This window comes from Kitasatospora sp. NBC_00039, assembly GCF_045160625.1.
In the GTDB taxonomy this organism is placed as follows: Bacteria; Actinomycetota; Actinomycetes; order Streptomycetales; family Streptomycetaceae; genus Kitasatospora.
This window is the reverse complement of sequence record NZ_CP108289.1, coordinates 7,805,587-7,863,257: the sequence shown is the minus strand read 5'-3', so window position 1 is coordinate 7,863,257 and position 57,671 is coordinate 7,805,587. Positions and strand designations below refer to the sequence as shown.

Sequence of the window (57,671 nt, the reverse complement as noted above, 5' to 3'; positions counted from 1 at the left end):
TCCTACCGCGGCCGCGCCTTCGACAACGACTCCGGCTGGCGAATCGACCTGCATTGTACGACTCCCGGGATCGCCGCCAGGGCGGTCGAGGCTTATGTCGAGCGCGCAGCTACCCACGCCGAACGTTGGAGCGACCACGCCCCCGTCACCGTGGTGTACGACCACGGACTCTGACGGCCCATTTCGGACCAGGTTCCGTCCGGAGGATCATGTGGCCTTCATCGGATACCTCCAAGGAAACCTCGGCCTTTGGGCCGGGGAGGAATTGGATCTCCCGCGTAGCGGGTCGGGGAAGCCGGACTGCCGTCAAGGCAGTACGGGGTCGCGGTAGGTGACCATCCATCAGTTGCTCACACAGATGAGTGTTGGTGTGTAATCCATGGCTACCACCCACGTGAAGCGGGCTTTCAAGTACCGCTTCTATCCGACCGATGCGCAGGCGGCTGAGCTGTCGCGCACGTTCGGGTGCGTGCGGAAGGTCTACAACATGGCGTTGCAGGCCCGTACCGAGGCATGGACGCTGCGTCAGGAACGGGTCAACTACCACGCCACGTCGGCGATGCTGACAGTGTGGAAGAGGACCGAGGAGCTGGCATACCTCTCCGAGGTGTCGTCGGTCCCGTTGCAGCAGACGCTGCGGCACTTGCAGGGCGCGTTCACCAACTTCTGGACCAAGCGGGCGAAGTACCCGACGTTCAAGAGTCGGAAGAGGTCGCGGAAGTCCGCCGAGTACACGTCGTCCGCTTTCCGGTTCCGCGATGGTCGCCTCACTCTCGCGAAGATGAGCGATCCGCTGGCCATCGTGTGGTCTCGGCCATTGCCCGAAGGTGCTGTGCCGTCCACGGTGACCGTGTCGCAGGACAGTGCCGGCCGGTGGTTCGTCTCGATGCTGTGCGACGACCGGCCCACCATGCCCGCGCCCGTGAACGCGGCCGTGGGCATCGACGCGGGGATCACCAGCCTGGTGACGCTGTCCACCGGGGAGAAGATCACCAATCCCCGGCACGAGCGCCGGGACCGGGAATGCCTCGCCAAGGCCCAGCGCAACCTTGCCCGCAAGGCCAGGGGTTCCAACAACCGGGCCAAGGCTCGGCTCAAGGTCGCCCGCGTGCACGCACGCATCGCCGGCCGCCGCCGGGACTTCCTCCACAAGCTCACCACTCGACTCGTTCGTGAGAACCAAGCGATCGTGATCGAAGACCTGAGCGTCCGGAACATGCTCAGGAACCGGACGCTCGCCCGCGCCATCAGCGACGCGAGCTGGACCGAGATGCGGTCCATGCTGGAGTACAAGGCCGAGTGGTACGGCCGCGACCTGGTGACCATCGACCGGTGGTTCCCCAGCTCCAAGCTGTGCTCGGCCTGCGGCACCTTGCGGGGCAAGATGCCGCTCAACGTCCGTGAGTGGACGTGCGGCTGCGGGACGACCCATGATCGGGACGTCAACGCGGCACGCAACATCCTGGCCGCCGGACTGGCGGTTACAGCCTGTGGAGACGGTGTTAGACCTCAACGGAGCACTCCGGGCGGGCAGTCGTCGGTGAAGCAGGAAGTAGTCCCGCCGCCGCGCACGCGCGCAGCGGCTCAGCCGCGAGGCTGAGGGGAATCCCCGTCCTTCAGGCCGGGGAGGATGTCAATCGGTCGGATCGTTGTTCTGGTCATGGGGCGGGGCGATCTGACGAATGACCGGCGGGGGCGGCAGTTGCTCGCCTCACTCACCGGCACGTAGCCCGGGCCCTGCGGGCCGGGCCAGCAGCTTCCTCGGCAAGGACGTCGAAGTCGCCCTCACGGTTCAGCGGATGCATGCCGTCAAGGCTGCCCACGGCAGCGACCGCGTGCCGTCGCGCATCGGCACCCGGACGTGCTGGACTTCGCCACCGTGCAGGGTGGACGAACCAACCGTCTTGCGGACGTGGTCGGTTCACTGACCCCCAGCCAGCAGCCGACCTGTTGGTGATCACGCGGAGGAGCTCGACAACATGCCGCTGAACGACGCCGTCGGCACGGTTTTCCTGGGCTCGGACGCCCGGAACAGCGGCACCCGTCCTCACCGCCGGCCAGGTCCGCAAACGGGCCGGCCGAGTGCTGGACGCCGACCACCGGGCGCTGCGCGAGGAGTTGGCCGCATCACGTGACCACATCCTCGCCGCCGCGCGTCAGCGTGCCGCCGGCCGTGCCGGGTGACCTGCGACGCCGACCGTCCTCGACGTAGTTGAGGAACGTGACCCGGCTGATCGTGCGCCGATCGTGGGGGAGGTAGGGGGCCCCGCAACCCGGGCCCGGCGGGTCACTCCTCCAGGGCTGCCGCCATCCGGTCGAGGTCGGCGAGCAGCCCGGCCACACGCTCGGGCGGGATCGCCTCCACCATGCGCCGTTCGATGGCGTAGACGGCGGCTTGGACGGCGGCCAGGCGAGTGCGGCCTTCCTCGGTGAGGTGGGCCGGGCGGGCCCGGCCGTGGTCGGCGGCGGCCGGGCGGGCGACCAGTCCCGCCTCCAGCAGGCCCCGCAGTACGACGTTGCCGGACTGCCGGGTGACGAAGGTCGCGCGGGCAAGGTCGGCGTTGGACATGCCAGGGGACAGGGCCAGGAGTTCGAGGGTGGCGTACTGCGGCACGGTCAGCCCGTGCTCGCGCAGGACCCCGTCCATGGCGCCGCGCAGGGCAGCCTGGGCGCGCTTGAGTACGTATCCCACATGCCGGGTGACGTCTTTCGCGAGGTGGGGCGGCTCGATCGGCGACTTCTCCATCATGTCAGCATTTTGACACGGTCGGCCCGGGATCCTAGTCTCCGCTATGTCAAAGTTCTGACATCAAGGATCCTGAGGATCGAGGAGGACCCATGTCCGTCACCATCGACGGCCCCGACTTCGTCGCCCTGCAAGTCCGCGACGTGGACGCCGCAGCCGCCTTCTGCGAACAGCACCTGGGGCTGCGCCGGGCCGCGGTCTCACCGCCCCACGCGGTCGTGTTCGACACCAAGCCGACCCCGTTCGCCGTCCGCGAGCTCCTCCCGGGCGTCGACCTCACCGACGCCGCACGGCCCGGCCTGGGCGTGGTGCTCTGGTTCCGGACCTCGGACGCCCACCAGCTCCGTGACCGGCTCACCGCCGCAGGCATCAGGATCCTGACCCCCATGGCGGACAGCCCGTTCGGGCCGATGTTCTCCTTCGAGGGCCCCGAGGGCTACACCCTCACCGCGCACGGGGGCTGACCCGTGAGCGCCGTCTCCCTCACCCCCACCGGGCCCTTCTCGCTCGCGGCCGGCATCCGATTCCTGGAGGGCTTCACTCCCGCGAGCCACACTCAGGCCGCTGACGGGATCCTCCGTCTGGCCTTCCCCGCCGACGACGCGGCATCCGTCGTCGCGGCCACCGTCCGACAAGAGGTGGGGGCAGACGGCGCCACCGGCACGGTCCAGGCCGAATTCACGGTCTACCCCGGCACCCCGCCCCGGGCACAGGCCTTGACCGCCGGGCATGCGGCCGGCCCGGCCGTACCGGCCCAGCTCGCCCGCATCCTCTCCCTCGACACCGACGGCACCGCATTCCCCGCTCTTGCCGCGGACCCGGTGGTGGCCGGACTCCTGGCGGACTACCCGGGGCTGCGCCCGGTCTGCTTCCACTCGCCCTACGAAGCCGCCGTCTGGGCCCTCATCGGCCACCGCATCCGCATGACCCAGGCAGCCGGCATCAAGGCCGACATCGCTCGTCGGCACGGACCTCGCATGGACATCGCAGGCCAGACCCTGCATGCCTTCCCCACCCCCGCCGCCCTGCGCACCATCACCCACGTGCCAGGGCTGACCGACCTCAAGATCCAGCGCCTGCACGCGCTGGCCGAAGCGGCCCTCGCCGGACACCTCGACGCGGCCCGCCTGCGCGCCCTGCCCGCCGACCAGGCCCTCGCCGAACTGCGCGCCCTCCCTGGCATCGGCCCCTTCTCCGCCGAGCTCGTCCTCATCCGGGGAGCAGGACACCCCGACGTCTTCCCCCGCCACGAACCACGCCTGCACCGAGCAACCGCCACGGCATACGGGCTCGGCACCGCCGCCGCCACCGATGTCACCCGACTCGCCGAGATCGCCGACCGGTGGAAGCCGTACCGGAGTTGGGTCGCTCTCCTGCTGCGCACCCGCGCCCAGGGCATGGCGGGCCGTCCGGCCTGCCACGCGTCGAGCCGGAGGTGAGGGCCCTCGCCGGCCGCGGTTCAAGCACTTGGACAAGAAAGCCAGTGGCATGTGCGCACAGGTTCAATCCTCCATGCCGCGTCGTTGTCGACCGACCACGCCCTTGACTGCCGGCCAGGTCGATCGCCTGGTGACCGGCGCCGGGGGCGAGTTCGGCGATGGTGTCGGCGTTGAAGGAGGTCGGGTTGAACGGTGCGGTCACCTGGGTCTGGTAGTTGGCCTTCGTCCAGTTCTCGGCGGAGAACGCCCACTCGCCCGTACCGTGGTAACTGTAGGACCCGAAGTGGATGAACATGCCGAAGCGGGCCTGGTACCACCAGTCCATCTTGGACGGCACCGAGTACGCCTGGGCGCTGTCGGCCAGCAGGACCTGGGGCAGACCGAACGCCACCGCGCCACCGGCTATGGCGGCGGCCCGTATCAGTTGACGGCGGCTCAGGTTGTCATGGGACATGTGCGGCTCCTCTGATCGTGCGTGTGTGGAGGGTGGGGCTGGTGTGTTACCTGCCGACGGTGTTGCCCCACAGGGCCGGGTCGTCGACGTTCTCCCTGGTCACCAGGGGCGCGGGAAGCTGGTCCTCAAGGCCGTTGGACAGCGAGATGATGGTCGACCCGTGGTCGGTCGGGCCCGGATGGAACGGCCTGCCCTCGGCGGCCGCCTGCGCGTAGTACAGCGCGTACTCGGCGTACAGGTCGGCGGGCTGGGAGACGGTCGCGTCGATCTCGCCCTTGCGGATCGCGTCGAACTCCTGCGGGATGCCGTCGTTGGAGACGATCGCGATGTGGCCGCTCTGGCCGACCGGCTTGAGCAGGCCCTTCCCCCGCAGCAGCGCGAGCGTCGGCTGCAGGAAGACACCGCCGGCCTGCAGGTAGACGCCGCCCAGGTCCGGGTTGGCGGCCAGCGTGGACCGGAGCCTGGCGGACGCCACGTCACCCTTCCACTCGGTGGCCAGCTCGATCACCTGGATGCCTGGGAACTCGCTCTTCATGCAGGAGGAGAACCCCCGGCTCCGGTCGTAGGCGTTGATCGAGCTCAACGCCCCCTGCAGCTCGGCGACCTTCCCCTTGCCCTTGAGCTGCTTGCACGGCGTTGGAGGCCGACTTCAACCGGCTCGGCTGGGCGGTCGCGAAGGACTGCTATCGCCGGGCCGTACGTGCTCTCGTCGAAGGGCGCTTCGAGGACGCGAACAGCGGAATCCGCAGCATGTTCGAGTCGGCCCTCGTGGCAGCCGCCACGATCAAGGCCTTCGTCTCTTCCAAGCAGGGCGGCAGCGGCCAGGCCATCAACTTCCTCAAGGCCCAGAACCTCCTCGCGGACAGGGACGGAGGCTGGTTCATCCACGGCCTCTGGCTCATCACCCACACCAACGGGCAGGGCGGCGTCGTTCAGGAGATCTGTCCGTGTTGATGCCTGTCCAGGTCCACGAACGAGGGGAACCCCAGCCGATGCTCGGCTGGGGTTCCTCGAGGCGGTGAGTGTCGGTCAGCAGGTGGAGTTGCCCATGCCGTGGACCGCTCGTCCACGCGCCGGCAGACTGCACCCGATCGCGATCACCGTTGATCGGGCGGGTCAGCGCTGCAGGGTGAGGACTCCCGGTCGCCACGGCAGTTGGTCGTAGGGGCCGCTCGCGGTGGGGGACTTGCCCTGGTAGAGGAACTGCAGGTTGCAGGGGTCGATGGTCATGGTCTGGTCGGGGTTGTTGCGGACCAGGTCACCGTGGCTGATGTCGTTGGTCCAGGTGGCACCGCTGTTGGCCTTGCCGGCGAAGGGGTTGCTCTCGGTGGCGGCCTGCGGGGTCCAGGAGCCGCTCAGGCTGGTGGCGGTGAAGGAGCGGAAGTAGCGCTGCTCGTTCGCCCCCCGGGCCTCGACGATCATGAGGTACTGGTTCTGGTCCTTGACCTTGTAGACCTGCGGCGCCTCGAAGATGTTGTTCACCGTGTCGCTCATGACCGTGGTGTACGAGGAGCCGAAGTTGCCGGGGAAGTTCCCGATCGGCATGCTCGCCCGGTAGATGCTGCCGTTGTCACCGGCGAAGAACAGGTACATGTTCTGGCCGTCGGCGATCAGCGTCTGGTCGATCGGGCCGGTGCTGGACTTGGGGATGCTGCCGGTGAACAGCGGCTGCGGCGCGGACCAGCCGTTGGGGTTGGTCGGGTCGCTGGAGGTGCGGTAGATGAACGGCCACTGACCCCACTGGTACGCGAGCACCCAGATGTTCTTCGGCGCGAAGTAGAACAGCGTGGGCGCCGTCGCGGCCTGGTTCATCCCGCTCTGCCCGGCCGATGCCATGTCCGACCAGTTCGTGAACGGGCTGAACATCATCGAACCGTACGACGATCCCGACACGTTCGACCCGTAGACCAGGTGCTTGCCGTTGTACACCACGTCGGTGAAGTCCTTCACCGCGCCCCACCCGTTCGCCGGCTGCGCCAACGAACCCGTCGACGACCAGCGGTAGGTCGACGGAAGGGCGCACGTGCCGCCCGGCGCGGGCGTCGTCGGGGTCGGCGCCGGGGTGGACGACCCGGACGACCTGAAGTTCCAGTGCTGGTTGGCGGCACCCCAGGAGTCCCAGATCTGGACGGCGGTGCCGTTGGCGGTCTGGTTGCCGGGGGTCTCCAGGGCACGGCCGCTGGCGACGTTGGTGAGGGTGTAGGAGCCGTCGCCGTTCCGGGTGGCCTTCCAGTGCTGGTTGGCGCCGCCGTTGGCGTCCCAGACCAGCAGCTTCGTGCCATTGGCGGTCTGGCCGCCCGGCTCGTCCAGGACCCGGCCGCTGGCGATGTTGGTCAGCGTGTAGGAGCCGTCGCCGTTCTTGGTGGCGCGCCACTGCTGGTTGGTGGCGCCGCTGGCGTCCCACACCTGGAGCGGGGTGCCGTTGCCGCTCTGCCCTGCGGGCTGGTCGAGAACACGTCCGGCGGCGCCCACCGCGGAGAGCGTGTAGACGGTGCCGGAGCTGATGCCGCCGCCCGGCGTACCGCCGCCGGCGCTGCCCAGAGTGGCGAGTACGGTGTTGTATGCGGCTTTCTTGTTGCCGTTGTTGTCGAACAGCAGCGCGTTCTCACCGCTGCGCCAGGAGTCGCTGTCGCGGATGCCCCACACCGTGATGCCCGTGCAGCGGGCGACGGCCAGGCAGTCCTTGACGGCGTTGTCGTACGCGCCGGCGGACGCCTGGGCGATGTCGAGCTCGGTGATCTGGACGTCCACGCCGAGCGCGGCGAAGCTGGACAGGGTGGTCTGGAAGCTGGCCGGCGGGCCGCCCGCGCCGAAGTGGCTCTGGAAGCCGACGCAGTCGATCGGCACACCGCGGGACTTGAAGTCCTTGACCATGTTGTAGACGCCCTGGGTCTTGGCGTCCGTCCAGTTCTCGATGTTGTAGTCGTTGTAGCAGAGCTTGGCCGAGGAGTCGACGTTCCGAGCGGTGCGGAAGGCCTCCTCGATGAAGCCGTTGCCCAGCACGCTCTGGAACACGGAGTCGCGGTGCTGGCCGCTGCCGCCGTCCGCGAACGCCTCGTTGACCACGTCCCAGGCGTAGATCTTGCCCTTGTAGTGGGTCATCTCCTGGGTGATGTGGTTGTCCATCACACTGCGCAGGGTGTTCGCGTCGGTGGTGGATTTGACCCAGTCGGGCAGTTGGGAGTGCCAGACCAGGGTGTGGCCGCGCATGCGCTGGCCGTGCGCGGAGGCGTGGTTGACGATCGAGTCGCCGGGGCCGAAGTTGAACGACCCGCGGGAGGGCTCGATGGTGTCCCACTTCATCTCGTTCTCCGGGGTGACCATCTTGAATTCCCGGTCGAGAATGCTGGAGTACGTCGAGTCACCGAGCCTGCCCGAGGCCACCGCCGTACCGAAGTAGCGGCCGCTGCCGGCCGCCGCGTCGCCGAGCGTGGTCGGCGCGTTGGCGTTCGACGTGAATGCCGCCTGGGCGACCAGCGGTACGGCGGCGCCCACCGCGGCGAGAGCCACGGCGGCGGCGAGCAGGCGGCGGGTTGCCGGACGGCGGCGATGAGAGCGGTTCTGATCTGACAACGGCTTGTCCTTCTGACGCAGTGGGCCTTGGTCTCGGCCCCGGTTACCCGTCAGTTGCCGCCACCCACACGAAGGTTGCCGTGATCGGCGAGGAATTTATTTGCCGAGCCGGAGCTCGTCGCGGCCCTCATCCCGTCGGGGCGAAGCCGCCCCGGACCGCCCGAGCGGGGCCGCAGGCCGGTGTGCCTGCGGCCCCGCTCGGTCGGTGGCGGGGTCAGGAAGGGTCGCCGTACTGGAGACCGCGTCCGTTCAGGTCGTGGTCGGGTAGGCGTTGACAGCGTCCGAGGTGACGTTGGCGCCGTCGGCGTCGGGTTCACACGCGCGTGCCCCGGAAGGGTCGGCGTCCCCACAAGCGGCTCAAGATCACGGCTGAGCAGTCACACGGATGCGGCGGCGCTGAAGAGCACCGCCGCACACGTTGGCTGGACGGCTCCTGGCGACGCGACGCCGGCGCGGACCAGGCCGTCCAGCCATGCCCGGTGGCGGGTGAGTACGGGACGGTTGGCATCCCCGGTCACTGACGTCCACCTGGAGGGTCGAAGTACGCGTCAGCCGACCCGAAGACCCACCGCCAGGGTCAGTTCAAGGACCCGGTGTGGCGATGCGAGATCCGGAAACAGCTCCCGCAGCTGCGACATCCGGTACCGGACTGTCTGGGGATGGACGAACAACGCCGCCGCCACCTCGTCCCGCCTGCCCTGGTGCAGCAGCCACGCTCGCAACGTCTCCTCCAGCCGCCGTGCGGTCGCGACAGGCAAGGTCCGCAACGGTGCGAGGGCTCGGGCATGCAGGTCTGCGAACGCGTCCATGTCGGCGCTCAGCACCAGCTCGGGCAGATGGGCCTCGGTGTCGCGAATATCAGAGGAGAGGGAGCGCGCGCGTACGGCTCGTGCGTACGAGGCGGACGCACGAGTCCATGGCCGGGCCGGGCCGACCACGGCGGTGCGGTCGGCGAGCTGCCGCAAGAGATGTGATCGGTCGGCATCGGGGACGAGCAGCACACCGGTGGCGTCCGGCAGATCGTCGAGGACGAGGGTGCCCGGGTCGAGCGCGCGGTAGGCAGGCCGGGCCTGGGCGGCGGGCAGCAGGACCGCGGTCAGCGAAATCGGAGGCTGCCACCCGGCACGTTGAACAGCGGCCAGCAGCACGTCCGGGCTCGCGTCGGCGAGGAGGTCGCGCGCCAGGAGTTCCAGGTGGCGCTCGCGGGCCCTGCCCCGGGCGGCCAGTTCGTCGGCGTGGCCCGCGGCGCTCGCGGCGGAGAGCTCGTCGATGTAGGCGAAGGTCAGCTCGGCGAACTTGGCGACCTCGGCTGCGGGCAGACCTGCGGGTACGGCACCCGCTGCCAGGCATCGCCAGGCCACGCGGGCGCCGACGCGGTAGGCGCTGAGCAGGGCGTCCATCGAACGACCGTCGCGCACCTCGCCGCGGCCCAGCTCGTAGGCTGCGTCACCGGCGTCGCCGCCCGTCGCGTTCCCGCTCGCGAGGTCCAGGTAGTGCCCCAGGGCGGTGCGGACGGCTCGGCGGATGGTGCCGCCCATGCGGCCCGAAAGGGCGTTCGCGTAGGGAGGGACCTCGTCGATGATCGCCTGGACGACCTCGTCGGCGGTGGCCGTCAGCGCGGCCCGAAGCGCGGTGACCGTCGTCTCATCCAGGACCAGCCCGCTGGCCCTCCGGATTGCATGGCTCACGTTTTTGTTCCCTACGAACAATTCAGCCGACCAGATTTACGTCCTATGGTCAGGACTTTACGCCCTGAGGCGCAGCAAGCTGGAGTCATGACGAGTGCAGCCCTCCGCAGCAGGGCGTGGAAACTGCTGGAGATGGTCACGACGCCGCTGCTGCCGTCGGACTACCTCGACCTGGTCAGCCCGCTGCGTGCGGGCGCTGACCTGCGTGGGCGTATCGAGGCCGTGCACCCCGAGACGGGTGACGCCGCGACCATCGTGATCAGGCCGGGACGGGGCTGGCGCGGCCACACGGCCGGTCAGTACGTGCGGATCGGGGTCGACGTCGACGGAAGGCGCCTGTGGCGTGCCTACTCCATCACCTCACCGACAGACCGCCAGGACGGCCGCATCACGATCACCGTGAAGGCGATCCCGGACGGCAAGGTCAGCAACCATCTGGTCCGCAGGGCGACACCGGGCACGCTGGTCCAGCTCGACCAGCCGACCGGTGACTTCGTGCTGCCGCATGCCAAGCCCGCCAAGGTGCTCTACCTGACGGCCGGCAGCGGCATCACGCCCGTGATGGGCATGCTGCGCGACATCGAGTTGGATGACGTCGTCATGGTCCACTGTGCGCCGCAGCCGCAAGACGTGATCTTCCGCAACGAGCTGCACGGCCTGGTCGCGGACAAGAAGCTTCGCCTCACCGAGGTGCACACCGCCATAGACGACATGCTCGACATCGCCCGTCTCGGCGAACTCGTGCCCGACTGGGCCGAGCGCGAGACCTGGGCCTGCGGTCCCGCCGGCCTGCTCGACGCCGCAGAGGAGCACTGGACCGAGCACGGCGTCCAGGAGCGCCTGCACACCGAACGCTTCCGCCCCCGCATCGTCGTCGCCGGCGACGGTGGCGAGGTCACGTTCAGCGCCACCGGCAAGACCGTCGACGCGGACGGCGCCACGCCGTTGCTGGACATCGGCGAGGAAGCCGGCGTGCACATGCCCTCCGGGTGCCGCATGGGCATCTGCTTCGGCTGCGTCACGCCGCTCAAGGCGGGCGCCGTCCGCGACCTGCGCACCGGCGAGATCACCGAGGCCGAGCCGGGCGTCCTCATCCAGACCTGCGTGTCCGCCGCGGCGGGCCCCTGCGACATCGAACGGTAGAAGCACCTTGACCGCCATCGACCCCACCGCCCACCTGACCGCGGAGCAGATCGAGGAGCTCGGCCGCGAGCTGGACGCGATCCGCGACGAGGTGATCGCCAACCGCGGCGAGAAGGACGCCGCCTACATCCGCAAGGTCATCTCGGCGCAGCGCAAGCTCGAGCTGGCCAGCAGGGGCGTGCTGCTGTTCTCGATCTTCCCGCCCGCGTGGCTGCTCGGCACCGCCGGCCTGTCCGTGGCGAAGATCATGGACAACATGGAGATCGGCCACAACGTCCTGCACGGCCAGTGGGACTGGATGCGGGACCCGAAGATCCACTCCACCACCTGGGAATGGGACCACGTCTCGCCGGCCGAGCAGTGGAAGCACTCGCACAACGAGCTGCACCACACGTACACCAACGTGATCGGCAAGGACAACGACCTCGGCTACGGCATCATGCGCGTCGACGAGGACCAGAAGTGGCACCCGCTCCACCTCGGCCAGCCGCTGTGGAACTTCGTCAACGCCTGCTTCTTCGAGTACGGCATCGCAGCGTACGACCTGGAGCTCGGCAAGAACCTGCACAAGCACCGCCGCAAGAACCCGGAGTTCCGCGCGCGGGCCAAGGCCGTGGGCCGCAAGATCCGCAAGCAGGTGCTCAAGGACTACGTGATCCACCCACTGCTGTCAGGCCCGTCGTTCCTCACCACACTCGCCGCCACGTTCACCGCGAACCTGGTCCGCAACATCTGGTCACACTCGGTGATCATGTGCGGGCACTTCCCCGAGGGCGTACAGGTCTTCGAGCGCCAGTCGGTCAAGGGCGAGACGCGCGGCCAGTGGTACCTGCGCCAGATGATGGGCTCGGCGAACATCAGCGGCAGCAGGGCCATGCACTTCATGACCGGCAACCTGTCGCACCAGATCGAGCACCACCTGTTCCCGGACCTGCCGAGCAACCGGTACGCCGAGGTCGCAGTGAAGGTGCGCGCGCTGTTCGAAAAGTACGAGCTGGAGTACGTCACCGGGCCGCTGCCCAGGCAGGTGTTCTCCGCGTGGCGCAAGGTCTTCCGGCTCTCGCTGCCGACCAAGAAGCCCGAGGTCATGATGCCGGACTGCAAGCAGGAGCTCGTCGCTTCCGGGGCGGGCTCGAGGGCGCCGAGTCCGGCGCGGCCAAGGACGTGCGCACCGCGCTCGACCGGCTGAAGGAGGCCTTCGACCTGCTGGGCGAGTACGTCGGGCAGCAGGGTTACGACCTGCGCTTCGCGATCGAGCCCAAGCCCAACGAGCCGCGCGGCGACATCCTGCTGCCCACCGTCGGCCACGCCCTCGCGTTCATCAACGCGCTGGAGCGGCCCGAGCGGGTCGGTGTCAACCCGGAGGTCGGCCACGAGCAGATGGCCGGCCTGAACTTCCCGCACGGCATCGCCCAGGCACTGTGGCACGGCAAGCTGTTCCACATCGACCTCAACGGCCAGTCCGGCATCAAGTACGACCAGGACCTGCGCTTCGGAGCGGGAGACCTGCGGCAGGCCTTCTGGCTGGTCGACCTGCTGGAGTCGGCCGGCTACGACGGCCCCCGGCACTTCGACTTCAAGCCGCCGCGCACCGAGGACTTCGACGGCGTCTGGGCCTCGGCGGCCGGCTGCATGCGCAACTACCTGCTGCTGGCCGAGCGTTCCCGCGCCTTCCGGGCCGACCCGGAGGTACAGGCCGCGCTCGCCGCCTCCCGGCTGCCCGAACTCGCCCTCCCCACGGCCGAGGACGGCCTGGCCGGCCTGCTGGCGGACCGCTCCGCCTTCGAGGAGTTCGACGTCGACGCCGCCGCGCGGCGCGGCATGGCCTTCGAGCAGCTGGACCAGCTGGCCCTGGAACACCTGCTCGGCGCTCGCTGACGCCAGCCGTGACGAAACCGGGTCATGCGAGCCGCACGACCCGGCGACCCCCGGTGCTCACCCTGCTCGCCGCTCCGGTCGGACGGTCCGGGCCAGGGCGCGGACCGCCTGTGAGCCGGAGAGGGCGCAGCTCCGCCCGCCTCTCCTGAAAGCCGGGGTGTCAGACGGTTCCTCTCTGCCGAGTGATGTCGGGCGAACAGCCAGGCAATGCCTGGGCCGCCATCGGCGAATCGACTCGGCCGATGGCGGCGGTCCGGTACACTCCCCGGCACGGCCGGGGGCGGGCCGGCCGGGGTGGCGTGGTGTCCTATCGACGGCGGACGGTGTTCAGGCGCTGGAGGACGATGAAGACGAACAGCAGCCCGCCGATCACGATCCTGGTCCACCATGAGCTGAGGGTGCCCTGGAAGCTGATGACGGTCTGGATCAGGCCCAGCACCAGCACACCCAGCACGGTGCCCAGCAGGTAGCCGGAGCCGCCGGTGAGCAGCGTGCCGCCGATCACCACGGCGGCGATCGCGTCCAGTTCCAGGCCGACCGCGTGCAGGCCGTAGCCGGAGAGCATGTAGAAGGTGAGCAGCACACCGCCGAGCGCCGAGCAGAAGCCGCTGATCGCGTACACGGTGGTCTTGGTCCGCCCCACCGGCAGGCCCATCAGCAGAGCGGACTGCTCGCTGCCGCCGAGCGCGTACACGTTCCGCCCGAGCCGGGTGTAGTGCAGCACGACGAACCCGGCTGCCAGCACCAGCAGCGCGATCAGCACACTCGGCGAGACGAACAGGTCACCGAGCGGGATCCGGGTCTGCGCCATCGCGGTGTACGACGGGTCCGTGATGGAGATCGACTCGATGCTGATCGTGTAGCACAGGCCGCGGGCCAGGAACATGCCCGCCAGCGTCACGATGAAGGGCTGGATCTCGAAGGTGTGGATGACCCACCCCATCACCCAACCGCCGGCCGTGCCCATCAGCAGCACCAGCGGGATGACCACCAGCGGCGGCCAGCCGTGCCGCTCCACCAGCCAGGCGGAGACCATGGTGGACAGCGCCACCACCGCACCGACCGACAGGTCGATGCCGCCGGTCAGCACGACGAAGGTCATCCCGACCGCGACCACGAGCAGGAAGGCGTTGTCGATCAGCAGGTTGAGCAGCACCTGCCCGGAGAAGAACCCGTCGTACTGCACCGAGCCGACGGTGAACATCGACACCAGCAGGACGGAGGTGACCAGCAGCGGGATCTGCTCGCGGACTCTGGTCAGCAGGGCGTTGGCGTTCACGCGCCGACCTCCCGGTTGGTCGTGGCGGCGGCGGGACTCGGCCGGACACCGCTCCGGCGACCGGCGTCGCGCCGGGCGAGCTTGGCACGGAAGTTCGGCGACTGGATCAGGCAGACCGTGATGACCACGCAGGCCTTGAAGACCAGCGTGGTCTCCGGCGGGATGCCGATGGTGTAGACGGTGGTGGAGAGGGTCTGGATGATCAGCGCGCCCAGGACGGTGCCGCCGATCGAGAACCGGCCGCCGTTGAGCGAGGTCCCGCCGATCACGACCGCGAGGATGGCGTCGAGTTCGATCCACAGCCCGGCGTTGTTGCCGTCCGCCGCCGAGACGTTCGAGGAGACCATCAGTCCGGCGACCGCCGCGCACAGCGCACTGAACACGTACACCAGGGCGACCAGGCGCATCGCCCGGATCCCGACCAGCCGGCTGGCCACCGGATTGCCGCCGACCGACTCCAGCAGCAGGCCGAGCGCGGTGGAGCGGGTGAGCAGCGCGGTGAGCAGCGCCACGAGTCCGCTGAGCAGGATCGCGAACGGCATCGCCAGCCAGTAGCCGCCGCCGATCAGCTTGTACGGCTCGCTGGTGATCGTGATGATCTGGCCGTCGGTGATCAGCTGGGCGACGCCGCGTCCGGCGACCATCAGGATCAGGGTGGCGATGATCGGCTGCACCCCGACCCGGGCCACCAGCACCCCGTTCGCGATGCCCAGCAGTACCGCCGTACCGAGCGCGATGCCGACCGCGCCGAGCACCGTGCCAGCACTCGCCGGGTCGGTGGCCTCGCTGATGTGCAGGCAGGCCAGCGCGCCGGCGATGGCGACGGTGGAGCCGACCGAGAGGTCGATCCCACCGGTGGCGATCACCAGGGTCATGCCGAGCGACACCAGGATCAGCGGAGCGCCGAAGTGCAGGATGTCGATCGTACTGCCGTACAGGTGGCCGCCCTTGAGGTGGAGGGCGAAGAAGTCCGAGGTGAAGGCGAGGTTGGCGAGCAGCAGCACGGCCAGCACCGCGGCCGGCCAGAACAGCCGGTGCCGGGTCACCGCCCTGATCCTCGGGGTGGTCGGCGCCGTGGTCATTGTTCCGCTCCGCTCGCGATGGTGGCCAGGACGCGCTCCGGGGTGAGCTCGCCGTCGTTGTCGAGTTGGGCGACCATCCGGCGGTCGCGCAGCACGCCGACGCGATGGCTGAGCCGCAGCACCTCCTCCAGTTCGGCGGAGATGAACAGCACCGCCATGCCCTTCTCGGCGAGGTTCGCGACCAGCTTCTGGATCTCGGCCTTGGCACCGATGTCGATGCCGCGGGTGGGCTCGTCCAAGATCAGCAGCTTGGGGTCGGTGATCAGCCAGCGGGCCAGCAGCACCTTCTGCTGGTTCCCGCCGCTGAGGTTGCGGACCAGCGCCTCCGGGTTGCCCGGGCGGATGTCCAGGGCGCGGATCCAGCGCAGCGCCAACTCGTCCTGTGTGGTGCGTGACAGCGGACGGGCCCAGCCCCGGGCCGCCTGCAGCGCCAGCACGATGTTCTCCCGGACGGTCAGCTCGCCGACCAGGCCCTCGGTCTTGCGGTTCTCCGAGCAGAACGCGATGCCGTGGGCGATCGCGTCGCGCGGGCTGCGCAGGTCCGTCTCGGTGCCGTTGATCCGCACGGTGCCGCGGTCCTTGTGGTCGGCGCCGAACAGCAGCCGGGCGGCCTCGGTCCGGCCGGAACCCAACAGGCCTGCCAAGCCCACCACTTCACCGGGACGGATGGCGAGGTCGTACGGTTCGACGGCGCCCCGCCGGGCCAGGCCCTCGGCCTGCAGGAAGGCCCGGCCGGTGACCGGCGCGGAGCGCTCGCGCCGCTTGCCGCCGGCGAGTTGGTCGAGTCCGGCGAGTTCGGAGCCGATCATCCGGGAGACCAGCTCGACCTGGTTGAGCTCACTGGTCAGGTACTCGCCCTCCAACCGGCCGTTGCGCAGCACGGTCATCCGGTCGCAGATCTCGTAGATCTGGTCGAGGAAGTGCGAGACGAACAGGATGGCGACCCCCTGGTCGCGCAACCGTCGCATCACGGTGAAGAGCTGGCGCACCTCGTCGCGGTCCAGGCTGGAGGTCGGCTCGTCCAGGATCAGCACCTTGGCCGAGACGTCCACGGCGCGGACGATGGCCACCAGCTGCTGGACGGCGATGGAGTGGCTGCCCAGCGGCGCGCTGACGTCGATGTCGAGCTCCAGCGTGCGGACCAGCTCGGCGGCCCGGCGGCGCGTTTCGGCCCAGTCGATCAGGCCCAGGCGCCGCGGTTCGCGGCCGATGAAGATGTTCTCCGCGACCGACAGGTTCGGGCAGAGGTTCACCTCCTGGTAGACGGTGCTGATGCCCGCCTGCTGGGCCTGCAGCGGCCCGGCGATCCGCACCCGCCGGCCGGCCAGCACCACCTCGCCGCCGTCCGCCGGGTGCACCCCGGTCAGCACCTTGATCAGCGTGGACTTGCCGGCGCCGTTCTCCCCCATCAGGGCGTGCACCTCGCCGGGGAAGAGCCGGAAGTCGACCCCGTCCAGCGCCACCACCCCGGGGAACTCCTTGCGGATCCCCCGTACTTCCAGGACCGGTTGCTGACGCACCCCGGTTCTCCTCTCCTCGTGCGACCCGGCCCGCCCGGGGAGCGGTCCGCCGACCGCTCCCCGGGCGGGCGGGCCCGTTCAGTACTGGCGGGTCGGCAGCGCGGCAGCGGCCTGGTCCTGGGTGAAGACGCCCTCCTGCGTCTTGATCCGCTTCGGCACCTGTTCGCCGCCCTTGACCTTCTTCACCAGGTCCATCAGCTGGTCACCGAGGAGCGGGTTGCACTCCACATCGACGTTGATCTTGCCCTGGCTCATCGCGGTGAAGGCGTCCTTGACCCCGTCCACCGAGATGATCTTGATGTCGGCGCCCGGCTTCTTGCCGGCCTCCTCGATCGCCTGGATCGCACCCAGGGCCATGTCGTCGTTGTGCGCGTACAGCACGTCGATCTTCGACTGGGCCTTCAGGAAGGCCTGCATGACCTCCTTGCCCTTCGCCCGGGTGAAGTCACCGGTCTGCGAGGCCGCCACCTTGAACTTCGCGTCCGCCTTGATCACGTCGCCGAAGCCCGACTTGCGGTCGTTGGCCGGCGCCGAACCCGTGGTGCCCTGCAGCTCGACGATGTTCACCTCGTCGGACCTGCCCTGGTACTCCTTCACCAGCCACTCGCCGGCCTTCCTGCCCTCCTCGACGAAGTCCGAGCCGAGGAAGGAGACATAGAGCGAGTCGTCCTTGGAGTCCACCGCCCGGTCGGTGAGGATCACCGGGATCCTGGCGTCCTTCGCCTCCTTCAGCACGGTGTCCCAACCCGACTCAACCACCGGCGAGAAGGCGATCACATCCACCTTCTGCTGGATGAACGAGCGGATCGCCTTGATCTGGTTCTCCTGCTTCTGCTGCGCATCGGAGAACTTCAGCTCGATGCCCGCCTTCTTCGCGGACTCCTGGACCGACTTGGTGTTCGCGGTGCGCCAGCCGCTCTCCGCGCCGACCTGCGAGAAGCCCACGACGAGCTTGTGGCCGGCACCCTTGTCAGCCGAGCCTCCACCGCCGCCGGAACCGCACGCGGTGAGGACGATGACCATCGAACCGGCGACCAGGGCCGCCGCAGCTCTCTTGGACATGGTGGGACTTCCTCTCGGGGTTGTCGATCGCGCGAACGGCACCGCCAACGTGAACATGACGTATCGGCACCGTTTCGCTCGAGAGAGATTGTTAACGCTAACAATTGGCATCGGCAAGGCCGTCGCACCTCGTTACCCAATCTTGACCGGCTCGCCGACCGTGGCCGAAGTACTGTCAGCTCAGCGGCGACGGGGGTCACTTGACCCGGCTCTCGCCCGGTGCGCTCCCAGCCTTCGACCGGGAGCACCGACCCCGCCCGCCCGCATGGACTCCCGCCGCGCTCCACCGGAACACGCGCGCCCTCGGGCACCATGAACCACGAGATCATGGCCGCCGAGGGCTACCGGAGCAGCGGCAGCTCCCACATCACGCCGGACTCCTCCACCAGCGGCGGCGGCTGCTGCGCCGCGACCCTCTCCGCCGGCGCCCCGTGGAACGACCGCGACAACCCGAACGTCTCGGTCACCGGCTCCGACGCGTGGAAGGTGACCGTGAAGGTCCCCTCCCCGGAGAAGACCAGCTCGACCTGGAACACCGGTGCGCCCCCACCCCGACACCCCGACCCTCGTCGCCATCCCCGACGGCGCGGGCTACAACTGGAGCATGACCATCACGAAGAACGGAAACGCCACCCGGCCGACCGTCTCCTGCGGCGCCAGCTGACGGACCGCCGCTGCGCGAAGCATTGACAACGTGCATCGCCTGCTGAAGATTAACCTGAACACGTCAGGCAGGGCGGGTGCTCGCGGGTGAATTGTTAGCGCTAACAGACTCGGGGCGGCCAGGCCGATCCCCCTTCGGCCGGACCCCAGGAACCTGTGAGCTGCGCGTCAACCGACAGCACCGCCCTTGGACGGGACCAGGCGCCACGTCCCGAACTCACACCACCCGCCCTGCGCGGCAGGAAGGGTTCGGCCGAGTGCGCGCTCGCACAGGCGTCAGGACGAGACGCCGGCTGCCGAGCGGTACGCGGCATCCCCACCCACAAGGAGAACGATCCGTCATGCCATGGATCAAGCAGAAACCCCGTCTCCGCAAGGTCCTGACGGCGGCCGCGTGCATGGTCGTCAGCTCGGTCACGGCCGTCACCGCGAGCCCCGCGGCTCATGCCGCCGGGGCGACCACGCTGGGTGCGGCAGCGGCCGGCAGCGGCCGCTACTTCGGCGCGGCAGTGCCCGCGGGCAAGCTCGGTGACTCGACGTACTCCACCATTCTCGACCGGGAATTCAAGATGGTCACCCCGGAGAACGAGATGAAGTGGGACACCATCGAGCCCTCCCGCGGGTCGTTCAACTTCGGCCCCGGCGACTCGATCGTCAACCACGCCTCCGCGCACGGCCAGCGCATGCGCGGCCACACCCTGGTCTGGCACTCCCAACTGCCCGACTGGGTCAAATCCACCACCGACGCGAACACCCTGCGCAGTGTGATGGACAACCACATCACCCAGGAGATGACCCACTACAAGGGCAAGATCTACGCCTGGGACGTGGTCAACGAGGCGTTCGCGGACGGCGGCAGCGGCCAGCACCGCGACTCCGTGTTCCAGAGCGTGCTGGGCAACGGCTTCATCGAGGAGGCCTTCCGCACCGCTCGGAACGTCGACTCCTCGGCCAAGCTCTGCTACAACGACTACAACATCGAGAACTGGACGGACGCCAAGACCCAGGGCGTCTACAACATGGTCAAGGACTTCAAGTCCCGCGGTGTGCCGATCGACTGCGTCGGCTTCCAGAGCCACTTCGGCGCGGGCGGCCCGCCGGCCAGCTTCCAGACCACCCTGTCCAGCTTCGCCGCGCTCGGCGTGGACGTCCAGATCACCGAGCTCGACATCGCCCAGGCGTCCGCCGGCGCGTACACCAACGCCGTCAAGGCCTGCCTCAACATCACTCGCTGCACCGGCATCACGGTGTGGGGCATCCGCGACAGCGACTCCTGGCGCACCGGCGAGAGCCCGCTGCTGTTCGACAACAACGGCAACAAGAAGGCCGCCTACAGCGCGGTGCTCACCGCGCTGGGCGGAGCCGGCGGCGGCACGCCGACCGGAGGCATCACCTCCGGCGCCGTCTACACCCTCTCCGACGTGGCCGCCGGACGCGTTCTCGACGAGCCCGCCGGGCAGAACGGCAACGGCACCCCGCTCCAGGTGTGGGACGCCAGCGGCGCCACCAACCAGCAGTGGCGCGCCACCCAGAACGGCGACGGCTCCTACACGCTGACCAACATCGCCAGCGGCCGGGTCCTGGACGAGCCGGCCAACCAGACGGGCAACGGGACGAGGGTGGCGGTCTGGGACACCAACGGCGGCGCCAACCAGCACTGGAAGGCCACCCGGAACGGCGACGGCTCCTACACCCTCACCAACGTCGCCAGCGGCCGTGCCCTGGAGACCCCCGGCAACCAGACCGCCAACGGCACTCCCGTCCAGATCTGGGACTCCAACGGCAGCGCCAACCAGCACTGGACCTTCAGGTGAGCTGAACCGCCGGGGGTGGGGCGGGGGGCGCCCCTCCGCCCCACCCCGAAACCTCCGGGAGCCACCGGGGAGCACAACCCACCCGGTACGGCGGCGCGGCCCGACCAGAATCCCGGTGACCTGGCAGCCGCCCAGGTCACCGCGGCTACGAAGGTTTCGACGCGTACGGGCAGAAGGCGCGGATTCCAGCGCCAGCCGATTCACAACTCTTGGAGCGCACACGCACGGCATCACTCGAATGCCGACAACAAAGCCGTGTGACAGCTCCGTCCGACCACCAAGGAGATTCTCCGTGCGCAGACGAAGTTCCAGCCGCAGGCACCTGTCCGCGGTGCTCACCGCCGTGCTGGCGATGGTGGCGGCACTGGCGACGGCGGTCGTCGCCGACCCGGCCCAGGCGGCCACCAGCGGCGCCCTGCGCGGCGTGGGTTCCGGCCGGTGTCTCGATGTGTCGAACGCCGGACAGGCCGATGGCACGAACCTCCAGATCTACGACTGCTTCGGCGGGACCAACCAGCAGTGGACGTCGACGGCCGGCAACCAGCTGACCGTGTACGGCAACAAGTGCCTGGATGTTCCGGGCCATGCCACCACGGCCGGCACCAAGGTGCAGATCTGGACCTGTAGCGGCGGTGCGAACCAGCAGTGGCGGGTGAACTCCGACGGCACGGTCGTGGGCGTGGAGTCCGGGCTCTGCCTGGACGTGACGGGCGCCGGCACGGCCAACGGCACGGCGGTGGGGCTCTGGACGTGCAACGGCGGCAGCAACCAGAAGTGGACCGGTCTGTCCGGGACGACGCCACCGGGCGGCACGTGTGCTCTTCCGTCGACGTACCGCTGGTCGTCGACGGGTGCGCTCGCGCAGCCGGCGAACGGGTGGGCCTCGGTGAAGGACTTCACCAACGTGGTGTACAACGGCAAGCACCTGGTCTACGCGTCGGACGTGTCGGGCTCGTCGTACGGTTCGATGATGTTCAGCCCCTTCACCAACTGGTCGGACATGGCATCGGCCGGGCAGAGCGGGATGAGCCAGTCCACGGTGGCGCCCACGCTGTTCTACTTCGCGCCGAAGAACATCTGGGTGCTCGCGTACCAGTGGGGTGCCTGGCCCTTCATCTACCGGACGTCGAGCGACCCGACCAACCCCAACGGCTGGTCCGCGCCGCAGCCGCTGTTCACCGGCGGCATCCCGGGCGCCGCCCCGATCGACCAGACCCTGATCGCCGACGACCAGAACATGTACCTGTTCTTCGCCGGTGACAACGGCAGCATCTACCGGGCGAGCATGCCGATCGGGAACTTCCCCGGCAACTTCGGCTCCTCCTACACCACGGTCATGAGCGACACGGTGAAGAACCTGTTCGAGGCGCCACAGGTCTACAAGGTCCAGGGACAGAACCAGTACCTCATGATCGTCGAGGCCCGGGGGGCGAACGAGCAGCGCTACTTCCGCTCGTTCACCGCCACCAGCCTGAGCGGCTCCTGGACCCCGCAGGCCGCCACCGAGAGCAACCCCTTCGCCGGCAAGGCCAACAGCGGTGCCACCTGGACCAACGACATCAGCCACGGCGACCTGGTCCGCAACAACCCCGACCAGACCATGACCATCGACCCCTGCAACCTGCAGTTCCTCTACCAGGGCAAGTCCCCCACCGCGAACGGCCCCTACGACCAACTGCCGTACCGGCCGGGCCTCCTCACCCTGCAGCGCTGACCTGCCCGATCCTCGGTGATCGCGATCGGGTGCAGTCTGCCGGCACGTGGACGAGCGGTCCACGGCGCGGGCCACTCCACCTGCTGACCGTCCCTCACTGCATCGAGGAACCCCAGCCGCGCGTCGGCTGGGGTTCCTCTGTTGGCGAGGCGGCCGCAGTGGGCACTGATTCGGCGCTGTTCGTCCTCGCGACGTCGGCCTTGTCGAGCCCGGAGGTGGGGGCGCCTCCGGGCGTCCGGTGATCGTGGTGGACGGGTCCCCGTGCTCGTCGCCGGTGCGTCCCGCGCCGGCACGGTGACCGTCCCATGGACATGTTCGAACCAGTGGGAGCGCTCCCACTGTGGAGGATCGGCGCGAACCCGTCAAGAGGCTTGAAGAGTCGAACTCCTCTGCCGACAAAACCCGGCAACTCCTCTTTTCCTTGGCGGCAGTTGGCGCTACGGTCAGTGCCCACCAGTGGGAGCGATTCCGTCAGTCGACGCGCCGGAGGGCGGCGTGTCCTCGCTGCAAGGAGTCGCTCATGCGACACCCCCCACGTCTCACAGCGCTGCTCGGCGGCGCGGTCCTCACCATGGTGAGCGCCGCGTTCGCCGTGGCAGGTTCGGACTCGGGCGCCGCGGCCTCGCTCGGCTGCTCCGTGGCCTACTCCACCGTCAACCAGTGGGCCGGCGGCTTCCAGGCCTCCGTCGTGGTCACCGACTACGGCACACCGACCGGCGGCTGGAACCTCGGTTTCGACTTCACCGGCGGCCAGCACATCACCCAGGGCTGGGGCGCCACGTGGTCCCAGTCCGGTAGCAAGGTGACCGCCACCAACGAGAGTTGGAACGGCTCGCTCGGGAACGGCGCGAGCGTCACCCTCGGCCTCATCGCCTCCTCGTCCGACGACAATCCCGCGCCGGCCGGGTTCACCCTCAACGGCCTCGCCTGTGCGGGAAGTTCCTCACCCACACCGACCACCACGCCAACTACCGCACCGACCCCGACCGGTTCCCCCACCACCACCCCACCCACGAGCGCGCCGGAGCTGAGCGTCAGCGGCAACCGGCTGACCGACCCGAGCGGCGCCACCCGCCGCCTGCTCGGGGTCAACCGCTCCGGCGGCGAGTTCATGTGCGTCCAGGACCACGGCATCTTCGACGGCCCGGTGGACGACGCAGCCGTCCAGGCCATCGCGGACTGGAGGGTCAACACCGTCCGGATCCCGCTCAACGAGGAGTGCTGGCTCGGCCTGGACAACATCCGGCCCGAGTACCGCGGTCCCGCGTACGTCAGCGCCGTCAAGGGGCTGGTGGACCGCGTCCTCGCGCACGGGATGACCCCCGTGGTCGAACTCCACTGGACGTACGGCCAGTACACCGGCAACTCGGCGGGCTGCCCGGACGTGCACGCCTCCTGCCAGAAGCCGATGCCGGACGCCCGCTACACCCCGGCCTTCTGGAGCTCGGTGGCGAACACCTTCAAGGACGACCGCCGGGTGGTCTTCGACCTGTTCAACGAGCCCTACCCGGACCGGGCCACCGCCACCACCGACCAGGCCTGGGCCTGCTGGCGCGACGGCGGCACCTGCCCGGGCATCGGCTACGAGGTGGCCGGCATGCAAGACCTGGTGGACGCCGTCCGGGCCACCGGTTCGCGCAACGTCGTGCTCGTCCCCGGGATCGCCTACTCGAACGACCTGAGCGGCTGGCTAGCCCACGCACCCTCGGACCCGACCGGCGAACTGGCCGCCGCCTGGCACGTCTACAACTTCAACTCCTGCGCCAGCGAGGCCTGCTGGACATCCACCCTGGCTCCGGTCGCCGCCCGTGTCCCGCTCGTGGCGGGCGAGATCGGTGAGAACACCTGCGGGCACGCGTTCGTCGACCGCGTCATGAAGTGGTCCGACGACCGCGGGCTCTCCTACCTGGGCTGGACCTGGAACACCTGGGACTGCTCCTCCGGTCCTGCCCTGATCAGCGGTTACGACGGCACTCCCACCACATTCGGCACCGGGCTGCGAGACCACCTTCGCGCCCTGAACGAACACTGAAGGGAACCCCCACACCATGAGCCGCACCACCGGATCCACGCACCCCACCCGCCCCGGCGTCAACCGGCTGCGCAGCAGCCGGACCGCCCTGCTGGCCGCCCTCGGCGTGCTCACCGCCACCGGCGCCACCGCCACCGTGCTGTCCACCTCGGCCGGCGCCGCCTCGGCCGGCTGCCGCGTCGACTACCAGGTCTCCAACCAGTGGGACACCGGCTTCGGCGCCAACGTCACCGTCACCAACACCGGTGACCCGCTGAGCTCCTGGACCCTGGAGTGGACCTTCGCCGGGAACCAGCAGGTCACCCAGGGCTGGAACGCCACCATCGGCCAGTCCGGGGCCGCTGTCACCGCCCGGAACGTCTCGTACAACGGCAACCTGGCGACCGGCGGTTCCACCTCCTTCGGCTTCAACGGCTCGTACGGCGGAACCAACCCCGTGCCCACCTCCTTCAAGCTCAACGGCGTGCTCTGCAACGGCGCCACCACGACGCCGACCCCCACCCCCACGGGTACTCCCACGAGCACTCCCACGAGCACTCCCACGAGTACGCCCACGGGCACCCCGACCGGCACGCCCACCACCCAGCCCGGCACCCGCGTCGACAACCCGTACGCCGGCGCGAAGGTCTACGTGAACCCCGAGTGGTCCGCCAACGCCGCCGCCGAGCCCGGCGGCAGCAGGGTTTCCAGTCAGCCCACCGGCGTCTGGGTCGACCGGATCGCCGCCGTCACCGGCGCGAACGGCAAGATGGGTCTGCGCGCCCACCTCGACGAGGCGCTGCGGCAGAAGGGCAGCGGCGAGCTCGTCGTCCAGCTGGTGATCTACGACCTGCCCGGCCGGGACTGCTCCGCGCTCGCCTCCAACGGGGAGCTCGGCCCGACCGAGATCGGCCGGTACAAGACGGAGTTCATCGACCCGATCGCGGCGATCCTCGCCGATCCGAAGTACGCGGGACTGCGCATCGTCACCGCCGTCGAGATCGACTCGCTGCCGAACCTCGCCACCAACACCGCGCCGCGCGCCACCGCGACCCCCGCCTGCGACGTGATGAAGGCGAACGGCAACTACATCACGGGCGTGGGCTACGCGCTCAAGAAGCTGGGCGCCGTCCCCAACGTGTACAACTACGTCGACGCCGGGCACCACGGCTGGCTCGGCTGGGACGACAACCTCGGCGCGTCCGCCGAGCTGTTCAAGCAGGCCGCGACGGCCGAGGGCTCCACCCTCGCCAACGTGCACGGCTTCATCGTCAACACCGCGAACTACAGCGCCCTCAAGGAGAACAACTTCACCATCGACGACAGCGTCAACGGCACCTCCGTCCGCCAGTCCAAGTGGGTCGACTGGAACCGGTACGTCGACGAGCTCTCCTACGCGCAGGCGATGCGGGCCAAGCTGGTCTCGATCGGCTTCGACTCCAGGATCGGCATGCTGATCGACACCTCGCGCAACGGCTGGGGCGGCACCGCCCGGCCGTCCGGGGCCGGGCCGAGGACGAGCGTCGACGCGTACGTGGACGGTGGGCGCTACGACCGGCGCTTCCAGACCGGCAACTGGTGCAACCAGGCGGGCGCGGGCCTCGGTGAGCGGCCGCAGGCGGCCCCGGCGGCGGGCATCGACGCGTACGTCTGGATGAAGCCGCCGGGTGAGTCGGACGGGGCCAGCAAGGAGATCCCGAACAACGACGGCAAGGGCTTCGACCGGATGTGCGACCCGACGTACACCGGCAACCCGCGGAACAACAACAGCATGTCCGGTGCGCTTCCGAACGCGCCGCTGGCCGGGGAGTGGTTCTCCGCCCAGTTCCAGGAGCTGCTGAAGAACGCCTACCCGGCGCTGTAGCACCGGACGCCCCTGACCGTCCGGGAGCCGGCGGGCTTCCGGACGGTCGGCGGGTCCTCAGGAGGACTGCCGCACCACCAGCTCCGTCGGCAGCACCAGACGGGACGGCTCCGCGCCCTCGCCGCCGATCTGCCGCAGCAGAAGCCTGGCCATCGTGCGGCCCATCTCCTCGATCGGCTGTCGGACGCTGGTCAGCGGCGGGTCGAGATGGCGGGCCACCGGCGAGTCGTCGACGCCCACCAGCGCGACGTCTCCGGGCACGTCCAGGCCGCGGGCCCGCAGGACGGCGAGGGCCCCGACCGCCATCACGTCGGAGGCGGCGAACACCGCGTCCAGATCGGGGCAGCGCTCCAGCAGGGCGAGCATCGCCCGGAGGCCGCCTTCCTCCGTGAAGTCCCCGGTTTCGACGAGGCGCCCGTCCCCCGGCAGTCCGGCGGCCGCCAGGCCCTGGCGGTAGCCGGTCAACCGGCCGTGCGCGGCGTCCATGTCCAGCGGTCCGGTGATGGTGGCGATGCGGCGCCGCCCGCGTCCGGCCAGGTGCGCCACGGCCGAACGGCCGGCCCCCACGTTGTCGGAGTCGACGTAGGCCACCGGTTCGTCCGGCGAGCGGCGGCCGTTCAGCACGGCCGGCAGGCCCAGTGCGCGCACCTGGTCCGGCAGCGGGTCGTCCCGGTGGACGGAGACCAGCAGCACGCCGTCCACCCGCTGCGCGGCGAGGTACTGCTCGAAGCGCTGCCGCTCCTGGTCGGTGCGGATCAGGGTGAGCAGCAACTGCTTGTCCGCCGCGCCGAGTTCGGCACTCACGCCGCGGATGATGTCCAGGAAGTACGGTTCCGCGAAGACCCGGGCCTCTGTCTCGGGCACGACCAGGGCGACCGCGTCCGTCCGGCTGCCCGCCAGCGCCCTGGCCGCCCGGTTGGGGACGTAGCCGAGCTCCGCGATGGCCCGGCCCACCGCCTCCTTCGCCTGCTCGCTCACCTGCGACGAGCCGTTGATCACCCGGGACACCGTGCCGCGCCCGACCCCGGCCCGGGCCGCGACCTCCTCCAGGGTCGGCCTCCCGGTCTGCCGTCCGCTCACTGCCCACGCGCCTTCCGTCACCGCCACCGGTCTCGCCCCTGCCTGGCGCGCATCGTAGATCACAGGGGTACGGCACCGCCACGGTCCGTCGCATTCAGGAAGTGGCGTCGATCTGCGAACCGCAAGGCGCTGGAGGGCAATTCGGCTTCATCTCTTGACTTCTGCGCAGCCGGGCAGGACCCTTCCGGCTGTGAGATGGGAGCGCTCCCATAGGCCGATGGCCGCCATGGCGGACTCCCGGCACCACCCCGGACGAGGAGAGCGGAATGCAGAGCACCAGCACCGTCACCACCAGACGTCGACGCCTCACCGCGCTCGCCGCCATGGCCGCGAGCACCGCCCTGCTGGCCGGCTGCGGCAGCGGCGGCGGCGCGAAGGCCGGCGGCGAAAGCGGCACCGTCACCCTGCGGATCGGCACCTACGGCTCCTTCGGCTACGACAACGAGACCGGCGCCAAGCTCTACGCCGAGTACGAGAAGCTGCACCCCGGCATCAAGATCGCCGAGTCCAACGTGGCCGACGGGCAGAAGTACTGGGACACGCTCAAGCTGCGGCTCTCCCGGGACAGCGGCCTCGCCGACATCCAGGCCGTCGAGGTCGGCTACATCGCCGAGGCCACCGGGCCCGCCCTCGCGGGCAAGTGGACGGACCTCGGCACCACCGGCGGGGCGGATCTCGGGACCTTCCTGGACTGGAAGACCAAGCAGGCCACCACCGCGGACGGCAAGGTCATCGGCCTCGGCACCGACATCGGCCCGATGGCGATCTGCTACAACAAGGACCTCTTCGCCAAGGCCGGGCTGCCCACCGACCGCGCCCAGGTCGGCGCGCTCTGGGCCGGCAGCTGGGACAAGTTCCTGGAGGCCGGCCGCACCTACCAGGCGAAGGCGCCCGAGGGCACCGCCTTCCACGACTCCGCCAGCGGGCTCTTCAACGCCGTCGTTTCCAGCGAGCCGGTCCAGTACGCCGACGCCAAGGGCGAGTTGGACTACCGGAACAGCCCGGGAGTGAAGCAGGCCTGGTCCATCGCCACCGCCGCGGCCACCGGCGGCATCACGGCCAAACTGCGGCAGTTCGACGAGAAGGGCACCTGGAACGCGGGCTTCAAGAACAACCGGTTCGCGACCGTTGCCTGCCCGAGCTGGATGACCGGGATCATCAAGGACCAGGCCGGTCCGGAGAACCAGGGCAAGTGGGACATCGCCCCGGCGCCGGTCGCGGGCAACTGGGGCGGCTCCTTCCTCGCCGTCCCGAAGTCCGGCGCGCACGTCAAGGAGGCCGCCGAACTCGCGGCCTGGCTGACCGCCCCGGCCCAGCATGCCAAGGTCTTCGCCGTCAACGGCAACATCCCCTCCAGCAAGGAGGCCCTCTCCTCCCCCGCCGTCCGGAACGCCACCCTGCCGTTCTTCGGCGACACCCCGGTCGGCCGGATCTACTCCGAGGCCGCCGCCGGCATCAAGGCCGTCCCGATCAGCCGCTGGGACGGCCAGGCCAAGACCTTCATCACCGACAACGGCATCCTGGACATCGAGCAACGCGGCACCGATCCCGCCCAGGCGTGGACCAACGCCGGGAAGCTGATCGACGACAAGATCCAGAAGTAGCGGAAGGACTGCCCGTGTCCACCCCCACCCGGGTGGCGGCCGACGGCGCCCCGCTCCCGTCCGCCACCCACCCCTCCAGGAGCCTTCCACCCGGCCGCAGTTGGCGCCGCCACCTGCACCGGTGGGATGCGAAGGCGGCGCCGTACGCCTTCGTCGCGCCGTTCTTCCTCTGCTTCGCCGCCTTCGGCCTCTTCCCACTGGTCTACACCGGCTGGCTCTCGCTGCACCGGGTCGAGCTCGGCGGCGAGGCCCGATGGCTGGGCCTGCGCAACTACACCGACCTGTGGGACAGCGACTTCTTCTGGAACGCCCTCGGCAACACCTTCACCATCGGCGTGATCTCCACCGTCCCGCAGCTGCTGCTCGCCCTGGGCCTGGCCCACCTGCTCAACTACCGGATGCGCGGCCGGGGTTTCCTGCGGGTCGCGGTGCTCGCTCCGTACGCGACCTCGATCGCCGCCGCCACGCTGGTCTTCGCCCAGTTGTTCAACAGCGACTACGGGCTGATCAACACCGCGCTCGGCTGGGCGGGCTTCCACCCGGTGGACTGGGAGTCGTCCAAATGGCCCGCGCAGATAGCCATTTCGGCGATCGTCACCTGGCGCTGGACGGGCTACAACGCGCTGATCTACCTGGCCGCCATGCAGGCGGTCCCGCAGGACCTGTACGAGGCGGCGGCGATCGACGGAGCCTCCCGGGCACGGCAGTTCCTCAGCGTCACCATCCCGTCGATCCGCCCGACCATCCTGTTCACCATCGTGGTGTCCACCATCGGCGCCACCCAACTCTTCGGCGAGCCCATGCTGTTCGGTGGCAGCCTGGGGGTCAGCGGCGGCAGCGGGAACCAGTTCCAGACGCTCAGCCTGCTCATGTACGAGAAGGGCTGGGTGACCGGCGCGCTCGGCCAGGCCTCCGCGATCGCCTGGGTGATGCTGCTGCTCCTGCTGTCGGCCGGTGCCGTGCAGACGCTCGTCGTCCGTGTCCGCCGCCGCAGGAGGCTCTGACCCATGAGCAGCACCGCACCCGCGTCCCGTCGCCGGTGGCGTCCGTCCGCCGGGCGCCAGCACCACGCCGGCCCGTTGACCTACGTCCTGCTCGCGCTGGCCGCCCTGGTCTCGCTCTTCCCGCTGTACTGGAACCTGGTCGCCGCCTCGCACACGGGCGAGCGGGTGGTCGAGGCGCCGGCGCCCCTGCTGCCGGGCTCGCACCTGTTCGACAACCTGGCGTTCGCGTGGAACCAGGTCGACATGGGCCGGGCCCTGGTCAACACCACCGTGGTGGCCGCTCTGGTGGCGCTGTCCACCGTGCTGTTCGCGACCCTGGCCGGGTTCGCCTTCGCCAAACTGCCCTTCCGGGGCCGCAACGTGCTGCTCGCCGTGGTCGTCGCCACCATGACCATCCCGCCGCAGCTCAGCGTCATCCCGCTCTACCGGATCATCACGGACCTGGGCTGGGTGGACCAGCTGCAGTCGGTGGTGCTGCCCTCCCTGGTCGCCGCGTTCGGGGTCTTCTTCATGCGGCAGTACCTGATCGAAGCCCTGCCGGTGGAGCTGGTGGAGGCCGCCCGGGTGGATGGCGCGCACAGCCTGCGGATCATCTGGCACGTGGTGTTCCCGGTGGCGCGGCCGGCGATGGCCGTGCTCGGCATGCTGGTCTTCGTCCAGGCCTGGAACGACTTCTTCTGGCCCTTCATCGCGCTCACCCCGGACGGCAACCCCACCCTCCAGGTCGCCCTCGCCGGCCTCGGGTCGGGCAATCACAGCGTCGACCAGGCGATCGTGCTGACCGGCGCGCTCATCTCCACGGTGCCGCTGCTGTTGGTCTTCGCGCTGCTGGGGAAGCACATCGTGGGCGGCATCACCGCCGGCGCCGTCAAGAACTGAACCACCCTCCGAACCCGAATCCCCTCACCGTTGGGAGCCGTACATGGCCCTCACCCCTGCCGCCCCGCTGCCCCGGTTCCCGGCCGGATTCCTCTGGGGCGCGGCCACCTCCGCCTACCAGGTGGAGGGCGCCGCCGCCGAGGACGGCCGCACCGCCTCGATCTGGGACACCTTCTGCCGCACCCCGGGCAAGGTCTTCCAGGGCCACACCGGCGAGGTCGCGGTCGACCACTACCACCGCTTCCGCGAAGACGTGCGGCTGATGGCCGAGCTCGGCCTGACCGCCTACCGCTTCTCCGTCTCCTGGCCGCGGGTCCAGCCCACCGGCCACGGCCCGGTCGTCCAGCAGGGCCTGGACTTCTACCGCCGCCTCGCCGACGAGCTGCTCGCCGCGGGGATCACCCCCGTCGCCACGCTCTACCACTGGGACCTCCCGCAGGAGCTGGAGTCGTCCGGCGGCTGGCCCGAGCGCCCGACCGCCGAGCGGTTCGCCGAATACGCCGCGCTGGTGGGCGAGGCGCTCGGGGACCGGGTCGGCCACTGGACCACCCTCAACGAGCCCTGGTGCAGCGCCTTCCTCGGCTACGGCTCCGGTGTCCACGCCCCCGGCCGCACCGACCCGGTGGCCGCCCTGCGGGCCGCCCACCACCTGAACCTCGGCCACGGCCTGGCCGTCACGGCGCTGCGCGGCGTGCTGCCCCCCACCGCCCGGCTGTCGGTCTCGCTCAACCTGCACGCACTGCGCCCGCTCACCCCGTCCGCCGCCGACCAGGACGCCGTGCGCCACATCGACGCCGTCGGCAACCGGGTCTTCCTCGGCCCGATGCTGGAGGGCGGCTACCCCGAGGACCTGCTGGGCGACACGGCCCACCTCACCGACTGGGCCTTCGTCCGGGCCGGCGACGCGAAGGCGATCCACCAGCCGCTGGACTGGCTGGGCGTCAACTACTACACGCCCACGGTGGTCTCCGCGACCGCCGAGGACGCCGTCCCCGCCCGCGAGGACGGCCACGGCGGCGGTACGGCCTCACCCTGGCCGGGAGCGGACCAGGTCGGCTTCCACCCGGCACCGGGCGAGCGGACCGCGATGGGGTGGGCGGTCGACGCCTCCGGGCTGCACCAGTTGCTGACCGGCCTGGCGAGGCGCTACCCGCGCCTGCCGCTGGTGGTCACCGAGAACGGCGCGGCGTACGCGGACGAACCCGGTGCCGACGGAACGGTCGACGACCCGGAGCGCACCGCCTACCTCCACGCCCACCTGGCGGAGGTCCACCGGGCGGCCGCCGACGGCGCCGACCTGCGCGGCTACTTCGCCTGGTCCCTGCTGGACAACTTCGAGTGGGCGTACGGCTACGCGAAACGCTTCGGCCTGGTCCACGTCGACTACTCCACCCTGACCCGCACCCCGAAGTCCAGCGCCCGCTGGTACGGACGGGTGGCCCGTACCGGCGAGCTGCACCCGCCGGTCGGCCCGTAGGACGGCGGGCCCGCGGTCGGTGTCGGACGGCCCGTCCGACACCGGCCGCCGGGCGCTGCTCCACCGGGCGCGCCGACCGTGCGAGGTCCCGTTCGCGCCGGCGCGGCGCGGCCTACGCCGGGGCCGGCGGCCACCTCGTGCTCGGCCCCCGCACCGGCTACGCCGACCAGGAGGCCCGGGCGTGCCACGAGACCGCTCCGCCACGGCTCGCCGCCGCCGCGGGCGCCTGGTACGACGAGTCAGCAACCTGCCCTCGGACCTCCCACTGCGTACCGTCCCGGGCAGCCCGCTGGAGCTTCCGGCCGGCGCGACCGCGACCCGCTGGGTCGAGGGCCTCACCGCCACCGACGCGACCGTGCCGGCCGGGTACGACCACCCGCCCTTCGGCCGCTGGTCCGCCGTCACCACCCGCGCCCACGGCGCGGGCCGGGTGACCTGCGTCGGCACGGTGCCCGGCCGCGACCTGGCCCGAGCCGTGGCCACCTGGCTGGCCCCCGCTCCCGCGAGCGGCTGGCACGACCTGCCCGTCTCCGTCACCGCGAGCACCGGTACGGCCCCCGACGGGCGCCGCGTCCACGTGGTGCACAACTGGAGCTGGCAGCCCGCCGAGGCCTCCGCGCCCACGGACCTGGTCGACGTGCTGGGCGGCGCCCCGGTGCCCGGCGGCGGGTCGGTCTCCCTCCGCGCCTGGGACGTGTGGATCTTCGCCGCCGACCGAGGAACGATGTGAAGGGGGCGGCGGGCTCCTGCCGGCCCACCGCCCCCGTTCCCCTCAGTGGAACGTCCGCTACTCCACCGAGAAGCAGTAGGCCGTCGTCGAGCGGAACTCCTCACCGGGGCGCAGGACGGTGGAGGGGTACTCGGGACGGTTCGGCGAGTCGGGGAAGTGCTGCGTCTCCAGCGCGATGCCCGCGTACGCGTGGTAGGGGCGGCCGGAGCGGCCGGTCAGCGAGCCGTCGAAGTGGCTGCCGGTGTAGACTTGGAGCCCCGGCTCCGTCGTCAGGCACTCGACGCGCCGGCCGCTGGCCGGGTGGCTCAGCACGGCGACCTTCCGGAACCCGTTCCCGTCGAGCACCCAGTTGTGGTCGAAGCCCGCGCCGGCCCGGCGGATCTGCGGGTCCATGTGGGCTACGCGCTCGCCGATCACCGCCGCCTCGCGCAGGTCGAAGGGCGTGCCGGCGACCCGGGCGATCGGGTCGACCGGGATCAGCTCCCCGTCGACCGGCAGGTACTCGGGGGCCTCGACCCGGAGCAGGTGGTCGAGCACCGTCCCGCTGCCCTCGCCGGCCAGGTTGAAGTACGCGTGGTTGGCGAGGTTGACCACCGTCGGGGCGTCCGTGGTCGCCCGGTAGCCGATCCACAGGGCACCGGCCGGGTCGAGCAGGTACGTCACCTCGACGGTGAGCGCCCCCGGGAACCCCTGGTCGCCGTCGGGGCTGTGCAAGCGCAGGCGCACTCCGGCCCGCCTGCCCTCCCGGACGGGCACGCCGTCCCAGAGCCGGGTGGCGAAGCCGTCCGGGCCGCCGTGCAGGGTGTGGCCGTTGGGCTGGGTCGCCAGCCGGTGTGTCGTGCCGTCGAGCGGCAGCAGGCCGTCGGCGATCCGGTTGGCGTACCGGCCGACCGTGGCACCGAGGTAGGCGGCCTCGCCGAGCAGGTCCTCGACGCCCTCGCAGCCGAGGACGACGTTCGCCCGCCGACCGTGCCGGTCCGGCGCGTACAGGGCCTGGAGGCGGGCACCCAGGTCGAGCACCTCCACCGTCAGGCCCTCCGGCGAGCCGATGGTCCAGCCGGTGACGGGCTGCCCGTCCGGGAGGGTGGCGGCGACCTCCTGGCAGACCGTCAGTTCACCCGGGGACACGAGTGCGTCTCTCGGCACGGGTTGCTCCGTTCTTGCGGGCCGGTGGGAAACGGCGACGCCCGCCGGGCGGGCGGGCGTCGCCGGTCCTGGGCAGGGGTCTCACAGCCCCTGGGCCAGGCGGTGGTAGGCCTGGTTCCAGCGCAGTTCCTTGGTGAACCGGCGGATGTTCGTGTCGTCGTCGATCACCAGCAGCTCCACACCGATCATCTCGGCGAGGTCCTCCAGCTCCTCGACCCCGAGCGCGCCGGAGAGCACGGTGTGGTGCGGTGCGCCGGCCGTCAGCCAGGCCTCGGTGGAGGTGTGCAGGTCCGGACGCGGCTTCCAGACGGCGCGGGCGACGGGCAGGTTGGGCAGCGGCGCCGGCGGCTCGACCACGTCGACCTCGTTGGCGACCAGCCGGAAGCGGTCGCCGAGGTCGGCCAGGCCGACCACCACCGCGGGACCGGGCTCGGCGTCGAAGACCAGCCGGACCGGGTCCTCGCGCCCGCCGATGGCGAGCGGGTGGATCTCGCAGGAGGGGGTGGCCGCCGCGATGCTCGGGCAGACCTCCAGCATGTGCGCGCCGAGGATCAGCTCGCGGCCGAACTCCAGGTGGTACGTGTAGTCCTCCATGAAGGAGGTGCCGCCGGTCAGTCCGGTGGCGGCCACCTTGAGGGTGCGCAGCAGGGTGGCGGTCTTCCAGTCGCCCTCGCCGCCGAAGCCGTAGCCGTCGGCCATCAGCCGCTGCACGGCGAGGCCGGGCAGCTGGCGCAGTCCGCCGAGGTCCTCGAAGTTGGTGGTGAAGGCCTTGAAACCGCCCTGATCCAGGAAGCCCCGCAGGCCGAGTTCGATCCGCGCCGCGTAGCGCAGCGACTCGTGGCGCTCCCCGCCGGCCCGCAGCTCGGGGGCGAGGCGGTAGCCGTCCTCGTACTCCTTGGCCAGCGCGGTGACGTCGCCGTCCTCCGTCGCGTCCACGGCGGCGACGAGGTCGTTGACGCCGTAGGTGTTGACGGAGACGCCGAAGCGGCGCTGGGCCTCGACCTTGTCGCCCTCGGTGACGGCGACGTCGCGCATGTTGTCGCCGAAGCGGGCGAGCTTGAGGCCGCGGAGTTCGGCGCGGCCGGCGGCGGCGCGGGCCCAGGTGGCAACCCTGGCGGAGACGGCCGGGTCGGTGACGTGTCCGGCGACGGTCTTGCGCGGGACGCCGAGGCGGGACTGGATGTAGCCGAACTCGCGGTCGCCGTGGGCGGCCTGGTTCAGGTTCATGAAGTCCATGTCGATGGCCTGCCAGGGAAGTTCGACATTGGCCTGGGTGTGCAGGTGGAGCAGCGGCTTCTGCAGGGCGTCCAGACCGGCGATCCACATCTTCGCCGGGGAGAACGTGTGCATCCAGGCGATCAGGCCGATGCAGCCGTCCTCGGAGTTGGCCTCCAGGCAGATCCGGCGGATCGCGTCGGCGTCCGTGAGGACGGGCTTCCAGACGACCTCGACCGGCAGGAGGAGGTCTCGGTTCAGGGCTTCGGCGATCCGCTGGGACTGTTCCGCGACCTGGCGCAGCGTGTCCTCGCCGTAGAGTCCCTGACTGCCGGTCAGGAACCAGACCTCGCGGCCCTCCATCGGCTTCTTCATGGGGTGGCTCCTCACCGGCCCTGGGGCTGGCCGTAGACGTTCTGGTAGCGGAAGTTGAGACTGTCGATGTCCGCCTGGGCGATCGGCAGGGGCTCGCCGAGCTGGCGGGAGAGGTGGACGGTGCGGGCGACGTCCTCGCACATCACGGCGGCCTTGACCGCCGCCTCGGCGTCCTTGCCGATGGTGAACACGCCGTGGTTCTGCATCAGGACGGCGGGCGAGCGGTGGCCCTTGAGGGTGTCCACGATGCCCCGGCCGATCGAGTCGTCGCCGATCAGGGCGAAGGGACCGACCGGGATCTCGGCGCCGAACTCGTCGGCCATCGCGGTGAGGACGCAGGGCACGGCCTCGCCCCGGGCCGCCCAGGCGCAGGCGTAGGTGGAGTGGGTGTGGACCACCCCGCCGACCTCGGGGAGGTGGCGGTAGACGTAGGCGTGCGCGGCGGTGTCGGAGGACGGCGCATGGCCGCCTTCGACGACGTTGCCGTCCAGATCGCAGACGATCATGTTCTGCGGTGTCAGCTCGTCGTAGGAGACGCCGCTGGGCTTGATCACGAGCAGGTCCTCGCCGGGGACGCGGGCCGAGACGTTGCCGGCGGTCCAGACCACCAGGTTGTAGCGGACCAGTTCCTGGTGCAGGTCGCTGACCTGTCGGCGGATGAGGTCGATGGTCGCGTTCGCGTTCACAATGCCTCGCTCGGTGTGGTGAGGGCGGCGTTCCGGATGTCGCGCAGGCGGTGCAGGAGCTTGTCGGCGCCGAGGCCGAAGTGGTCGTGCAGGGCGCGGTACTCGGCGAAGAGCCGGTCGTACACGTCGGCGGCGGCCGGGTCCGGCCGGTAGGCGCCCCGCTGCACCCGGCCCATGGCGTCGGCCGCGGTCCGTACGTCCGGGTACGCCCCGGCGGCGACCGCGGCATGGATCGCCGAGCCGAGCGCGGGACCCTGCTCCGACTCGGCCACCGAGACCGGGCGGCGCAGTACGTCGGCGTAGATCTGCATCAGCAGGGCGTTCTTCTTGAGGCCGCCGGTGACGATGAACTCGGTGACCGGGACGCCACCGCGTTCCAGGGCCTCGACGATGACCCGGGTGCCGAAGGCGGTGGCCTCCAGCAGGGCCCGGTAGATCTCCTCGGGGCGGGTGGCGAGGGTGAGTCCGACGATCACGCCGGACAGGTGGTGGTCGACCAGGGTGGAGCGGTTGCCGTTCATCCAGTCGAGCGCCACCAGGCCGTGGGCGCCGACGGGTTGGGCGGCGGCCTTGCGGCTGAGCAGCCGGTGCAGGTCCTCGCCGTCGGCCTCGGCCTCGGCCAGGTAGTCGGCGGGCACGCCCTGGCGCAACCACCAGGCGAAGATGTCGCCGACGGCGCTCTGGCCGGCCTCGTAGCCGTAGGAGCCGGCGACGATGCCGTCCTCGACCACGCCGCAGATGCCGGGGACGTCCGCGAGCGTCGCGCCGTTGACGACGTGACAGGTGGACGTGCCCATGATGGCGAGGAGCCGGCCGTTGTCGACGGCGCGGGCGGCCGGGGCGGCGACGTGGGCGTCGACGTTGCCGGCGGCGACCGCGATGCCCTCCGGCAGACCGGTCCACTGCGCCGCCCGTGCGGTGAGGGAACCGACCCGGGAGCCGAGCGGGGAGAGCGGGTGCTCCAGGCGGGTGCGGGCGAAGTCGGCGAAGTCCGGGTGGAGCGCGGCGAGGTAGTCCTCGCTCGGGTAACTCCCGTCCTGGTGGATGCCCTTGTAGCCGGCCGTGCAGGCGTTGCGGCTCTCGGCGCCGGTGAGCTGCCAGACGATCCAGTCGGCGGCCTCGATCCAGCGGGCGGTCGCGGCGTAGACGGCCGGGTCCTCCTCCAGGACCTGGAGTGCCTTGGCGTACTGCCACTCGGCGGAGATCCGGCCACCGTAGCGGGAGATCCACTTCTCGCCCCTGGCGTGGGCCAGGGCGTTGATCCGGTCGGCCTGGCCCTGGGCGGCGTGGTGCTTCCAGAGCTTGGGCCAGGCATGCGGGCGGGTCACCCACACGGACGTCTCGGCGAGCGGGGTGCCGTCGGCGAGCACCGGCAGGACGGTGCAGGCCGTGAAGTCGGTGGCGATCCCGATGACGTGCGCCGGGTCGACCCCGGCGGCGGCGAGTGCGGCCGGGACGGCGGTGCGCAGCACCTCGCGCCAGTCACCGGGGTGCTGCAGCGCCCAGTCGGGCGGGAGCGGCCGGCCGGCGCCGGGCAGTTCGCGCTCGATGACGGCGTGCGGGTAGTCGTGGACGGCGGTTCCCACCTCCTCACCGTCCCGCACCCGGACCACCACGGCACGGCCGGAGAGAGTGCCGAAGTCGATTCCGACCACGTAGCGGTCCGGATCCGGAACGGCGGGATTGATGGTCACGTGTGCTCATCCTTCGTACGGGGGAACGGCGTTGGTGCCGTGAGCAACTGTTGTCGCCTGTCGCCGGCGCGGTCCATGACCGGGGCAGGGGGGAGCACACCGGCGACAGGCGCCGCTCCGCTACCTCTCCCTCATAGAGGGCGGAACGCGGGGGCCACCGGCCGAGCACTCAGAAGCGGGATGTCAGTGCTCGGCCGGTGGAGCTGGGGGGCTCTTGTTAACGCTCACAGGAATTGTGAACGCTAACAAAATCCGTGTCAAGAGAAGTTCCCTGGTCGGCAGCTAGGTTCGGAACGAGAGGACAGGGGCGTTACCGCGGACCTGTCGGCGGTTCAACGCCGGGCAGCGGGGCCCACACTGTGGCGCAGCACCAGCTCCGGGGAGATCTGCACCTGGGCCGGAGAGGGCGCGGTGCCCTCCAGCTCCTCGACGAGCAGTTCCAGAGCCCGCCTGCCGAGTTCGCCGAAGTCCTGCCGCACGGTGGTCAGCGGCGGGATGAAGTAGGCGGCCTCCGGAATGTCGTCGAAGCCGACCACGCTGATCTCCGCCGGGACCGACCGGCCGGCCTCGTTCAGGGCACGCAGCAGGCCGAGGGCCATCTGATCGTTGGCGCAGAAGACGGCGGTGACATCGGACAGTTTGGCGATCCTCAGTCCCGCCTGGTAGCCCGAGCGGGCGCTCCAGTCGCCACGCTCCACCTCCGGCACGGGGGCTCCCGCCGCCTGCAGCGTGAGGCGCCACCCTTCCTCTCGGTCCTGGCTCTCCACCCAGTTCGCCGGTCCCGCCACGTGGTGCACGGTGCGGTGGCCCAGGTCGAGCAGGTGCCCGGTGGCCTCTCCGGCACCGAAGCGGTTGCCCACCGACACCATCGGCACCTGCGTCTGCTTGCCCGATCCGACCGCGACGACCGGCACCGAGCTGGAGAGCCGGGCCACCGCGCTGACGGCGGAGGTCTGCGGCGCGATCACCACGACGCCCTCCACCCCCTGGTCGCGCAGCCGGTCGACGGCCTCCTGGACCGATCGGCCGTCCAGCGAGCGCAGGCTGGTCACGCTGACGAAGTACCCGGCGCTGCGTGCGGCCTGCTCGATTCCGTCCAGCATCGAGGCGGGCCCGTAGAGCGTCGAGTCGAAGCTGACGACGCCAAGGGTCTGCGAACGACGGGTGACCAGGGCGCGGGCGGCGGAGTTGGGCCGGTAGTCCAGCTCCCGGATGGCCGCCAGCACCCGGTCCCGGGTGTCCGGCCGGACGTGCGGCGCACCGTTGAGCACCCGGGACACCGTCTGGTGGGACACACCCGCCAGTTTCGCCACGTCCGCCATCACGGGCTGGCGCTGTTCCGTCCCGGCACTCTCGGTTCCCACTCGCAGTCCCCTCCTCGACTGTGACCACAGTACGCGACCAGGTCCAGGCCAATTCGTCACCCTCGGTCCGAAGGGTGGTCCTCTTCTTACCAGCCCTTCAGGCCGCCGGCATGTGGCCATTGCGGCAAGTGAGCGCTCTGGAGTTCGCCCCGACCATCAAAAGGGGCCGGATCGGACACCACGGGCACCTATGTGATCTCGACGCCTCCGACGCCTTCCCGCTTCGCAGTCGGGTCACACCGTCGAAGGCCGGAACCGCGGAATCGCGTGCCCACCCGGTGACACCGTCCGGGGCACCACAGCCGGGCCGAAGCAGCCGGGCGGAAAACAGGCGGGCAAAGCAGCCGGGCCCCGGCTCCGCTCGCTGCGGAACCGGGGCCCGGCCGGGAGGCTCGCCCTCCGGGAGGGTCGTCAGCCGAACGCCCACCGCTGGTTGTCGCCACCCCAGCAGCTCCACAACTGGACGGGCGTGCCGTTCGCGACCGCCGCCCCGGCGACGTCCAGGCACCGGCCGGACTGGACGCCCGAGACGCTGCCGTCACCGTTGAACCGCCACTGCTGGTTGGCACCGCCGTTGCAGGGCCAGGTCACCACCTTGGTGCCGTCGGCGGTTCCGCGCGCGTAGGCGTCCAGGCACAGCGTGGTGCCGGAGACGTTCACGGTGAGCCGGCCGTCTGCCGTGCGGGTCCAGGCCTGGTTCGCTCCTCCGGAGCACGTGTAGATCTGCGACTGCACACCGGACGTGGTGGAGGCGTTCGGTACGTCCAGGCACTTGCCCGAACCCGCCCCGCGCAGCGCACCCGTGCCGGCGACGGCGGACTCGGCGTAGCCGGCGGCCACCACGTTGGCCTGGACGGCGTTCTCGGTCGCGTCCGACGGGTAGCCGCTGGTCATCACGCCTTCGTAGAAGGTGCCCCGAGCGCCCTTGCTGTTGTCACCGCCGATGCCGAGGATGATCGCGCCCTCCTTGTGCATCGGGTTGTAGCCCGACGCGTTCGGGCGCGGTCCCGAGTAGAACGTCGACAGGCCGCCGGACCGGGCGTCGCCGGCGCGGATCGCCCACTGGTTCGGCGCGCCCTTGACCATGGCGGTCAGGAAGCGGTGGTTGACCGTCGGGTCGTTGGCGTTGTAGCCCGTGTTGACCCCGGAGAACAGGCCGTTTTCGAGATCGGCCATCACCCAGGGGCCCGGGCCGCTGCCGTAGCCCCAGACCTTGATGTTGCCGAAGTAGATCGCCTCCATGTGACCGTTGCCGGTGTCGTTGTTGCTCGTCTCGGCGTTGCCGTAGTCGAAGCAGCAACCACCGTTGTCGTGCGTGCCGTCGAGGATCGCGTACATCCCCTCGGGCTGGTCGCCGGTCGCGATGCCCGAGGTGTGGTTGTTGCGGTACCCGGTGCCGGGCGCCACGTAGACGCCGTACGCCTTGTGACCGTTGAGCGTGGCGGGTGCGAGGGTCGCGACGGCGAGGTCGTCCGGGCCTGGTGCGGCCCCGCCGCCGGGCGCCTGGGTGAGGTGGTTGCGCCTCCCGCTCTGGTCGTAGATCACGCTGATGACGCAGGTGGTGCCGGCGCAGAACGCGTCCTGCGCGGCGGCGTCGGCGTAGCCGCCCGCGCCCAGGGCGTCGATGTCCCGGACCGCTTTGTCCGACGAGCGCGTGACCTGGTAGAGCGGCCCGCCGTAACCGGAGTACAGCGCGCGGGTGGTGCTGTGCGCGGCCACGCAGGGCGTCCCGCCCGCGGCGTAGATGTCGCACGGCCCCTGCGCGGCCGCCTGCGCCACGCCGCTCGTCGCGGTGGCACCGGCCAGTGCGCCGACCAGGACGGCGAGGGCGGCCCCGGCTCGGGAGAGGCGACGCAGCGCACCGCCTCCGTGGATCCTCCGCATCGTCCTTCTGTTGTCACTCATGGCGTCTCCTGCTCATCCTTTAGCGCGACTAGGGAGCATGTGAGCGTTAACAACTCTGGACAGTGCCCCTTCAGCCGTCTTCCGTCAAGGCTTCTGACAAATCCCGCCGCCCCGGCGCCGGGCCGCCGCCGAAGGGCCGGCGTCGCCTCGACGCCACCCGTTCGCCAGCCGGCTGGCGGTCCACGCGCGAGCGACCACACCCACGGGCTCGACTCGGCCATCACGGCCGATCGCCTGACACCAAGCGCGGTGACGAGATCCTGAGCCCGCATCGGATCCCGCCGTCCACCCGTCGATCGCCAAGTCCTCACCCGACGACGTCCGGTAGGCCCCTCCCCTTCGGCCGACGCGCCCCGCTCGCCCCGGCCGACGGCGCACCGCGATCCAACGGTGATCCCGCACCCCTTGACGCCGTTCTTGTGAGCGTTAACAATTCATGTCACGCCAGGCCAGAGCTATCGCCGCCCAACATTCCACAGCGCGAGGGACCACTCCGGCCGGCCCCGCTCGACCGCTCCCAGTCGCCCACCAGGGGTTCTCTGTGCCCGGTCGCGGAACATCACTGGAGGAACTGTGCGGAAGATTTCGGCGGGCCTGGTCGCCGGGGGCCTGGTGCTCTCGCTGGCGGCCTGCGGCCAGAGTGCCAACGGTGCCGGTGACGGCCCCGCCACGGGCGACGCCAAGGGTGGCCTGGTCGGCATCGCGATGCCGACCAAGTCGTCGGAACGCTGGATCAACGACGGCACCAACATGGTCAAGGAGTTCCAGGCCAAGGGCTACAGGACAGACCTGCAGTACGGCGACAACGTGGTGGAGAACCAGGTCTCCCAGGTGGAGAACATGATCACCAAGGGCGCCAAGCTGCTGGTGATCGCGGCCATCGACGGCTCCTCCCTCACCAACGTGCTGCAGAAGGCCGCCGACGCCCACATCCGGGTGATCTCCTACGACCGGCTGATCCGCGGCACGGCGAACGTCGACTACTACGCGACCTTCGACAACACGAAGGTCGGTGTCCTCCAGGGCAGCTACATCGTCGACAAGCTCGGCCTCAAGGACGGCAAGGGGCCGTTCAACATCGAACTGTTCGCCGGTTCGCCGGACGACAACAACGCCACCTTCTTCTTCAACGGCGCGATGAGCGTCCTCAAGCCGTACATCGACCAGAAGAAGCTGGTCGTGCAGAGCGGCCAGACCGACTTCAACCAGGTCGCCACCCTGCGCTGGGACGGCGGTGTCGCCCAGTCCCGGATGGACAACCTGCTGAGCAAGGCCTACACCTCCGCCCACGTCGACGCCGTGCTCTCGCCGTACGACGGCATCTCGATCGGGATCCTGTCCTCGCTCAAGGGCGTCGGGTACGGCACCGTCAAGTCGCTGCCGGTCGTCACGGGCCAGGACGGCGAGCTGGCCTCGGTGAAGTCGATCATCGCGGGCGAGCAGACCCAGACGGTCTACAAGGACACCCGCCAGCTGGCCAAGGCCGCCGTCCAGATGGGCGACGCACTGCTGACCGGCGGAAAGCCCGAGGTCAACGACACCAGCCAGTACAACAACGGCGTGAAGACCGTCCCGGCGCAGCTGCTCCAGCCGGTCAGTGTCGACAAGGACAACTACCAGAAGGTCCTGGTCGACGGCGGTCAGTACACCGCGGACCAGCTCAAGTAGCCCGCGGGGCCCGGCCGACGGGCCCCGCGCCGAGACCGGCGGTACGGAACCCGGGCTCCCCGGAGCCCGGGGCTCCTCCCCCACCGCACCGCCCCGAACGATACGGACGCACACCCATGGCTGGACCCGTTCTCGAGATGCGGTCGATCAGCAAGTCGTTCCCCGGTGTCAAAGCGCTCTCCGAGGTCAACCTGACCGTCGCCGCCGGCGAGGTGCACGCCATCTGCGGCGAGAACGGCGCCGGCAAGTCCACCCTGATGAAGGTGCTCAGCGGCGTCTACCCGCACGGCGCCTACGAGGGCGAGATCCTCTTCGAGGGCGCGCCCTGCCGGTTCAGGGACATCCGGGCCAGCGAGCAGCGCGGCATCGTCATCATCCACCAGGAACTGGCGCTGGTGCCGTACCTGTCCATCGCCGAGAACGTCTTCCTCGGCAACGAGCACGCCTCCCGCGGCATCATCAGCTGGCACCGGACGCTCACCCACGCCGCCGAACTGCTCCGCCAGGTCGGCCTCGACGAGAGCCCGCACACCCGGATCGCCGACCTCGGCGTGGGCAAGCAGCAGCTGGTCGAGATCGCCAAGGCGCTCGCCAAGAAGGTCAAGCTGCTCATCCTGGACGAGCCGACCGCGGCGCTGAACGACGAGGACAGCCGCAAGCTGCTCGACCTGATCCTCGAACTCAAGGCGCAGGGCATCGCCTGCATCATCATTTCCCACAAGCTGAACGAGATCGCCCGGGTCGCCGACGCCGTGACCATCCTGCGCGACGGGCAGACCATCGAGACCATCGCGATCGGCCCCGGGGGCATCTCCGAGGACAGGATCATCCGCGGCATGGTCGGCCGCGACCTGGAGCACCGCTACCCCGAGCGACAGCCCTTCACCGAGGATGGGGCCGACATCGGCGAGGTCGCCTTCGAGGTCGAGGACTGGAGCGTCCGGCACCCCATCGACCAGCAGCGCATGGTGGTGGACGGCGCCTCGCTGAACGTGCGGCGCGGTGAGATCGTGGGCATCGCCGGCCTGATGGGCGCGGGCCGCACCGAGCTGGCGATGAGCGTCTTCGGCCGCTCGTACGGGCGGTGGGCCGCCGGCCGGGTGCGGCTGCACGGCCGGGAGATCCGCACCCGGACGGTGCCCGAGGCGATCGGGCACGGCATCGCGTACGTCACCGAGGACCGCAAGCAGCTCGGCCTCAACCTCATCGACGACATCAGCCGGAACATCTCGCTGAGCGCGCTCGGCAAGGTCTCCCGTAACGGCCGGGTCAACCGGCACGAGGAGACCAGGGTCGCCGAATCCTTCCGGCGCACCATGAACATCAAGGCCCCGACGGTGTTCACCCGGACCGGCACGCTCAGCGGCGGCAACCAGCAGAAGGTCGTCCTCAGCAAGTGGATCTTCGCCGAGCCGGAGGTGCTGATCCTCGACGAGCCCACCCGCGGCATCGACATCGGCGCGAAGGCGGAGATCTACACGGTCATCGCCGAGTTGGCCGCCCAGGGCAAGGCCGTGCTCGTCATCTCGTCCGAACTCCCCGAACTCCTGGGCCTGTGCGACCGGATCTACACCATGGCCGAAGGCCGGATCACCGGCGAGGTGGCCCGTGCCGACGCCACCCAGGAATCCCTCATGCGGCTCATGACCATGAGCGCCGCATCCAGCAACGAGCAGGTGTGAGGCATGGCCCAGACCGAGATCATCCCGGATTCGTCCCCGAAGGCACCGCAGGCCGGCCCCGGCCCCTCCCTCGGCGGCGTACTGGCCCGCGCGCTGCGCGGCAACGTGCGCCAGTACGGCATGCTGCTCGCCCTCGCGCTGATCGTGCTGCTGTTCCAGATCTGGACGGACGGCATCCTGCTCCAGCCGCTCAACATCACCAACCTGATCCAGCAGAACGGCTACATCCTCATCCTGGCGATCGGGATGATGATCGTCATCATCGCCGGGCACATCGACCTCTCGGTCGGCTCGCTGGCCGCCTTCGTGGGGGCCGCCGCTGCGGTGATGATGGTCAAGCACCACTTGCCGTGGCCCGTGACGGTGCTGGCCGCGCTGGTGATCGGCGCCCTCGCCGGCGCCTGGCAGGGCTTCTGGATCGCCTACCTGGGGATCCCGTCCTTCATCGTCACCCTGGCGGGCATGCTGCTCTTCCGCGGCGGCACCCAGATCCTGCTCCAGGGCCAGTCGGTGGCCCCCTTCCCCAAGGGCTTCCAGAGCATCAGCAGCGGCTTCCTTCCGGAGGTCGGACCGCACACCAACTACCACAACCTCACCCTGCTGCTGGGCCTCGCGGTGCTAGCCGTCGCGATCCTCCAGGAGGTGCGCGGTCGGCGGCAGACCGCCTCGTACGGGCTGGAGCCGCTCCCCCTCGCGCTGTTCCTGGCCAAGCTCGCCGTGATCACCGCGGCCGTGGTCGTCTTCACCCTGCTGCTGGCCAGCTACCACGGCGTGCCGATCGTGCTGCTGATCCTCGGTGCGCTGCTGGTCGGCTTCGGCTATCTGATGCGCAACTCCATCATCGGGCGGCACACCTACGCCATCGGCGGCAACGAGCCGGCGGCCAAGCTGTCCGGGGTGAAGAGCAAGCGGGTCGTCTTCCTCGCCTTCACCAACATGGGCGTCCTCGCGGCGCTGGCCGGGCTGGTCTTCGCCGCACGCCTGAACGCCGGCACCCCGCAGGCCGGCATCAACTTCGAGCTGGAGGCCATCGCCGCCGCCTTCATCGGTGGCGCCTCCGCCAGCGGCGGCGTGGGCACCGTCCTCGGAGCGATCATCGGCGGCCTGGTGCTCGGCGTGCTGAACAACGGCATGTCGCTGGTCGGCGTCGGCACCGACTACCAGCAGGTCATCAAGGGCCTGGTGCTGCTCGCGGCCGTCGGGTTCGACGTCTACAACAAGCGCCGGGCCGGTTCCTGACCCCGGAACCACCCCGAACGCCCTCGCCCTCGGCCGTCCTCCATCGGACGGCCGAGGGCGACATGCGTTCGCGCCCCGGCGGACTCGACCAGGTGAGTCGGGCACTTGTTCAGCCCCGTGCCCGATCGTCAAGGCCGGACGTGGACCACGAGAATCTTCGACTGGGCGGCAACCTCCCGCGCACCGGCGGCAACTGATGGACGACACCGAGGGCCGAACACCCCCGGGTCGTCCGATCGATCCCACCGCCGACCGCCGTCGCGCACCGCCTGACCGGGTGGGCGCGTGGTGGCAGGGCCGAAGCAAGGAGTAGCCCCCATGAACGAGACGGATCCCACGGCAGACGGCCGCGGCCGGCGCGGCCGCCCGGCCGCCGGTGGTGTGCGGCGTCCCCGTGGGCGTCACCGTCGGCGCTGGACCACGCTGGGCCTGGCCCTGGGTGTGCCCGGTGTGCTCGGCCCCTACCTGCTGTTCGTGCAGGCCGACTCGAAGGCCGCGTCGGTGGATCCCGACGCCTACTACACGCTGGTGTCCGTCCGCAGCGACAAGGCGCTGGACGTGCCGGGAGCGGACACGGCCGACGGTGCCTGGATACGGCAGATGAACCGCGCGGCCGGCGCCGCGAGCCAGCAGTGGCGGATGCGGCTGACGGGGGACGGCTACTACGAGCTGGAGAACCACGGCAGCCACAAGGTCCTCGGGGTGCGCGGTGACTCCTCGCAGTCCGCCGCCGCGGTCGAGCAGCAGAGCGACCGCGCCTCCGCCGCCCAGCAGTGGCGGATGCAGGACGTCGGGGACGGCGCGGTGAAGTTCGTCTCCCGCGGCAGCGGCATGGTGCTGGACGTGTGGGGCGGCGGCAGCGACGAGGGCGTGCCCCTCATCCAGTACGCCGACCGGGGCAGCACCAACCAGCAGTGGCGGCTCGTCAAGGTATCCGGCACGGGCGGGTACACCTGGCACAACGCGCAGATCGTCGGCGGCGGGTTCGTCACCGGACTGGTCTTCAACCCCGCCCGCAAGGACCTCCTGTACGCCCGGACCGACATCGGCGGCGCGTACCGCTGGGACGCGGCCGCCGGACAGTGGACCTCGCTGACCGACTGGATCGGTGGCGCCGACTGGAACCTGCTCGGGACCGAGAGCCTGGCGACCGACCCGGTCGACCCGAACCGGCTGTACCTCGCCAGCGGCACCTACACCAACGACTGGGCGGGCAACGGCGCGATCCTCCGCTCCACCGACCAGGGCCGCACGTTCCAGCGCACCGACCTGCCGTTCAAGCTGGGCGGCAACGAGGACGGCCGGTCCATGGGCGAGCGGCTGGTGGTGGACCCGTCCGACCACCGCACGCTCCACCTGGGCACCCGCAAGAACGGCCTCTGGCGCAGCAACGACTACGGCGTCACCTGGAACCAGGTCGGCAGCTTCCCGGTCAAGGACGGTGCGAGCAGCGGCGTCGGCCTGTCCTTCGTGACCTTCGGCCCGTCCGGCAGCAGGACGATCTACGTCGGGGTGGCCGACAAGTCGACCTCGCTGTACCGCTCCACCGACGGCGGTGCCAGCTGGCAGGCCGTCCCGGGCCAGCCGACGGGGCAGTTGCCGCAGCACGGTGTGCTGTCCGGTGACGGCTCGTTCTACCTGACGTACACCAACGCGCCCGGCCCGAACGGGGTGACGGCCGGCTCGGTGTGGAAGTACACGCCGTCCACCGGGGCGTGGAAGAACGTCTCGCCGTCCAGCGGCAGTTACGGCTTCGCCGGCCTCGCGGTCGACCCGCAGCACCCGGCCACCGTGATGGTGACGACGCTGGACCGCTGGTGGCCCTCCGACGAGCTCTACCGCTCGACCGACGGCGGTGCCACCTGGAAGGCGCTCGGCGCGAGCTCGGAGCGGGACAACTCCGCGGCGCCCTACGTGGGTACCGGCATCGGGCACTGGATGGGCGCGCTGGCCATCGACCCCTTCGACGCCGGTCACGTGCTGTACGGCACCGGATCGGGCATGTGGGGCAGCAGCGACGTGACGGCGGCGGACAGCGGGCGTCCGACCCACTGGACCATCCCCGCCAAGGGCCTGGAGGAGACCGCGACGCTCGGTCTGGTCAAGCCCCCCGGCCTCCCGCTGATCAGCGCGCTCGGCGACGTCAGCGGGTTCCGGCACGACGACCTCACCAAGGTCCCCGCCAAGGCGCTGAGCGGGCCGCTGTTCACTAACACCACCGGCATCGACTTCGCCCAGGGCAAGCCGGAGTTCATGGTGCGGGTCGGCCTCGGCGGCGCGCAGCACGGCGCCTACTCGACCGACGGCGGAGCCGGCTGGACCCCCTTCGCGACGGCTCCGGTGGGCGACGCGGGCGGCGGTTCCACGGCCGTCTCGGCGGACGGCGGCGCCGTGGTGTGGAGCCCTGCGGGCCAGACGCCGTTCCTCTCGACCAACCGGGGCGCGTCCTGGGCAGCGGTCTCCGGTCTGCCCAAGGACGCGACCGTGGTGGCCGACCGTTCGGCGGCGAACACCTTCTACGCCCTCAGCGGTGGCACCCTGTACGCCTCCACCGACGGCGGTCGGCACTTCACCGCCCGGGCCGCCGGGCTGGGCGACGGGCAGCTCAAGGCGGTCCCGGGTGTCGCCGGTGACCTGTGGATCGCCGGCGGGGGCAACGGGCTGCGGCACTCCACCGACGGCGGGACGAGCTTCCGCAAGCTCGACGGCGTCGAGCAGGCGGGCGCCGTCGGTTTCGGCAAGGCGGCGCCCGGCGCCGGCTACCAGGCCGTCTACCTGAGCGGGAAGGTGAAGGGCGTCAGCGGCCTGTTCCGCTCCACCGACGGCGGCTCGACCTGGGTCCGGATCAACGACGACCAGCACCAGTTCGGCGGGAGCGTCATCAACGTCGTCTCCGGGGACCCCGATGTCTACGGCCGGGTCTACCTGGGCGGCTACGGCCGCGGGGTGGTCTACGGCGACCCGTCCTGACCGGCCCGGCCCGTGGGCGGGCGGCGGATCCGCGTCGCCCGCCCACGGGCCGGCCCCAGGAAACGCCGGACAGAAAGCTGCGTCGGCGCGGCAACCTTTTCGCTCCCGGCGCCCACTGCGCAGTGCAACGTCGAGTCGATCTACCGAATGGATGGGAATGAGGGCAACGAAGCACGCCGCCCCACAGCCGAACCGCGGGCGTGGGCTGGTCATGGGCATTCCGTTGGCGCTGGCGGCGGTCGGTGTGCTGGTGTGCCTGGCCTTCGCACTCCTGCCGGGCCGCGGGGGTGCCGCCGACTCCGCGGCGTCGGCTGCCGCCGAGTCCGCGGCGGCCACCGAGTCGAGCGCTCCGGCCTCCTCCGGCGTCCCGACCGGTGCCACGCCCTCGGCGGCGGCGCCGTCGGTGACCAGCCCCGCGCCCTCGGCCACCGGCACCCCGTCGTCCTCGGCCAGTCCCACGCCGCGGCCGTCGGCCACCACGGCCACCTCCACCACGGCCACTCCCGTCTCGGTCACCCCGTCACCGTCGGCCGCCATCAGCGGTACCGGCGCCGCACCGGCCGCGGCGTCGCTGGCCGGGCGGATCAAGCCCGGGACGAGCTACCAGGGCGTCGCGACCTCCTACGACGCCGCCGACGGCAACGGCGCCTGCTCGTTCGGTCCGTCCGGCGATCTCATGGTCGCGGCGATGAACCACACCGACTACGAGTCGTCCAAGGCATGCGGGGCGTCGGTGCTCGTCCGCGCCGCCAACGGGGCCGGCATCACGGTGCGGATCGTCAACGAGTGCCCCTTGCCCTGCGCGCCCGGGCAGCTCGACCTCAGCCACGAGGCCTTCGCCAAGCTCGCCGAACTCTCGGTGGGCCGCCTCCCGATCACCTGGACGGTGCTGAGCCCCGGCACGGCGCCGGACACGATGTCGATCCGGTACAAGAGCGGGTCCAGCCAGTGGTGGTGCGGGATCCAGGTGATCGGCCACCGGAACCCGGTGGCGGCACTGGAGGTCCGGACCGCCGGCGGCTGGCGGCAGCTCGCCCGCACCGACTACAACTACTTCCTCTCCCCCGACGGTGGCGGGTGCGGCGGGCCGATCAGGGTCACCGACGTCTACGGGGAGCAACTGACCGTCGACGGGATCGCGGTGAAGCCGGACATCGTCCAGCCGACCCGGGTCCAGTTCGCCCGGCATTGACCGCGCCGCTCGCCCGCCGGCCGGCGGTGGTCCCCCGCCGGGGCGACCACCGCCCCGTCCTGGAAACGGGCACTGCTAGGCTCACGCCTGTTGTTAGCGTTCACATTGCAGGGAGAGGGCGACCGGGGGAAATGCTCCTCGATGCCGCGTCCGCGGAGTTCCACGACTTCTTCGAACGCCACTACGCCGAACTCGCCCGTCTCGCCCACCTCCTGACCGGCGAGACGGACGCGGCCGACGACCTCGCCGCGGACGCCCTGCTCGCCCTGTGGCAGCGCTGGGACCGGCTCCGCGCGGCCGACCACCCGCTCGCCTACGCGCGCGGGGTGGTCGCCAACATGGCCCGGGCCCGGATCCGCAGCGCGGTCCGCGAGCGGCGCCGGGTCCTGCTGTTCTGGTCCCGCGCCCCGGAGAGAACGGACGGCCCGGACACGGCTGCCGTGCTGGACGTCCGTTCGGCGCTCGCCCGGCTGCCGTTCCGCAAGCGGGCGTGCGTGGTGCTGCGCCACGCCTTCGACCTGTCGGAGAAGGACACCGCCGCGGCCCTGGGCGTATCGGTGGGTACGGTGAAGAGCCAGACCTCGAAGGGCATGGCCGAGCTGGAACGCGCACTCGGCGCACGAGCGGTCGGCGAACTGGCGACGGGAAGGAGGAACGAACGGTGAACGACCACATCACCCGACGGCTGCGCGAGGCCGCCGAAGCCCACCAGCCCGACCGCGCACGGATTCTGGCACGGGTCGAACGCGGCGCGGCCGGCCCTCCCGCCCGCCACCGAACACCGCCGTTCGCGAGGTCGTGGCCCAGGGCCTCCCTCGCAGGCCTCGCCGTCGCCGGCATCCTGGCGACCGGCGGCCTCGCCGTCGCCGGCATCGTCCGGACGCCACCGCCGTCGGACACCGTCACCACCGCTCCGGCCGCCCCGTCTCCGACGGTCACCCCTTCGCCGACGCCATCGGCCGCCCCGGGCAGCGTCGCCCCGGTACCCGCGCCGGCCCCGGCCCCGGCCACCAGCACCCCGACCGGTTCGCGACCGACCCCCTCGGCGAGCAGCCACCCCCAGGACGGATCGCTGCGGTCGGAGGGGTCGGTCGACTCGCACAGCACGGTCTACTGGGCCCAGCACAACCTCGTCCTCAAGACCACCCAGCCGCTCACCTCACTCACCGTGGAGCTGCGCATCGCCCAGACCGGCGACGTACGGGACACCGGCAACTGGCGGACCCTGCCGAGCGACGACTTCACCGTCACCGCCCAGGAGTCCGGCGGCGTGCTGGTCTACCGCTGGGTCCTGAAGCCGGGCCGCACGGTGCCGGCCGGACAGCACGAGTTCGCCGGCCAGTTCAACCACGCCACCGGCACGCGCAGCGCCGCGAACGACGGCTACCGGGTCGACGCCCAGTCGTCCAGCGGGCCCGCCTCGGTCTGGGGAGGGTTCGGCCCGGCACGGTGAAGGCAGGCCAGCCTCCCGAGGGCCGGAACCACCGGCCCGGCCACGCGGTACCCGCCGGTTTGCGCCCCGGACCCGCGACCCGCCGGGCGGCGGCGGGAGTCGCGGCAGCGGCCCCGTCCCGAGCCCCCCCGGTACTGACACCACAGGGTGCCCGCTCGAACGAGCGAGCACCCTGGACCGGTTCGGGTTCCGGTCTGCCGGATCACCCCGGACCCGAGTTTCCTCGCTGCCCCCGCGCCAACGCGCCCCCGTTCAGTGCCCGATGTCCGGGCCCGGGTAGGAGAGCCGGTACCGGCCGCCCGCCGACAGCCGGACCCGGAAGCGCCGCGCGTCGCCGGGGGGTGCGGCGGCCGCGACCAGCCGGCCGTGGTCGGTCAGGACAGGCCCGCCTTCGCGCGCGGGCAGGCGCAGGTCGACCGTCACGTCCCGGCCGGCCCGCAGTTCGGCCCCGGTCAGCAGGCCCCGGCGCCGTATCGGGGCCCTCGGGGCGGCGACGCCAGTCGCGATGTCCACGGTGGCGCCGGCTTCACCAGTGACCCCGCCGTCTCGTAGCACCCCGAGAGGAGCAGAGCAGAAGCGCACAGGGCGGTGGACGGCTTTGCCGGCGCTGCCGTCGAAAGTATTGACACCCTAATTGTGAGCGTTAACACTCTTGCAACAAGCGGGCGTCGTACCAAGACCCCGGGGCGGCGACGCACGCCCACGCGAAGGACTACGGCTCCACCGTCGTCAGCTGCTCCGACGGCAGGACCTGCACCTGGAGGTCCACCGACCACGTCGAACTCGGCAAGCTGTAGCGGCGCCCCTGCGGTAGCCGGTTGGAGCCGAACAGCCCTTGTGCGCGGATCCCTTGGCCGCTGTACTCCCCGATTTCTTCTCTAACGCACCATGGAGTTCGCCATGCCGGCTCACCCCTTCAACCGCCGTGCCATGTTCAAGGCGACCGGCGTCGCGGCCGTGGCCGCGGCTGCCGGCCCCGTCCTCAGCCCCGGCTCCGCTGCGGCGGAGACGCCCCCGGTCAGGTCCGACGTCGGAGTGTCGACGGTGCCGTTCGAGCTGGGTCAGGTCCGGCTCACCAGCAGCCGATGGCTCGACAACCAGAACCGCACCCTGGCGTACCTCCGCTTCGTCGACGTCGACCGCCTGCTGTACAACTTCCGCGCCAACCACCGGCTCTCCACCAACGCCGCTGCCGCGAACGGGGGTTGGGACGACCCGGGATTCCCCTTCCGTACCCACGTTCAGGGCCACTTCCTCTCGGCGTGGGCCCAGGCCGCCGCCGCACTCGGGGACACCACCTGCCGCGGCAAGGCCAACCAGATGGTGGCCGAACTCGCCAAGTGCCAGGCCAACAATGCCGCCGCGGGCTTCTCCGCCGGCTACCTCTCGGGCTTCCCCGAGGCCGACTTCGCCAACCTTGAAGCGGGCAAGCTGAGCAACGGCAACGTCCCGTACTACTGCGTCCACAAGACCATGGCCGGTCTGCTCGACGTATGGCGCCTGCTGGGCAACACCCAGGCCCGCGACGTGCTCCTCGCGCTCGCCGGCTGGGTCGACCGCCGCACCGCCGCGCTCAGCTACGGCACGACGCAGTCGATGCTGGGCACCGAGTTCGGCGGCATGAACGAGGTGCTGGCCGACCTCTACCAGCAGACCGGGGACGCCCGTTGGCTCACCACCGCGCAGCGGTTCGACCACGCCGCAGTCTTCGACCCGCTCGCCGCGAACCTGGACCAGCTGGGCGGCATGCACGCCAACACGCAGGTGCCCAAGTGGATCGGAGCCGTCCGCGAGTACAAGGCCACCGGGACGACCCGCTACCGTGACATCGCCGCCAATGCCTGGGCGATCACCACCGGCTCGCACACCTACGCCATCGGCGGCAACAGCCAGGCGGAGCACTTCCGGGCGGCGAACGCCATCTCCGGCTACCTCACCGACGACACCTGCGAGCTCTGCAACTCCTACAACATGCTCAAGCTGACCCGGGAGCTGTGGCTGCTGAGCCCCGACCGCGCCTCGTACTTCGACTTCTACGAGAAGGCGCTGCTCAACCACGTTATCGGCGCCCAGAACCCGGCCGACCCGCACGGCCACATCACGTACTTCAGCTCGCTCAACCCGGGCGGCCGCAGGGGCAAGGGCCCGGCCTGGGGCGGCGGCACCTGGAGCACCGACTACGGCACGTTCTGGTGCTGCCAGGGAACGGGTGTCGAGTCCAACACCAAGCTGATGGACTCCATCTACTTCCACGACGGCACCACCCTCACGGTGAACCTGTTCCTCCCATCCGTCCTGGACTGGACCCAGCGGGGCATCACGGTCAGCCAGACCACCGCGTTCCCGGCCGAGGACACCACGACGCTCAAGGTCACCGGCAGCGTCGGCGGGACGTGGTCCATGCGCGTCCGCATCCCCGGCTGGACCTCGGGCGCCACGATCAGCGTCAACGGCGTCGCGCAGAGCGTCGCGGTCACCCCGGGCACGTACGCCACCCTCACCCGGTCCTGGGTCTCCGGTGACACCGTCACCGTGAAGCTCCCCATGCGGGTGGCCCTCCAGGCCGCCAACGACAGCCCCGGCGTCGCGGCGGTCACCTACGGCCCCGCCGTCCTGGCCGGCAACTACGGCAGCACCGCGCTGTCCGCCCTGCCGGCCCTGGACGCCGCCACGATCACCCGGACCAGCAGCACCGCCCTCGCCTTCACGGCCACCGCCAACGGAGCGACGGTCAACCTCGGCCCGTTCCACGACGCCCAGGGCTTCAACTACACCGTGTACTGGCGGACCGACAGTTCGAGCTTCCGTCTGGTCAACGCGGCCAGCGGACTCGTCCTCGGCATCCAGAACATGTCCACCGCCGACGGCGGCCTCGCTCTGCAGTGGCCCGACACCGGCACCGCCGACCACAACTGGGGCCTGGTCGTCGACGGCACCGCACTGCGGCTGCGCAACGTCAACAGCGGCAAGGTCCTCGGCGTGAAGGACATGTCCACCGCCGACAACGCCGCGATCCTCCAGTGGGGCGACACCGGCACCGCCGACCACCGGTGGACCGTCGTCGACGCGGGCAACGGCTACCACAAGTTCCAGAACGTCCACACCGGCAAGCTGCTCGGCATCGAAGGCGGCTCCACCGCCCAGGGAGCCGCAGCCGTACAGCTGCCCGACAGCGGCACCGCCGCCGGCCAGTGGCAGTTCCTCCCCGTCGGTGCCAGGCGGATCCAGAACGTCGCCAGCGGACTCGTCCTCGGCATCCAGAACATGTCCACCGCCGACGGGGGCACCGCCCTGCAGTGGGGCGACACCGGCACCGCCGACCACCTCTGGACGGCCGCCCTCGACACCGGCGGCTACCTGCGCCTGCGCAACTCCAACAGCGGCAAGGTCCTCGCCGTGGAGAACGGCGGCAGCGCCAACGGCGCCCAGATCGTCCAGTGGGCGGACAACGGCGCGGCCGACCACCGCTGGCGCCTGCGCCACGGCGGTGGCGACACCTTCAGGATCCAGTGCGCCAACAGCGGCCGCGTCCTCGGCATCTCCGGCGCCTCCACCGCCCAGGGAGCCCGGGCCGTGCTCTGGGACGACAACGGCACCAGCGACCACCTGTGGCGGTTCATCTGATCTGGCGTCGGGTCCCGCGGCCGCCGCAGGGCGATCGCGGCACCACGTAGGAAGCCGCTCCACCGCGTCTGTCACTGCGTCCGGCCTTCCGGGCCGGCGAGTGGAGCACTGGAACTTCAGGTGAGCTGAGCCGCGGGTGGGCACATTGCTCCGCCAGATCCCGTCACCCCGCCGGGACCGCCACGAGCAGCAGGGGTGTGACACCCACCAGTACCGCAGCGCAACCTGACGAAGATCACAGCCGCCATGAATGTTAGCGATAACAAAGCCGTGTGACAGCTCCACCCATTCACACAGGAGATCATTATGCGCACACCAAGTTCCAGCCGCAGGCCGCTGTCTGTGGTGCTCACCGCCATGGTTGCAGCCGTGGTGGCGCTGGCGGCGATGCTCGTCGCCAACCCGGCCCAGGCGGCCACCACCGGCGCCCTGCGCGGCGTGGGTTCCGGTCGGTGTCTCGATGTGCCGAACGCCAGTCAGACCGACGGCACGCTCATGCAGATCTGGGACTGCACGGGCGGGACCAACCAGCAGTGGACGCTGTCGGACAGCAACCAGCTGACCGTGTACGGCAACAAGTGCCTGGACGTCCCGGGCCACGCCACCACGGCCGGTACCCGGGTGGAGATCTGGGCCTGTAACGGCGGCGCGAACCAGCAGTGGCGGGTGAACACCGACGGCACGGTCGTCGGCGTGGAGTCCGGGCTGTGCCTGGACGTGTCGGGCGGCGCTACGGCCAACGGCACGGCGGTGCAGCTCTGGTCGTGCTCCGGCGGCAGCAACCAGAAGTGGACCGGCATGTCCGGGACGCCGACCACGTGTGCTCTCCCGTCGACATACCGGTGGACCTCGAATGGTCCGCTGGCGCAGCCGGCGAACGGGTGGGTCGCCCTGAAGGACTTCACCACCGTGACGTACAACGGCAAGCACCTGGTCTACGCGACCACCTCCGACGGATCGTCGTGGGGCACGATGGGGTTCAGTCCCTTCACGAACTGGTCGGACATGGCGACGGCCACCCAGTCCGGGTTGCCCCAGTCCGCGGTGGCGCCCCAACTGTTCTACTTCGTGCCCAAGAACACCTGGGTGCTGGCCTCACTGGGGTGGGGTACCGCCTGGCCCTTCACCTACCGCACGTCCAGCGACCCCACCAACCCCAACGGCTGGTCCGCGCCGCAGCCCCTGTTCACCGGCAGCCTGCCCACCGGCGGCCCGATCGACCCGACCCTGATCGCCGACGGCCAGAACATGTACCTGTTCTTCGCCGGTGACAACGGCAGCATGTACCGGGCGAGCATGCCGATCGGGAACTTCCCGGGCAGCTTCGGCTCCTCCTACACCACGATCATGAGCGACACACCGGCCAACCTGTTCGAGGCGCCGCAGGTCTACAAGGTCCAGGGCCAGAACCAGTACCTCATGATCGTCGAGGCGCAGGGTGCGAACGGGCGCTACTTCCGCTCGTTCACCGCCACCAGCCTGAGCGGCTCCTGGACCCCGCAGGCCGGCACCGAAAGCAACCCCTTCGCGGGCAAGGCCAACAGCGGTGCCACCTGGACCAACGACATCAGCCACGGCGACCTGGTCCGCAACAACCCCGACCAGACCATGACCGTCGACCCCTGCAACCTGCAGTTCCTCTACCAGGGCAGGTCCCCCAGCTCGGACGGACAGCCCTACGTGCAACTGCCCTACCGGCCGGCCGTCCTCACCCTGCAGCGCTGACCTGCCAGATCCGCGGTGAACGCGATCAGGTGCGACCTACCGGGGCTTGGCCAAACGGGCTACGGCACGGACAACTCCACCCGCTGACCGATACTCACCGCCTCCAGGAACCCCAGCCGTACATCGGCTGGGGTTCCGCTCCGTCACCTGGAACACGTTCCGGACGAACGGTAGTGAAGCTTCCCCCTGGACGTGGACACCTGGAGTGAACCGCACCGGCTTGGCCGGAGACTCTACGTTGTGACTGTGACCAGCGGTTTTGTGGCGGTCAGGTAGTAATTGGCCTCGTACTCGGCGGGCGGGACGTGGCCTATCTCACCGTGGAGTCGGCGGTGGTTGTTCCAGTCCACCCATTCGGCCGTGGCGAGCTCGACCTCGGAGAGCGTGCGCCAGGGCCGCTGGGGCTTGATCAGTTCGGTCTTGTACAGGCCGATGGTCGACTCCATCAGTGCGTTGTCCAGTGCGTCGCCGACCGAGCCGATGGAAGCGGCGATGCCGGCCCGATCCAGGTGCTCGGCCAGCGCGAACGACGTATATTGCGACCCCGCGTCCGAATGGTGCGTCAGTTCGCCTGCCTCCGGCCGGTTGCCGGCGCGGTCGCGCTGCCACAGCGCCATCTCCGACCTCCAGGTCGCCACCCCCGGCCTCGCCGCCAGGGCCACCGACGCCCGCGTCGAACGAGCCGACACCCACGCCGGGCGCTGGTCCGACCACGCCCCCGTCACCGTGGCCTACGACCTGGAGAGCTGACCGACCCCAGGCGGCCGGGCCGCCGCCCGATCGGCACCCCGGCCGTCGACGAGCCGGCCGACCCCGGCTTCCGGCCGGGCGCACGTGCGGCAGGAACCGGTCCCGGACGACGTCCGAACCCCCCGTACGCGAGCCGACCCGCGCATTGCCCTCGGCCGCCGACGCCGGCCACCGCCTCGCCGGCCGGCCGGCCGGCCGATCCGCTGCTGCCCTCGATCGAGACCATCGGCAACGACTACGCCCTGCTGCACGCCATGGTCCACGCCCGGCTGCCCGGCG

Annotated in this window: 41 protein-coding genes and 7 pseudogenes (2 of these 48 only partly in view); 29 read left to right on the top strand and 19 right to left on the bottom strand. The window is 70.4% G+C overall.

What is annotated here, in order from left to right:
- Positions 1-174: the 3' portion of an exodeoxyribonuclease III gene (locus OG286_RS34830; protein ID WP_396323709.1), read on the top strand. The gene continues 630 nt to the left of window position 1, outside the view; the window shows 174 of its 804 coding nt (coding positions 631-804); the start codon falls outside the window, past its left edge; its stop codon occupies positions 172-174.
- A 205-nt stretch (positions 175-379) separates the two neighbouring features.
- Positions 380-1,600 (top strand): RNA-guided endonuclease InsQ/TnpB family protein, encoded by a 1,221-nt coding sequence (locus tag OG286_RS34825; protein ID WP_405358795.1) that lies wholly within the window; start codon positions 380-382, stop codon positions 1,598-1,600.
- 687 nt (positions 1,601-2,287) lie between these two features.
- Here OG286_RS34825 and OG286_RS34820 read toward each other — a convergent pair.
- Positions 2,288-2,749, bottom strand: a complete 462-nt coding sequence (locus OG286_RS34820) for a MarR family winged helix-turn-helix transcriptional regulator (protein ID WP_396323711.1) — start codon at positions 2,747-2,749, stop codon at positions 2,288-2,290.
- Positions 2,750-2,838: 89 nt separating this feature from the next.
- Between OG286_RS34820 and OG286_RS34815 the strand changes: the two genes are divergently transcribed.
- On the top strand, positions 2,839-3,210 hold the full coding sequence (locus OG286_RS34815; RefSeq protein WP_405358796.1) for a VOC family protein: 372 nt from the start codon (positions 2,839-2,841) through the stop codon (positions 3,208-3,210).
- 3 nt (positions 3,211-3,213) lie between these two features.
- A complete protein-coding gene (locus OG286_RS34810; protein WP_405358797.1) occupies positions 3,214-4,185 on the top strand; it encodes a DNA-3-methyladenine glycosylase family protein in 972 nt (323 codons plus the stop codon).
- Positions 4,186-4,327: 142 nt separating this feature from the next.
- Here the strand turns inward: OG286_RS34810 and OG286_RS34805 are convergent.
- Both OG286_RS34805 and OG286_RS34800 read right to left on the bottom strand, forming a co-directional pair.
- Positions 4,328-4,639 (bottom strand): annotated as a pseudogene (locus OG286_RS34805) (alpha-L-fucosidase); the annotation flags it as partial.
- Positions 4,640-4,685: 46 nt separating this feature from the next.
- Positions 4,686-5,267 (bottom strand): annotated as a pseudogene (locus tag OG286_RS34800) (substrate-binding domain-containing protein); the annotation flags it as partial.
- Between the two features lie 8 nt (positions 5,268-5,275).
- Here OG286_RS34800 and OG286_RS34795 point away from each other — a divergent pair.
- Positions 5,276-5,593, top strand: a complete 318-nt coding sequence (locus OG286_RS34795) for a hypothetical protein (protein WP_405358798.1) — start codon at positions 5,276-5,278, stop codon at positions 5,591-5,593.
- A gap of 162 nt (positions 5,594-5,755) precedes the next feature.
- Here OG286_RS34795 and OG286_RS34790 read toward each other — a convergent pair whose 3' ends face one another.
- Positions 5,756-8,212 (bottom strand): non-reducing end alpha-L-arabinofuranosidase family hydrolase, encoded by a 2,457-nt coding sequence (locus tag OG286_RS34790; RefSeq protein ID WP_405358799.1) that lies wholly within the window; start codon positions 8,210-8,212, stop codon positions 5,756-5,758.
- Positions 8,213-8,760: 548 nt separating this feature from the next.
- The gene (locus tag OG286_RS34785) at positions 8,761-9,900 is read right to left on the bottom strand and encodes a PucR family transcriptional regulator (RefSeq protein WP_396323715.1); all 1,140 of its coding nucleotides are present in this window, start codon (positions 9,898-9,900) and stop codon (positions 8,761-8,763) included.
- An 87-nt stretch (positions 9,901-9,987) separates the two neighbouring features.
- Between OG286_RS34785 and OG286_RS34780 the strand changes: the two genes are divergently transcribed.
- The 3 genes and pseudogenes from OG286_RS34780 to OG286_RS34770 form a co-directional block, all read left to right on the top strand.
- Positions 9,988-11,043 (top strand): ferredoxin reductase, encoded by a 1,056-nt coding sequence (locus tag OG286_RS34780; protein ID WP_405358800.1) that lies wholly within the window; start codon positions 9,988-9,990, stop codon positions 11,041-11,043.
- Between the two features lie 7 nt (positions 11,044-11,050).
- Positions 11,051-12,166: pseudogene (locus tag OG286_RS34775) on the top strand (fatty acid desaturase family protein); the annotation flags it as partial.
- A 2-nt stretch (positions 12,167-12,168) separates the two neighbouring features.
- Positions 12,169-12,921 (top strand): annotated as a pseudogene (locus OG286_RS34770) (xylose isomerase); the annotation flags it as partial.
- Between the two features lie 307 nt (positions 12,922-13,228).
- Here OG286_RS34770 and yjfF read toward each other — a convergent pair.
- The 5 genes from yjfF to OG286_RS34745 form a co-directional block, all read right to left on the bottom strand.
- Positions 13,229-14,200 (bottom strand): galactofuranose ABC transporter, permease protein YjfF, encoded by a 972-nt coding sequence (yjfF, locus tag OG286_RS34765; RefSeq protein ID WP_331741311.1) that lies wholly within the window; start codon positions 14,198-14,200, stop codon positions 13,229-13,231.
- Positions 14,197-15,282: an ABC transporter permease gene (locus OG286_RS34760; protein ID WP_405358801.1), complete on the bottom strand. Its 1,086-nt coding sequence runs from the start codon at positions 15,280-15,282 to the stop codon at positions 14,197-14,199. Before OG286_RS34760 ends, yjfF begins: the two co-directional genes overlap by 4 nt.
- On the bottom strand, positions 15,279-16,802 hold the full coding sequence (locus OG286_RS34755) for a sugar ABC transporter ATP-binding protein (protein WP_396321291.1): 1,524 nt from the start codon (positions 16,800-16,802) through the stop codon (positions 15,279-15,281). Before OG286_RS34755 ends, OG286_RS34760 begins: the two co-directional genes overlap by 4 nt.
- A 78-nt stretch (positions 16,803-16,880) precedes the next feature.
- Positions 16,881-17,864 carry an ABC transporter substrate-binding protein gene (locus tag OG286_RS34750; protein WP_396321290.1) on the bottom strand — a complete coding sequence of 328 codons (984 nt, stop codon included), beginning with the start codon at positions 17,862-17,864 and terminating at the stop codon, positions 16,881-16,883.
- Between the two features lie 341 nt (positions 17,865-18,205).
- Positions 18,206-18,400 carry a hypothetical protein gene (locus OG286_RS34745; protein WP_405358802.1) on the bottom strand — a complete coding sequence of 65 codons (195 nt, stop codon included), beginning with the start codon at positions 18,398-18,400 and terminating at the stop codon, positions 18,206-18,208.
- Positions 18,401-18,402: 2 nt separating this feature from the next.
- Between OG286_RS34745 and OG286_RS34740 the strand changes: the two genes are divergently transcribed.
- From OG286_RS34740 to OG286_RS34720, 5 genes and pseudogenes are all read left to right on the top strand, one after another.
- A complete protein-coding gene (locus tag OG286_RS34740; RefSeq protein ID WP_396321288.1) occupies positions 18,403-18,528 on the top strand; it encodes a hypothetical protein in 126 nt (41 codons plus the stop codon).
- 340 nt (positions 18,529-18,868) lie between these two features.
- Positions 18,869-20,338 (top strand): annotated as a pseudogene (locus OG286_RS34735) (endo-1,4-beta-xylanase); the annotation flags it as partial.
- A gap of 295 nt (positions 20,339-20,633) precedes the next feature.
- Positions 20,634-22,055: a non-reducing end alpha-L-arabinofuranosidase family hydrolase gene (locus OG286_RS34730; protein WP_405366003.1), complete on the top strand. Its 1,422-nt coding sequence runs from the start codon at positions 20,634-20,636 to the stop codon at positions 22,053-22,055.
- Between the two features lie 520 nt (positions 22,056-22,575).
- On the top strand, positions 22,576-24,087 hold the full coding sequence (locus OG286_RS34725; RefSeq protein ID WP_405358804.1) for a cellulase family glycosylhydrolase: 1,512 nt from the start codon (positions 22,576-22,578) through the stop codon (positions 24,085-24,087).
- A gap of 16 nt (positions 24,088-24,103) precedes the next feature.
- Positions 24,104-25,930 carry a glycoside hydrolase family 6 protein gene (locus tag OG286_RS34720; protein ID WP_405358805.1) on the top strand — a complete coding sequence of 609 codons (1,827 nt, stop codon included), beginning with the start codon at positions 24,104-24,106 and terminating at the stop codon, positions 25,928-25,930.
- A gap of 57 nt (positions 25,931-25,987) precedes the next feature.
- On the opposite strand, the gene OG286_RS34715 is transcribed toward OG286_RS34720, so the two are convergent.
- Entirely contained in the window at positions 25,988-27,010 is a 1,023-nt protein-coding gene (locus tag OG286_RS34715) for a LacI family DNA-binding transcriptional regulator (RefSeq protein ID WP_405358806.1), read from the bottom strand.
- Between the two features lie 266 nt (positions 27,011-27,276).
- Here OG286_RS34715 and OG286_RS34710 point away from each other — a divergent pair, with 266 nt between their 5' ends.
- The 5 genes from OG286_RS34710 to OG286_RS34690 all read left to right on the top strand — a co-directional run bounded on the left by OG286_RS34710 (position 27,277) and on the right by OG286_RS34690 (position 32,704).
- Entirely contained in the window at positions 27,277-28,614 is a 1,338-nt protein-coding gene (locus OG286_RS34710) for an ABC transporter substrate-binding protein (protein ID WP_405358807.1), read from the top strand.
- Between the two features lie 14 nt (positions 28,615-28,628).
- Positions 28,629-29,618 (top strand): carbohydrate ABC transporter permease, encoded by a 990-nt coding sequence (locus OG286_RS34705; RefSeq protein ID WP_396321281.1) that lies wholly within the window; start codon positions 28,629-28,631, stop codon positions 29,616-29,618.
- A 3-nt stretch (positions 29,619-29,621) separates the two neighbouring features.
- Positions 29,622-30,497: a carbohydrate ABC transporter permease gene (locus tag OG286_RS34700; RefSeq protein ID WP_405358808.1), complete on the top strand. Its 876-nt coding sequence runs from the start codon at positions 29,622-29,624 to the stop codon at positions 30,495-30,497.
- A gap of 43 nt (positions 30,498-30,540) precedes the next feature.
- Positions 30,541-31,974: a GH1 family beta-glucosidase gene (locus OG286_RS34695; RefSeq protein WP_405358809.1), complete on the top strand. Its 1,434-nt coding sequence runs from the start codon at positions 30,541-30,543 to the stop codon at positions 31,972-31,974.
- Between the two features lie 181 nt (positions 31,975-32,155).
- A complete protein-coding gene (locus OG286_RS34690) occupies positions 32,156-32,704 on the top strand; it encodes a hypothetical protein (protein WP_405358810.1) in 549 nt (182 codons plus the stop codon).
- Positions 32,705-32,761: 57 nt separating this feature from the next.
- Here OG286_RS34690 and OG286_RS34685 read toward each other — a convergent pair whose 3' ends face one another.
- The 6 genes from OG286_RS34685 to OG286_RS34660 form a co-directional block, all read right to left on the bottom strand.
- Complete coding sequence (locus OG286_RS34685) at positions 32,762-33,850, bottom strand: aldose epimerase family protein (RefSeq protein WP_396321276.1); 1,089 nt, start codon at positions 33,848-33,850, stop codon at positions 32,762-32,764.
- A gap of 81 nt (positions 33,851-33,931) precedes the next feature.
- Complete coding sequence (araA, locus tag OG286_RS34680) at positions 33,932-35,440, bottom strand: L-arabinose isomerase (RefSeq protein WP_396321275.1); 1,509 nt, start codon at positions 35,438-35,440, stop codon at positions 33,932-33,934.
- Between the two features lie 11 nt (positions 35,441-35,451).
- On the bottom strand, positions 35,452-36,126 hold the full coding sequence (locus OG286_RS34675; RefSeq protein WP_396321274.1) for an L-ribulose-5-phosphate 4-epimerase: 675 nt from the start codon (positions 36,124-36,126) through the stop codon (positions 35,452-35,454).
- Positions 36,123-37,820 carry a ribulokinase gene (locus OG286_RS34670; RefSeq protein WP_396321273.1) on the bottom strand — a complete coding sequence of 566 codons (1,698 nt, stop codon included), beginning with the start codon at positions 37,818-37,820 and terminating at the stop codon, positions 36,123-36,125. Before OG286_RS34670 ends, OG286_RS34675 begins: the two co-directional genes overlap by 4 nt.
- Before the next feature lie 332 nt (positions 37,821-38,152).
- Positions 38,153-39,142: a LacI family DNA-binding transcriptional regulator gene (locus OG286_RS34665; RefSeq protein WP_396321307.1), complete on the bottom strand. Its 990-nt coding sequence runs from the start codon at positions 39,140-39,142 to the stop codon at positions 38,153-38,155.
- A 453-nt stretch (positions 39,143-39,595) separates the two neighbouring features.
- The gene (locus OG286_RS34660) at positions 39,596-41,089 is read right to left on the bottom strand and encodes an arabinofuranosidase catalytic domain-containing protein (RefSeq protein WP_396321272.1); all 1,494 of its coding nucleotides are present in this window, start codon (positions 41,087-41,089) and stop codon (positions 39,596-39,598) included.
- A 573-nt stretch (positions 41,090-41,662) separates the two neighbouring features.
- Between OG286_RS34660 and chvE the strand changes: the two genes are divergently transcribed.
- The 7 genes from chvE to OG286_RS34625 all read left to right on the top strand — a co-directional run bounded on the left by chvE (position 41,663) and on the right by OG286_RS34625 (position 51,293).
- The gene (gene chvE, locus OG286_RS34655) at positions 41,663-42,757 is read left to right on the top strand and encodes a multiple monosaccharide ABC transporter substrate-binding protein (protein ID WP_396321271.1); all 1,095 of its coding nucleotides are present in this window, start codon (positions 41,663-41,665) and stop codon (positions 42,755-42,757) included.
- A 116-nt stretch (positions 42,758-42,873) separates the two neighbouring features.
- Positions 42,874-44,439 (top strand): multiple monosaccharide ABC transporter ATP-binding protein, encoded by a 1,566-nt coding sequence (mmsA, locus tag OG286_RS34650; protein WP_396321270.1) that lies wholly within the window; start codon positions 42,874-42,876, stop codon positions 44,437-44,439.
- A gap of 3 nt (positions 44,440-44,442) precedes the next feature.
- Entirely contained in the window at positions 44,443-45,678 is a 1,236-nt protein-coding gene (gene mmsB, locus OG286_RS34645; RefSeq protein ID WP_396321269.1) for a multiple monosaccharide ABC transporter permease, read from the top strand.
- 318 nt (positions 45,679-45,996) lie between these two features.
- Positions 45,997-48,648 carry an RICIN domain-containing protein gene (locus tag OG286_RS34640; RefSeq protein ID WP_405366002.1) on the top strand — a complete coding sequence of 884 codons (2,652 nt, stop codon included), beginning with the start codon at positions 45,997-45,999 and terminating at the stop codon, positions 48,646-48,648.
- A 157-nt stretch (positions 48,649-48,805) separates the two neighbouring features.
- The gene (locus OG286_RS34635) at positions 48,806-49,840 is read left to right on the top strand and encodes an expansin EXLX1 family cellulose-binding protein (protein WP_396321267.1); all 1,035 of its coding nucleotides are present in this window, start codon (positions 48,806-48,808) and stop codon (positions 49,838-49,840) included.
- 131 nt (positions 49,841-49,971) lie between these two features.
- Positions 49,972-50,505, top strand: coding sequence for a SigE family RNA polymerase sigma factor (locus tag OG286_RS34630; protein WP_396321266.1), 534 nt, complete (start codon positions 49,972-49,974; stop codon positions 50,503-50,505).
- The gene (locus OG286_RS34625) at positions 50,502-51,293 is read left to right on the top strand and encodes a hypothetical protein (protein WP_396321265.1); all 792 of its coding nucleotides are present in this window, start codon (positions 50,502-50,504) and stop codon (positions 51,291-51,293) included. The genes OG286_RS34630 and OG286_RS34625 overlap by 4 nt, the downstream gene beginning before the upstream one ends.
- A gap of 252 nt (positions 51,294-51,545) precedes the next feature.
- On the opposite strand, the gene OG286_RS34620 is transcribed toward OG286_RS34625, so the two are convergent.
- Entirely contained in the window at positions 51,546-51,806 is a 261-nt protein-coding gene (locus OG286_RS34620; protein WP_396321264.1) for a hypothetical protein, read from the bottom strand.
- A gap of 387 nt (positions 51,807-52,193) precedes the next feature.
- Between OG286_RS34620 and OG286_RS34615 the strand changes: the two genes are divergently transcribed.
- Positions 52,194-54,917: a beta-L-arabinofuranosidase domain-containing protein gene (locus OG286_RS34615; RefSeq protein WP_396321263.1), complete on the top strand. Its 2,724-nt coding sequence runs from the start codon at positions 52,194-52,196 to the stop codon at positions 54,915-54,917.
- Between the two features lie 306 nt (positions 54,918-55,223).
- Positions 55,224-56,642: a non-reducing end alpha-L-arabinofuranosidase family hydrolase gene (locus tag OG286_RS34610; RefSeq protein WP_405366001.1), complete on the top strand. Its 1,419-nt coding sequence runs from the start codon at positions 55,224-55,226 to the stop codon at positions 56,640-56,642.
- Between the two features lie 233 nt (positions 56,643-56,875).
- Here OG286_RS34610 and OG286_RS34605 read toward each other — a convergent pair.
- A pseudogene (locus OG286_RS34605) lies at positions 56,876-57,262 on the bottom strand (integrase core domain-containing protein); the annotation flags it as partial.
- Position 57,263: 1 nt separating this feature from the next.
- Between OG286_RS34605 and OG286_RS34600 the strand changes: the two are divergent.
- Together OG286_RS34600 and OG286_RS34595 are read left to right on the top strand one after the other, a co-directional pair.
- Positions 57,264-57,392, top strand: a pseudogene (locus tag OG286_RS34600) (exodeoxyribonuclease III); the annotation flags it as partial.
- Positions 57,344-57,671 carry the 5' portion of a DUF6271 family protein gene (locus tag OG286_RS34595; protein WP_396321306.1) on the top strand. Its footprint extends 230 nt past the window's final position, so the window shows 328 of its 558 coding nt (coding positions 1-328); its start codon is at positions 57,344-57,346; its stop codon lies off the right edge, out of view. The pseudogene OG286_RS34600 and the gene OG286_RS34595, both read left to right, overlap by 49 nt.

Bases quoted from the DNA above. Each gene is read 5' to 3' on its own strand.
- OG286_RS34825 (WP_405358795.1), top strand. From the start codon at position 380: ATGGCTACCACCCACGTGAAGCGGGCTTTCAAGTACCGCTTCTATCCG.
- OG286_RS34820 (WP_396323711.1), bottom strand. From the start codon at position 2,749: ATGATGGAGAAGTCGCCGATCGAGCCGCCCCACCTCGCGAAAGACGTC.
- OG286_RS34815 (WP_405358796.1), top strand. From the start codon at position 2,839: ATGTCCGTCACCATCGACGGCCCCGACTTCGTCGCCCTGCAAGTCCGC.
- OG286_RS34780 (WP_405358800.1), top strand. From the start codon at position 9,988: ATGACGAGTGCAGCCCTCCGCAGCAGGGCGTGGAAACTGCTGGAGATG.
- OG286_RS34760 (WP_405358801.1), bottom strand. From the start codon at position 15,282: ATGACCACGGCGCCGACCACCCCGAGGATCAGGGCGGTGACCCGGCAC.
- OG286_RS34750 (WP_396321290.1), bottom strand. From the start codon at position 17,864: ATGTCCAAGAGAGCTGCGGCGGCCCTGGTCGCCGGTTCGATGGTCATC.
- OG286_RS34725 (WP_405358804.1), top strand. From the start codon at position 22,576: ATGCGACACCCCCCACGTCTCACAGCGCTGCTCGGCGGCGCGGTCCTC.
- OG286_RS34720 (WP_405358805.1), top strand. From the start codon at position 24,104: ATGAGCCGCACCACCGGATCCACGCACCCCACCCGCCCCGGCGTCAAC.
- OG286_RS34710 (WP_405358807.1), top strand. From the start codon at position 27,277: ATGCAGAGCACCAGCACCGTCACCACCAGACGTCGACGCCTCACCGCG.
- OG286_RS34700 (WP_405358808.1), top strand. From the start codon at position 29,622: ATGAGCAGCACCGCACCCGCGTCCCGTCGCCGGTGGCGTCCGTCCGCC.
- OG286_RS34695 (WP_405358809.1), top strand. From the start codon at position 30,541: ATGGCCCTCACCCCTGCCGCCCCGCTGCCCCGGTTCCCGGCCGGATTC.
- araA (WP_396321275.1), bottom strand. From the start codon at position 35,440: ATGAAGAAGCCGATGGAGGGCCGCGAGGTCTGGTTCCTGACCGGCAGT.
- OG286_RS34665 (WP_396321307.1), bottom strand. From the start codon at position 39,142: ATGGCGGACGTGGCGAAACTGGCGGGTGTGTCCCACCAGACGGTGTCC.
- OG286_RS34660 (WP_396321272.1), bottom strand. From the start codon at position 41,089: ATGAGTGACAACAGAAGGACGATGCGGAGGATCCACGGAGGCGGTGCG.
- mmsA (WP_396321270.1), top strand. From the start codon at position 42,874: ATGGCTGGACCCGTTCTCGAGATGCGGTCGATCAGCAAGTCGTTCCCC.
- mmsB (WP_396321269.1), top strand. From the start codon at position 44,443: ATGGCCCAGACCGAGATCATCCCGGATTCGTCCCCGAAGGCACCGCAG.
- OG286_RS34640 (WP_405366002.1), top strand. From the start codon at position 45,997: ATGAACGAGACGGATCCCACGGCAGACGGCCGCGGCCGGCGCGGCCGC.
- OG286_RS34635 (WP_396321267.1), top strand. From the start codon at position 48,806: ATGAGGGCAACGAAGCACGCCGCCCCACAGCCGAACCGCGGGCGTGGG.
- OG286_RS34630 (WP_396321266.1), top strand. From the start codon at position 49,972: ATGCTCCTCGATGCCGCGTCCGCGGAGTTCCACGACTTCTTCGAACGC.
- OG286_RS34615 (WP_396321263.1), top strand. From the start codon at position 52,194: ATGCCGGCTCACCCCTTCAACCGCCGTGCCATGTTCAAGGCGACCGGC.
- OG286_RS34610 (WP_405366001.1), top strand. From the start codon at position 55,224: ATGCGCACACCAAGTTCCAGCCGCAGGCCGCTGTCTGTGGTGCTCACC.